This window comes from Sphingomonas sp., from assembly GCF_036387535.1.
Classification (GTDB): Bacteria; Pseudomonadota; Alphaproteobacteria; order Sphingomonadales; family Sphingomonadaceae; genus Sphingomonas_R.
The window spans coordinates 1-56,914 of sequence record NZ_DASVTO010000115.1 but is presented as its reverse complement, the minus strand read 5'-3'; the positions used below and the strand labels follow the sequence as shown (position 1 = coordinate 56,914).

At 67.4% G+C, this 56,914-nt stretch carries 55 protein-coding genes, 1 tRNA gene and 1 pseudogene (1 of these 57 cut by a window edge); 32 read left to right on the top strand and 25 right to left on the bottom strand.

All coding sequences use genetic code 11. The features are described from left to right. From VF649_RS10945 to VF649_RS10910, 8 genes are all read right to left on the bottom strand, one after another. Positions 1-183, bottom strand: the start of a protein-coding gene (locus tag VF649_RS10945) for a lysophospholipid acyltransferase family protein (protein ID WP_331011988.1). Its footprint begins 567 nt before the window's first position; the window shows 183 of its 750 coding nt (coding positions 1-183); it begins with the start codon at positions 181-183; the stop codon falls past the left edge of the window. Between the two features lie 15 nt (positions 184-198). After that, the gene (locus VF649_RS10940) at positions 199-621 is read right to left on the bottom strand and encodes a Fur family transcriptional regulator (protein WP_331011987.1); all 423 of its coding nucleotides are present in this window, start codon (positions 619-621) and stop codon (positions 199-201) included. A gap of 92 nt (positions 622-713) precedes the next feature. Beyond that, complete coding sequence (locus VF649_RS10935; RefSeq protein ID WP_331011986.1) at positions 714-1,121, bottom strand: MucR family transcriptional regulator; 408 nt, start codon at positions 1,119-1,121, stop codon at positions 714-716. Positions 1,122-1,211: 90 nt separating this feature from the next. Then, positions 1,212-1,682, bottom strand: a complete 471-nt coding sequence (locus VF649_RS10930) for a GNAT family N-acetyltransferase (protein ID WP_331011985.1) — start codon at positions 1,680-1,682, stop codon at positions 1,212-1,214. Further along, positions 1,682-2,299 carry a tRNA (adenosine(37)-N6)-threonylcarbamoyltransferase complex dimerization subunit type 1 TsaB gene (tsaB, locus tag VF649_RS10925; protein ID WP_331011984.1) on the bottom strand — a complete coding sequence of 206 codons (618 nt, stop codon included), beginning with the start codon at positions 2,297-2,299 and terminating at the stop codon, positions 1,682-1,684. Before tsaB ends, VF649_RS10930 begins: the two co-directional genes overlap by 1 nt. 1 nt (position 2,300) lies before the next feature. Beyond that, positions 2,301-2,888 carry a malonic semialdehyde reductase gene (locus VF649_RS10920; protein ID WP_331011983.1) on the bottom strand — a complete coding sequence of 196 codons (588 nt, stop codon included), beginning with the start codon at positions 2,886-2,888 and terminating at the stop codon, positions 2,301-2,303. A 24-nt stretch (positions 2,889-2,912) separates the two neighbouring features. Next, positions 2,913-3,479, bottom strand: coding sequence for a NifU family protein (locus tag VF649_RS10915; protein WP_331011982.1), 567 nt, complete (start codon positions 3,477-3,479; stop codon positions 2,913-2,915). A 50-nt stretch (positions 3,480-3,529) separates the two neighbouring features. Next, entirely contained in the window at positions 3,530-4,822 is a 1,293-nt protein-coding gene (locus VF649_RS10910; RefSeq protein WP_331011981.1) for a M20/M25/M40 family metallo-hydrolase, read from the bottom strand. 570 nt (positions 4,823-5,392) lie between these two features. Here VF649_RS10910 and VF649_RS10905 point away from each other — a divergent pair. After that, entirely contained in the window at positions 5,393-6,715 is a 1,323-nt protein-coding gene (locus tag VF649_RS10905) for a DEAD/DEAH box helicase (RefSeq protein WP_331011980.1), read from the top strand. A gap of 126 nt (positions 6,716-6,841) precedes the next feature. Here the strand turns inward: VF649_RS10905 and VF649_RS10900 are convergent, their stop codons facing one another. Then, positions 6,842-7,477 carry a DedA family protein gene (locus tag VF649_RS10900; RefSeq protein ID WP_331011979.1) on the bottom strand — a complete coding sequence of 212 codons (636 nt, stop codon included), beginning with the start codon at positions 7,475-7,477 and terminating at the stop codon, positions 6,842-6,844. A 17-nt stretch (positions 7,478-7,494) separates the two neighbouring features. Next, positions 7,495-8,337: a methyltransferase domain-containing protein gene (locus VF649_RS10895; protein WP_331011978.1), complete on the bottom strand. Its 843-nt coding sequence runs from the start codon at positions 8,335-8,337 to the stop codon at positions 7,495-7,497. Positions 8,338-8,379: 42 nt separating this feature from the next. Here VF649_RS10895 and VF649_RS10890 point away from each other — a divergent pair, with 42 nt between their 5' ends. From VF649_RS10890 to VF649_RS10860, 7 genes are read left to right on the top strand one after another with little or no spacing between them, the layout of a single operon-like run. Continuing rightward, entirely contained in the window at positions 8,380-9,117 is a 738-nt protein-coding gene (locus tag VF649_RS10890) for a ComF family protein (protein ID WP_331011977.1), read from the top strand. Positions 9,118-9,170: 53 nt separating this feature from the next. Further along, positions 9,171-9,428: a glutaredoxin 3 gene (gene grxC / locus VF649_RS10885; RefSeq protein ID WP_331011976.1), complete on the top strand. Its 258-nt coding sequence runs from the start codon at positions 9,171-9,173 to the stop codon at positions 9,426-9,428. Continuing rightward, positions 9,428-10,252, top strand: coding sequence for a carbon-nitrogen hydrolase family protein (locus VF649_RS10880; RefSeq protein WP_331011975.1), 825 nt, complete (start codon positions 9,428-9,430; stop codon positions 10,250-10,252). Before grxC ends, VF649_RS10880 begins: the two co-directional genes overlap by 1 nt. Further along, entirely contained in the window at positions 10,249-10,677 is a 429-nt protein-coding gene (locus VF649_RS10875) for a DUF1178 family protein (protein WP_331011974.1), read from the top strand. The genes VF649_RS10880 and VF649_RS10875 overlap by 4 nt, the downstream gene beginning before the upstream one ends. 8 nt (positions 10,678-10,685) lie before the next feature. Continuing rightward, positions 10,686-11,711 carry a tRNA preQ1(34) S-adenosylmethionine ribosyltransferase-isomerase QueA gene (queA, locus tag VF649_RS10870; RefSeq protein WP_331011973.1) on the top strand — a complete coding sequence of 342 codons (1,026 nt, stop codon included), beginning with the start codon at positions 10,686-10,688 and terminating at the stop codon, positions 11,709-11,711. 51 nt (positions 11,712-11,762) lie between these two features. After that, positions 11,763-12,917, top strand: coding sequence for a tRNA guanosine(34) transglycosylase Tgt (gene tgt, locus VF649_RS10865; protein WP_331011972.1), 1,155 nt, complete (start codon positions 11,763-11,765; stop codon positions 12,915-12,917). Further along, a complete protein-coding gene (locus tag VF649_RS10860) occupies positions 12,907-13,140 on the top strand; it encodes a hypothetical protein (protein ID WP_331011971.1) in 234 nt (77 codons plus the stop codon). Before tgt ends, VF649_RS10860 begins: the two co-directional genes overlap by 11 nt. A 5-nt stretch (positions 13,141-13,145) precedes the next feature. On the opposite strand, the gene VF649_RS10855 is transcribed toward VF649_RS10860, so the two are convergent. The 4 genes from VF649_RS10855 to cpdR form a co-directional block, all read right to left on the bottom strand. Further along, the gene (locus VF649_RS10855; RefSeq protein WP_331011970.1) at positions 13,146-13,961 is read right to left on the bottom strand and encodes a formate/nitrite transporter family protein; all 816 of its coding nucleotides are present in this window, start codon (positions 13,959-13,961) and stop codon (positions 13,146-13,148) included. 61 nt (positions 13,962-14,022) lie between these two features. After that, the gene (locus VF649_RS10850; protein ID WP_331011969.1) at positions 14,023-15,462 is read right to left on the bottom strand and encodes a DEAD/DEAH box helicase; all 1,440 of its coding nucleotides are present in this window, start codon (positions 15,460-15,462) and stop codon (positions 14,023-14,025) included. Positions 15,463-15,627: 165 nt separating this feature from the next. Then, positions 15,628-15,702: transfer RNA gene (locus VF649_RS10845), tRNA-Val, on the bottom strand. Positions 15,703-15,777: 75 nt separating this feature from the next. Then, the gene (cpdR, locus tag VF649_RS10840; protein ID WP_331011968.1) at positions 15,778-16,152 is read right to left on the bottom strand and encodes a cell cycle two-component system response regulator CpdR; all 375 of its coding nucleotides are present in this window, start codon (positions 16,150-16,152) and stop codon (positions 15,778-15,780) included. A gap of 160 nt (positions 16,153-16,312) precedes the next feature. Here cpdR and VF649_RS10835 point away from each other — a divergent pair, with 160 nt between their 5' ends. Beyond that, positions 16,313-17,170: an N-formylglutamate amidohydrolase gene (locus VF649_RS10835; protein ID WP_331011967.1), complete on the top strand. Its 858-nt coding sequence runs from the start codon at positions 16,313-16,315 to the stop codon at positions 17,168-17,170. A gap of 306 nt (positions 17,171-17,476) precedes the next feature. Here VF649_RS10835 and VF649_RS10830 read toward each other — a convergent pair whose 3' ends face one another. Together VF649_RS10830 and VF649_RS10825 are read right to left on the bottom strand one after the other, a co-directional pair. Further along, positions 17,477-18,253 carry a SapC family protein gene (locus VF649_RS10830; RefSeq protein ID WP_331011966.1) on the bottom strand — a complete coding sequence of 259 codons (777 nt, stop codon included), beginning with the start codon at positions 18,251-18,253 and terminating at the stop codon, positions 17,477-17,479. A 62-nt stretch (positions 18,254-18,315) separates the two neighbouring features. After that, on the bottom strand, positions 18,316-19,764 hold the full coding sequence (locus VF649_RS10825; RefSeq protein WP_331011965.1) for an FAD-binding oxidoreductase: 1,449 nt from the start codon (positions 19,762-19,764) through the stop codon (positions 18,316-18,318). A 94-nt stretch (positions 19,765-19,858) separates the two neighbouring features. Between VF649_RS10825 and VF649_RS10820 the strand changes: the two genes are divergently transcribed. Then, a complete protein-coding gene (locus tag VF649_RS10820; protein ID WP_331011964.1) occupies positions 19,859-20,341 on the top strand; it encodes a hypothetical protein in 483 nt (160 codons plus the stop codon). A gap of 110 nt (positions 20,342-20,451) precedes the next feature. Further along, positions 20,452-20,727 (top strand): HU family DNA-binding protein, encoded by a 276-nt coding sequence (locus VF649_RS10815; RefSeq protein WP_331012006.1) that lies wholly within the window; start codon positions 20,452-20,454, stop codon positions 20,725-20,727. A gap of 66 nt (positions 20,728-20,793) precedes the next feature. Here the strand turns inward: VF649_RS10815 and VF649_RS10810 are convergent, their stop codons facing one another. Further along, positions 20,794-21,693, bottom strand: coding sequence for an alpha/beta hydrolase (locus VF649_RS10810; RefSeq protein WP_331011963.1), 900 nt, complete (start codon positions 21,691-21,693; stop codon positions 20,794-20,796). 137 nt (positions 21,694-21,830) lie between these two features. On the opposite strand from VF649_RS10810, the gene VF649_RS10805 reads away from it, so the two are divergent. From VF649_RS10805 to VF649_RS10785, 5 genes are all read left to right on the top strand, one after another. Further along, positions 21,831-22,220 carry a glycine zipper 2TM domain-containing protein gene (locus VF649_RS10805; RefSeq protein ID WP_331011962.1) on the top strand — a complete coding sequence of 130 codons (390 nt, stop codon included), beginning with the start codon at positions 21,831-21,833 and terminating at the stop codon, positions 22,218-22,220. A gap of 213 nt (positions 22,221-22,433) precedes the next feature. Beyond that, positions 22,434-23,390, top strand: coding sequence for a ferritin-like domain-containing protein (locus VF649_RS10800; protein WP_331011961.1), 957 nt, complete (start codon positions 22,434-22,436; stop codon positions 23,388-23,390). Positions 23,391-23,429: 39 nt separating this feature from the next. Further along, positions 23,430-24,422 carry a ferritin-like domain-containing protein gene (locus VF649_RS10795; protein ID WP_331011960.1) on the top strand — a complete coding sequence of 331 codons (993 nt, stop codon included), beginning with the start codon at positions 23,430-23,432 and terminating at the stop codon, positions 24,420-24,422. A gap of 121 nt (positions 24,423-24,543) precedes the next feature. After that, a complete protein-coding gene (locus tag VF649_RS10790; RefSeq protein WP_331011959.1) occupies positions 24,544-24,693 on the top strand; it encodes a hypothetical protein in 150 nt (49 codons plus the stop codon). 53 nt (positions 24,694-24,746) lie between these two features. Beyond that, positions 24,747-25,880, top strand: coding sequence for an MFS transporter (locus VF649_RS10785; protein WP_331011958.1), 1,134 nt, complete (start codon positions 24,747-24,749; stop codon positions 25,878-25,880). On the opposite strand, the gene VF649_RS10780 is transcribed toward VF649_RS10785, so the two are convergent. Then, the gene (locus VF649_RS10780) at positions 25,856-26,548 is read right to left on the bottom strand and encodes a response regulator transcription factor (RefSeq protein WP_331011957.1); all 693 of its coding nucleotides are present in this window, start codon (positions 26,546-26,548) and stop codon (positions 25,856-25,858) included. The genes VF649_RS10785 and VF649_RS10780 overlap by 25 nt on opposite strands. Then, positions 26,545-29,190, bottom strand: coding sequence for a sensor histidine kinase KdpD (locus tag VF649_RS10775; RefSeq protein ID WP_331011956.1), 2,646 nt, complete (start codon positions 29,188-29,190; stop codon positions 26,545-26,547). The genes VF649_RS10780 and VF649_RS10775 overlap by 4 nt, the downstream gene beginning before the upstream one ends. Before the next feature lie 120 nt (positions 29,191-29,310). Between VF649_RS10775 and VF649_RS10770 the strand changes: the two genes are divergently transcribed. The 15 genes from VF649_RS10770 (at position 29,311) to VF649_RS10700 (ending at position 51,410) form a co-directional block, all read left to right on the top strand. After that, a complete protein-coding gene (locus VF649_RS10770) occupies positions 29,311-29,826 on the top strand; it encodes a (2Fe-2S)-binding protein (RefSeq protein WP_331011955.1) in 516 nt (171 codons plus the stop codon). Continuing rightward, positions 29,823-30,833 (top strand): xanthine dehydrogenase family protein subunit M, encoded by a 1,011-nt coding sequence (locus VF649_RS10765; RefSeq protein ID WP_331011954.1) that lies wholly within the window; start codon positions 29,823-29,825, stop codon positions 30,831-30,833. Before VF649_RS10770 ends, VF649_RS10765 begins: the two co-directional genes overlap by 4 nt. A gap of 13 nt (positions 30,834-30,846) precedes the next feature. Continuing rightward, positions 30,847-33,108, top strand: a complete 2,262-nt coding sequence (locus VF649_RS10760; RefSeq protein WP_331011953.1) for a xanthine dehydrogenase family protein molybdopterin-binding subunit — start codon at positions 30,847-30,849, stop codon at positions 33,106-33,108. Positions 33,109-33,394: 286 nt separating this feature from the next. Beyond that, complete coding sequence (locus VF649_RS10755) at positions 33,395-35,380, top strand: autotransporter assembly complex protein TamA (protein WP_414713666.1); 1,986 nt, start codon at positions 33,395-33,397, stop codon at positions 35,378-35,380. Then, on the top strand, positions 35,380-39,534 hold the full coding sequence (locus VF649_RS10750; RefSeq protein WP_331011951.1) for a translocation/assembly module TamB domain-containing protein: 4,155 nt from the start codon (positions 35,380-35,382) through the stop codon (positions 39,532-39,534). Before VF649_RS10755 ends, VF649_RS10750 begins: the two co-directional genes overlap by 1 nt. Positions 39,535-39,610: 76 nt before the next feature. Then, on the top strand, positions 39,611-41,101 hold the full coding sequence (locus tag VF649_RS10745; RefSeq protein ID WP_331011950.1) for an efflux transporter outer membrane subunit: 1,491 nt from the start codon (positions 39,611-39,613) through the stop codon (positions 41,099-41,101). Then, positions 41,101-42,498 (top strand): efflux RND transporter periplasmic adaptor subunit, encoded by a 1,398-nt coding sequence (locus VF649_RS10740; RefSeq protein WP_331011949.1) that lies wholly within the window; start codon positions 41,101-41,103, stop codon positions 42,496-42,498. Before VF649_RS10745 ends, VF649_RS10740 begins: the two co-directional genes overlap by 1 nt. Further along, positions 42,482-43,210, top strand: a complete 729-nt coding sequence (locus VF649_RS10735) for an ABC transporter ATP-binding protein (RefSeq protein ID WP_331011948.1) — start codon at positions 42,482-42,484, stop codon at positions 43,208-43,210. The genes VF649_RS10740 and VF649_RS10735 overlap by 17 nt, the downstream gene beginning before the upstream one ends. A 12-nt stretch (positions 43,211-43,222) precedes the next feature. Next, positions 43,223-44,431, top strand: coding sequence for an ABC transporter permease (locus VF649_RS10730; protein WP_331011947.1), 1,209 nt, complete (start codon positions 43,223-43,225; stop codon positions 44,429-44,431). After that, positions 44,424-45,149, top strand: coding sequence for a response regulator (locus VF649_RS10725; RefSeq protein ID WP_331011946.1), 726 nt, complete (start codon positions 44,424-44,426; stop codon positions 45,147-45,149). The genes VF649_RS10730 and VF649_RS10725 overlap by 8 nt, the downstream gene beginning before the upstream one ends. After that, positions 45,146-46,489, top strand: a complete 1,344-nt coding sequence (locus tag VF649_RS10720; RefSeq protein ID WP_331011945.1) for an ATP-binding protein — start codon at positions 45,146-45,148, stop codon at positions 46,487-46,489. The genes VF649_RS10725 and VF649_RS10720 overlap by 4 nt, the downstream gene beginning before the upstream one ends. Positions 46,490-46,560: 71 nt before the next feature. Beyond that, positions 46,561-47,835, top strand: coding sequence for a thiamine pyrophosphate-dependent enzyme (locus tag VF649_RS10715; protein ID WP_331011944.1), 1,275 nt, complete (start codon positions 46,561-46,563; stop codon positions 47,833-47,835). Positions 47,836-47,864: 29 nt separating this feature from the next. Next, the gene (locus VF649_RS10710; protein WP_331012005.1) at positions 47,865-48,869 is read left to right on the top strand and encodes an alpha-ketoacid dehydrogenase subunit beta; all 1,005 of its coding nucleotides are present in this window, start codon (positions 47,865-47,867) and stop codon (positions 48,867-48,869) included. Positions 48,870-48,872: 3 nt separating this feature from the next. Then, positions 48,873-50,165 (top strand): dihydrolipoamide acetyltransferase family protein, encoded by a 1,293-nt coding sequence (locus VF649_RS10705; protein WP_331011943.1) that lies wholly within the window; start codon positions 48,873-48,875, stop codon positions 50,163-50,165. Between the two features lie 27 nt (positions 50,166-50,192). Next, the gene (locus VF649_RS10700; protein ID WP_331011942.1) at positions 50,193-51,410 is read left to right on the top strand and encodes a serine hydrolase; all 1,218 of its coding nucleotides are present in this window, start codon (positions 50,193-50,195) and stop codon (positions 51,408-51,410) included. 4 nt (positions 51,411-51,414) lie between these two features. Here VF649_RS10700 and VF649_RS10695 read toward each other — a convergent pair whose 3' ends face one another. After that, positions 51,415-52,113 carry a murein L,D-transpeptidase catalytic domain family protein gene (locus VF649_RS10695; RefSeq protein WP_331011941.1) on the bottom strand — a complete coding sequence of 233 codons (699 nt, stop codon included), beginning with the start codon at positions 52,111-52,113 and terminating at the stop codon, positions 51,415-51,417. Positions 52,114-52,224: 111 nt separating this feature from the next. On the opposite strand from VF649_RS10695, the gene VF649_RS10690 reads away from it, so the two are divergent. Next, positions 52,225-52,485, top strand: a complete 261-nt coding sequence (locus VF649_RS10690) for a hypothetical protein (RefSeq protein WP_331011940.1) — start codon at positions 52,225-52,227, stop codon at positions 52,483-52,485. Between the two features lie 11 nt (positions 52,486-52,496). Here VF649_RS10690 and VF649_RS10685 read toward each other — a convergent pair whose 3' ends face one another. The 5 genes and pseudogenes from VF649_RS10685 to VF649_RS10665 all read right to left on the bottom strand — a co-directional run. After that, positions 52,497-52,922: a MerC domain-containing protein gene (locus tag VF649_RS10685; protein ID WP_331011939.1), complete on the bottom strand. Its 426-nt coding sequence runs from the start codon at positions 52,920-52,922 to the stop codon at positions 52,497-52,499. Positions 52,923-52,967: 45 nt separating this feature from the next. After that, positions 52,968-53,885, bottom strand: a complete 918-nt coding sequence (locus VF649_RS10680; RefSeq protein ID WP_331011938.1) for an aspartyl protease family protein — start codon at positions 53,883-53,885, stop codon at positions 52,968-52,970. Positions 53,886-53,930: 45 nt separating this feature from the next. Then, positions 53,931-54,983, bottom strand: coding sequence for an aldo/keto reductase (locus VF649_RS10675; protein WP_331011937.1), 1,053 nt, complete (start codon positions 54,981-54,983; stop codon positions 53,931-53,933). A gap of 66 nt (positions 54,984-55,049) precedes the next feature. Continuing rightward, positions 55,050-56,573 carry an anthranilate synthase component I family protein gene (locus VF649_RS10670; RefSeq protein WP_331011936.1) on the bottom strand — a complete coding sequence of 508 codons (1,524 nt, stop codon included), beginning with the start codon at positions 56,571-56,573 and terminating at the stop codon, positions 55,050-55,052. Beyond that, positions 56,570-56,914 (bottom strand): annotated as a pseudogene (locus VF649_RS10665) (hypothetical protein); the annotation flags it as partial. The gene VF649_RS10670 and the pseudogene VF649_RS10665, both read right to left, overlap by 4 nt.

The window sequence follows — 56,914 nt, the reverse complement described above, 5'->3', positions numbered from 1 at the left end:
CAGTGCGCGGGCCGCACCGGCCAGAAAGCGCTGAACCCAGATGCGTTGCCGCCCCGTCAGGTGGCCGAGCGCATGGCCCGCCAGGCAGACGACCAGCACCGCCAGCACGGCCGCAATGCGACCGAAGGCGCGAAGGTTGAGGCGGTTGCCGGCCCACGGCCCGTCACCAGCGGAAGGGCGCATGCTGCGGCGCAGTTCCTAGTGATCGCGGTCCAGCGGAACGCCGTACAACTCCATGCGGTGATCGACGAGGCGGAAGCCCAGTTTCTCGGCGATCTTCTTCTGCAGCAATTCGACCTCGTCATCGATGAACTCGATCACGCGGCCGGACTCGATGTCGATCAGATGATCGTGATGCGTGTCGGGTGCCGCCTCGTAGCGGGCGCGACCGTCGCCGAAATCGTGGCGCGCCAGAATGCCCGCCTCTTCGAACAGGCGAACAGTCCGGTATACGGTGGCGATCGAGATACCCGGATCGATGGCGGCGGCGCGGACATGCAGCGCCTCGACATCGGGATGATCCTCCGCCTCCGACAACACGCGCGCAATCACGCGACGCTGCTCGGTAATCCGGAGCCCCTTTTCCGCGCAAAGCGCCTCGACATCGATCCTGCGGTGCATGGCATCCCTAAGCTTGGGCGTCTGTGGCGGTCCGCCGGATTCGACCGGCCCGTTGTCCAGCCTAGAACATGCCCGCGAGGCGCGAAACCCTTTTAGCCCCGCGCGGGGCGGGTGCCGAGCCCGATCTCCTTCGCCAGCGAACGGCGGCGGTCGGAATAGGCCGGCGCCACCATCGGATAGTCGGCCGGCAGCCCCCAGCGCGCGCGATATTGATCCGGTGTCAGCTTGTAGCGCGACATCAGATAGCGCTTCAGCATCTTCAGCTTTGCCCCGTCTTCCAGGCAGACGATATAGTCATGCTTCACCGATTGCCGGATCGGGACGGCGGGTTCCGGCGGGGTTTCCGGTGCGGCGGCAGGCGTGTCGACGTGCGACAGGGCGCCGTAGACGTCGGCGATCAGCCCCGCGATGGCATCCACCGCCACTTTGTTGAAGGCGACATGCGCCGCAACGATGTCGGCGGTCAACGCGATGAGCGTATCGGCATTGGTACGAGTCATGAACAATCCTGCTGCGCGATCGCTTCGCGGTAGATGATGTTCCCTCCACAAAATCATGATGTCAGAGCAACATGCTTGCGTTGATCTGCATCATGTTTGCGCCAGATCACTTTCCAGCGTGTATGCGTCATGAACCCCGCCGTCCCGCCCGCGATAATAGCCGCGCCGGCAACCGACGACCCGAAAACCCGCTGAGTCGTACAGGTGGCGGGCAGGATTGCCGTCGCGAACCTCCAGAAACAGCTTGCGTGCACCACGTTGGCGAGCCGCATCGCGCACCGATGCGAGCAACAGGTTTCCGACACCCAGGCGCCGATCGCCCGGCCGCACGGCCAGCAGGAGCAGTTCCGCCTCGTCTGCGACGATCCGGCTCAGCGCGAAGCCGACCGGCCGATCGTCGATACGGGCGAGCGTCATCCAGACACCCGGTAGCGAGAGGATGCCGAGGCATTGGCTTTGCGTCCAGGCTTCGCCGAACCGGGGATCGAACGCCTCCGTCATGGTGACCATGACCTCGCCCAGATCGGCGACGCCCGCGTCGCGCAGGACGACCGCCGGCATCATGCGGCGGGTTTCGCATCCGGTGCCCGCCCGTAGATCGGCGTGGCGGGCAAGTGCGTGAACGCCGGTGGCAGGTGCACCGCGTTGGCCGCGATCGGCAGCCGGTCGTCACCATGATGATCGCCCCGCGCCACCAGCAGGGCCGGGGCCCCGGATCCGACGACCAGATCATCCTCCGCAAAGCGTGCGGCGTCAGCCGGCACCAGTGAACGGAGCTCGCCCTGCGCGATCAGCTCCGGTCCGGTGAAGCGCTGCACGAACAGTTCGCCATGTCCGCCGATGATCGCGGCCGTCACGCCGCGGAGCGCCGGATCCTCGACCAGCGCAGTCGCCGCCAGCAGCGCGAGTGCGCTATATCCCTGGACGGGCACCTGCCACGCGAAGGCGAAGGCGCGGGCGGCGGCCAGACCAACGCGCACGCCCGTGAAGCTGCCGGGCCCGCAATCGACCAGGACCGCATCGGGCCGTACATCCCCCAACAGATCATCCACCATCGGGACTAGCCGTTCGGCATGACCGCGACCGACCACCGCATGCCTGGAAGCCAGCACGGTGCCGTTCGCGATCAGCGCCACCGAACAGGCGTCGGTGGCTGCATCGAGCACGAGCACGCGCACGTCAGGCGATTCGATTATAGGCCTCGAACGCCGGACGTGGCAGTCGTTCATGGATGGTCGCGGGGTCGCCATGACCCAGCGTCATGATCAGGTTCGACTGAATATGCGTGCCTGCGAAGAACGCCGCGTCGACCTTGGCGTTGTCGAAGCCCGACATCGGCCCGGTGTCGAAACCGAGCGCCCGCGCGGCCAGAATGACATAGGCGGCCTGCATCGAACTGTTGCGGAGGCCGGCGGTGGCGATCATGTCGGGTTTGCCGGCATACCAGGACCGCGCGTCGGCATGCGGGAACAGTTCGGGCAGATGATCGGGGAAATCCAGATCGGTGCCGATGATCGCCGTGACCGGCGCCTTCAGGATCTTGGGCCCATTGGTGCCGCTTGCCAGCGACGCCAGCGTCGCCTTCGCATCCGCACTGGTGCACCAGACGATCCGCATGGGCAGCATGTTGGCCGATGTCGGCCCCATCTTGGCCAGATCCCAGATGGCGTGCAGATCCGCGTCCGTCACGGGAGCGTCGGTGTAGCCATTATAGCTGCGTGCGGTACGGAACAGTTGATCCAGCGCAGGATCCGGCAGTGCGGTCATGAATCGTCCCCCTTCGTCGCGTCGTCAGGCCGCGCGGACCTCGGTCACTTCGGGCACATAATGTTTCAGCAGGGATTCGATGCCCTGCTTCAGCGTCGCGGTCGATGAAGGGCAGCCGGAACAGGCGCCTTGCATCGCCAGATAGACGACGCCCTTGTCGAACCCGCGATAGACGATGTCGCCGCCGTCGCGCGCCACGGCGGGCCGCACGCGGGTGTCGATGAGATCGCGGATCTGATCGACGATGTCGGCATCCGCGGGATCGTCATTGTAATCGGCATCGACCAGGATCCCGTTCGCGCTGCCGCCGGTGAACAAGGGTGCGCCGCTGGAAAAATGATCGAGCAGGATGCCCAACACCTGTGGCTTCAGGTCGTGCCATTCGCCGCCCGGCGCCGCGGTGACCGATATGAAATCGTGGCCGAAGAACACGCCTTCGACATCGCCCAGCGAAAACAGCGCGGCCGCGAGCGGGGAGGCGTCGGCTTCCTCCGGCTCGGCAAAGTCGCGGGTGCCTGCTTCCATCACCGTACGGCCAGGCAGGAATTTGAGCGTCGCCGGGTTGGGCGTGGGTTCCGTTTCGATCAGCATACCCCGCATGTGGTCCGATGCGCGGGCAGGATCAAGGGTGTTCGAACCGATCAACCACCGCGCCCCAGCCGGGCCATCAACAGCGCCGCGCGCTTGGCCTGGACCGCGATGCTGGGCAGATCCACGGTTTCACCGGGCGCGTGATCGCCGACGCTGTAGGGACCGAGCCCGGCCAGCCCGTCGACATCCTTCGCCACGAACGCGATATCCCCCGCGCCGCGTTTCAGCGGATCGAGCTCCGGCATTTCGGCAAGGCCAAGGTCGCGGTTGACCATGTTCAGTTTTGCCAGGATCGCGCGGTTACCGGCGGTGGGGGCCATCGGTGGATACCCTTCGTCGAACAGGATCTTTGCATCCGTGCCGGGTGCATGGGCGGCAACGATCGCGATCATCCGGGCGCGGACGCGTGCGGTCTGTTCGTCGGACAGGGTGCGGAAATCGCCGCGGGCAGTGGCGACGGCCGGAATGATGTTCGGCTTGCCGGTTGCCGTGCCGCGGACGGCATCGGCATCGAACGCCGCGGTCGCGCCGCCGACCAGCAGCCCGGTGTTGAAGGTCAGGTTCTTTTCCGGAAGCTGCGTCCGGAACGCGGCCAGGATGCGCGCCATCTCGTTGATCGCGCCATCGCCATGCGCGGCGTCGAAGATCAGGCTGCTATGCCCCGTGGTGCCGGTGGTGGTCAGTTGCCAGCTGTTCGAAGACCGCCGCGCGATCGACCCCATGTCGCGGCCATCCTGGCGGACCAGCCCTTCGAAATCGAGCGCAACATCGGCGCGCCTGCCCGCGGCGATCAGGTCGGCACGCGCGATATCGACGGGATCGCCGGTCCGTTCCTCATCGCCGGTCAGGACGATTTCGAAGGTGGCGTCGTCGATCGTGCCAGCGATCTTCATCGCGCGCAACGCGCTCAGCATCACGACCATCCCGCCCTTGTCGTCGCCCACCCCCGGCCCTTCGGCCGTGTCACCGGTGCGCCTGTATGACTGAAACGGGCTGTCTGCTTCGAACACGGTGTCGAGATGGCCGATCAACAGCAGGCGCTTCGTACCCTTGGCGCCCATCCTGGTGGCGATCAGGTGGCCGGCGCGCTTGGTCTGCGGCAACGGTTTCCAGACGACCGTGAAACCCAGCGGTTCGAGTTCGGCACGCAGCATCCGCCCGACCGTTTCGACACCGGCCACGTTCATCGTGCCACTATTCTGGTTCACCAGCCGTTCGAGCAGGGCGATTGCCCGCGGCTGATCCGCATCGACCGCAGCCACGGCCCGCCGTTCCGCAGGCGAAGGCGCCGCCAACGCCGGCAGGGATGTGGCGGCAAGCAGGAGGGCGGCAAAAGGCTTCATCGGACATCCCTTGTCGGCGCAGGCAGAGGTCATCCTTAGCCCGGTCCGGTGTCGAGGTGAACCGCGGGATATGGCAGGGACGGGGGCGGGATGATGTCCTCCGCAGGTTCGCGTGCGCATGGCTCGACAGCAGCATGATGAGATCGGCCTGAGCGGGCTGCGGACCGTGCTCAGCGAGACGCGGTAGTGCGTCCCGATTTCCGCCGCGGTCCCGCTGGCGGCGAGCCCCGCCGTGGCCGACTGCGCACGGGGCACCTGAACCCCTGCGGTTCGATCATGGGCGCGGCCCGTCAATTGCGCAGTCTGGCGATCTGGACGATTGTGCGACAACCAATGTGAAGACCTGCCTTGCCTTTCCATGACAACGCTGCCATATGGCGATCTGCATCGACGGCCGGAACCGGTCGTTAGGGCTAGAGCAGCGTGAATATCTGTCGCTCCAAATGGCAGACCGGCTCCCCCGCTTGGATGCGATCCCCAAGGGCTTCCCCATTCACGCGGGTCGTCACACGAACCCGCTTCGTGTCGTCGGCTGTGCTGGCGCGCGTGGCGTTCTCGCGAAAGCCAGTCATGACGAAATTTTCCGACCTCTACCTTGCCGAGCCGCTGCACAAGGCGCTGGCCGCCAAGGGCTATGAAATCCCGACTCCGATCCAGGCGCAGGCCATTCCGCCGCTGCTCGACGGACGCGACCTGTGCGGCATCGCGCAGACCGGCACCGGCAAGACCGCGGCGTTCGCGCTGCCGTCGCTGCATCGGCTGGCCGCCAATCCGCGCCCGCGTCCGCCCGGCGGATGCCGGATGCTGGTGCTGGCCCCGACGCGGGAACTGGCCAGCCAGATCGCCGAAAGCTTCGTCGATTATGGCAAGTTCATGCGGTTGTCGGTTGCGACCGTGTTCGGAGGCGTGCCGATCGGCAAGCAGATCCGGCAGATGGGTTCAGGCGTCGACATCCTGGTGGCCACGCCGGGCCGGCTGCTCGACCTGATCGATCAGCGCGCGCTCAGCCTGAAGAATGTCGAGATCTTCGTCCTGGACGAGGCCGACCAGATGCTGGACCTGGGCTTCATCCACGCGCTGAAGCGCATCGACCAGCTGCTGCCGACCAAGCGCCAGTCGCTGTTCTTTTCCGCCACCATGCCGAAGGCGATCGCGGAACTGGGCGACCGGTTCCTGACCGATCCAGTAAAGGTATCGGTCGCGCCGCAATCGACGACGGCCGAGCGCGTCGAGCAATATGCGATCCTGTGCAATCAGACCGAAAAAGCCGCGCTGCTGATCATGAAGATCCGCAGCGAACCGATCGACCGCGCGCTGGTATTCAGCCGCACGAAGCACGGCGCGGACAAGATCGTGAAGCATCTGAAGGCATCCGGCATCGGGGCGGAGGCAATCCACGGCAACAAGAGCCAGCCGCAGCGCGAGCGGGCGCTGGGCATGTTCCGGACCGGCGAGATCAAGATCCTGGTGGCGACCGATATCGCCGCGCGCGGGATCGACGTCGGCGGCGTCAGCCATGTGTTCAACTTCGAACTGCCGAACGTGTCCGAGCAATATGTCCACCGCATCGGGCGGACCGCGCGCGCCGGGGCGAGCGGGATCGCGATCGCGTTCGTGGCCGATGACGAAAAGGCTTATCTGCGGTCGATCGAGAAACTGACCCGCGTGAAGATGGAGATGCTGCCGCTGCCGGACAATTTCCTGGCGGAAAAGGCCAAGCTGCCGAAGCCGGCACCGTCCGCGCCCGGCGACGAGCGCCGCGGCGACCGTGGGGCCCCGCGCCGCCACGACGGCCCGGGTGCGCCGTCGGCCGAAAAGCGCCGCTTCCCACCGCGTCGCAGTGGATCGGTCGGCGCGCACAAGGGTGCCGTTCGCAAGGTCGGCGGGCGGTAAGGGTCCTTACTTTCCCTCTCCCGCCGGGAGAGGGAAAGGTGAGGGTAAGTTTCGTGAGGGCGGGTCGCTCTCACCCCCCATGCGCGCGGGCGCATGGGCCGCTCCCTCTCCCGATGGGAGAGGGCTCTATGCGGATTTCGAGCCTTTCACGCGGTGCCAGATGAACCAGACGGCGCCGACCACCAGGACCAGGCCAAGCACCGCATCGACGCGGTGCAGCCAGCCGGACAGCCGCGGATCGGTCTGCCAGCTCTTGCCCAGCGCATGGCCGGCCCAGGCAAGGCCGAAGCACCACGGCCAGGAACCCACGAAGGTGTAGAAGTGGAAACGCCCGAGCGGCATTCGCGCGACCCCGGCCGGAAACGCGATGAACGACCGGATGCCGGGCAGCAGCCGGCAGACCAGCACCGCGATCGACCCGTAGCGGCGGAAGAAATGTTCGGCGCGGTCGAGATCATGTTCGGACATCAGCACGAACCGGCCATAGCGCGCGACGAAACGCCGGCCGCCATGCTTGCCCGCTTCATAGGCGAAGATCGACCCGATGTTGCAGCCGACCGCACCCGCAGTCGCCGCCCAGAACAGGTTAAGCGTGCCGATCGAGGCGAGGTAGCCGGCGAACGGCATGATGATTTCGGACGGCAGCGGGATGCAGGCGCTTTCAATCGCCATCAACCCGGCGACACCCCAATAGCCGGTCGCTGTCATGAAGGCGACGATCCAGGCGGCCACGACCGCGATCAGCTGTTCAAAGAAATGCATGGCGGTATCCTGTTGCGTCAGAAAATGCGGCGTGGTTCGGACGGCGGCGGGCGGGATGCCGATGCCGGATCGGGCGCCCAGCCGGTCATGACCATCAGTTCAAAGGTTTCGGCGCGGCGGCCGTCGAGATCCGCACCTTCGGCGAAGCGCGCGGCCGCGGCGGCAAGTCCGATCCGGGTCAACGGTGCGCGCCCGCCGTCCACCAGCAGGTTCGTCGCCGCCATGCCGCGCAGATCATGGATCAGGCGCAGCGGATCGCCGTAGCGCACCGCCAGGGGTCTGCTGTCCGCGACCGGCAGCGCGAAGCCGGCACGGTGGAGCAGGTCACCGGCGGCGCGCACGTCGATCTGCGGATGGAGGCGGGGTCCGACTCCCCGATCCGCGGCCATGTCCGCCGCCATCATCGTGTCGCGCAGCACGGGCAGGCTACCGGCACCCAAAAAGCCCGCCAGAAACAGACCGTCGGGTTTGAGCACGCGCCGGATGAGCGCCAGTGCGCCGGGAATGTCGCTGACCTGATCCAGCACGCCCGCCGACACGACCAGATCGAAACTCGCGTCCGCAAACGGCAGCCGATCCTCGTCGCATTGCACGCCACCCGCGGCGCTGGCGAACCGAAATCCGGCGTCGGCCGATGTCACGCGCATGCCCCGCAACTTCAACCGCTCCCCCAACCGGCCGTCATGACAGCCGAGGTCGAGGGCGTGATCGAAATGGCGGGTGACATCGTCGAGCCGGTCGAGCAGTTCGTCGCCGATCGCATCGACGAGGAAGGCATGATCGGCGAAGCGTGCGGCGGCACGGTCGCGGCGGGCGCGACGGCGGGCGCGCACGAAGATTTCGGGAGGGGCACTGGCCATGACGGGGCTTGTGCCCGGCCCGATGCCGCCCGACAAGCAGGGATGACCATTGCCAGGGACTTTGCGGCGGCCCTCGTCGGATTTGCGTTGCCGCCGCGCTGCCCCGGATGTGGCATGGTGGTGGCGGGCGACCATCGGTTCTGCCTGAGTTGCTGGCAAGGTCTGGATTTTCTGGGTGGTCCAGCCTGCGCGCGGTGCGGGCGTCCCCTGGCGGAGGCGGAGAGCGGCGCACTGCACTGTGGTGGCTGCCTGGCGCGGCCGCCCGCATTTCACCATGCCGCGGCGGCCGTCGGTTATGGCCCGACCGCACGCACCCTGGCGCTCAAGCTGAAATATGGACGGCGACCGGGCGTCGCGCGGACGATGGCGCGGCTGATGGAACGCCTGTTGCCCGAAAGTGACGATATCCTGCTGGTGCCCGTGCCGCTGCATCGCTGGCGGATCTGGACGCGGGGTTATAATCAATCGGCGCTGATCGCGCGCGCATTGGCACGGCGACGCGGGTTGACGGTCGCGCTGGACGCGGTCGAACGGCATCGCCGGACCCCGCCGCTGCGCGACATGAACCCGACGCAGCGCGCGAAAACGGTCCGCGGCGCGTTTCGCATAGCCGATCCGGCCCGCGTGGCGGGGCGGCGGGTGGTGCTGATCGACGATATCTTTACCACCGGGGCGACCGCCGATGCCTGTGCGCGGGTGTTGATGAAGGCGGGGGCGCAGGAGGTGCGCCTGCTCTGCTGGGCGCGGGTGGTGGTACGCGAAGACGATCCCGTGCGTTGACAAGCCGGACGGAGCGCGACACCGCGCCCGGCAACCCGAGAAAGGAACCGATGATGGCGACCGTCGAAATCTACACCAAGGCGACATGCCCCTACTGCCAGCGCGCCAAACGCCTGCTGGACGGGAAGGGCGTGTCCTATGCCGAAACCGATATCCTGCAACAGCCCGACGCCCGGCCGACGATGATCACGCGCGCCGGCGGCAAGTCGACCGTTCCGCAGATCTTCATCGATGGGCAGCATATCGGCGGGTCGGACGATCTTGCCACGCTGGACCGGACGGGCAAGCTGGACGCGTTGCTGGCCGGCTGATGCGGATCGCGGTCTATCAGAGCCGGACCGGTATCGATCCGCGGGCCAATGCCGATGGGCTGGCAGCCGCGATCGAAGCGGCGCGCGCGGGTGGGGCGGTCATGCTGTTCACGCCGGAGAATGGCAATCTGATCGACCGCGATCGCACGCGCGCGGCCACGCACCGCCGGGCCGAGGCAGACGACCCGGTGCTGGCGGCGGTCCGCGCGGCGGCGGCGCGGACCGGAACCTGGGTGCAACTGGGTTCGATCGGCGTCGATGCGGGGGACGGCCGGATGGCGAACCGGTCGCTGCTGATCGATGGCGATGGTGCGGTCCGCGCGCGGTACGACAAGATGCACCTGTTCGATGTCGACCTGCCGAATGGCGACAGCTGGCGCGAATCGGCGGCATATCGGCCGGGCGACGCAGCGGTGGTGGCCGATAGCCCGGTCGGCCGTCTGGGGCTCAGCATCTGTTACGACCTCCGGTTTCCGGCGTTGTACCAGGCGTTGAGCGATGCCGGCGCGACGATCCTGTCGGTGCCGGCGGCGTTCACCGTGCCGACCGGGCGGGCGCATTGGCACATCCTGCTGCGCGCGCGCGCGATCGAGGCCGGCGCCTATGTCGTCGCCGCGGCGCAGAGCGGGCTGCATGCGGACGGGCGCGAAACCTATGGCCACGCACTGGTGGTCGATCCGTGGGGCGACGTGCTGCTGGACATGGGGGACGCGGTCGGCGTCGGTTTCGCGGAGATCGACCCGGCACGGGTCGCGACGGTTCGCGCGCGGATCCCGGTGCTGGACCATCGCCGCGCGATCGGCGCGGTGCGCGTTGCGCCATGATCGTGTATGATCTGGCATGCCGACCCGGCGGCCATGTGTTCGAGGGCTGGTTCGGGTCGAGCGAGGATTATGACGGACAGCGCGCGCGCGGGCTGCTGTCCTGCCCGATCTGCGGCGCCGATGCCGTCGACAAGGCCGCGATGGCGCCCCGCATTTCGGGGACCGATACGACCCCGGTGATCCGCCCTGATGCCGCAAAGGCGATGTTGGCGGGGCTTGCCCGCGCACAGGCGGAAGCGTTGAAGCGATCCGACGATGTCGGTGACCGTTTTGCCAGCGAAGCGCGCGCGATCCATGATGGCGACCGTCCCGACCGGCCGATCCACGGCCGCGCCACACTGGCCGAAGCGCAATCGCTGGTGGCGGACGGGATCCCGGTGATGCCGTTGCCGCTGCCTGTGCGTAGCCCCAAGACCGAGAACTGATCCGCCGCATGCGTACCGATATCTTCGATTTCGACCTGCCGCCCGACCGCATCGCGCTGCGCCCCGCGGTGCCGCGCGACGCCGCGCGGTTGCTGGCGGTGGAGGGGGACGGGATGCGCGACACGGTGGTGCGCGCGCTTCCCGAACTGTTGCGCGCCGGCGACCTGCTGGTGTTCAACGATACCCGCGTGCTGCCCGCGCAGCTGGAGGGGCGGCGGGGCGATGCGGCGATCGGCGCCACGTTGCACAAGCGGGCGGGGCTGCGATCGTGGCACGCATTCGTGCGCAATGCCAAGCGGGTCCGCACCGGCGATGTCATCGCGTTCGGCCAGGACGTGTCCGCCATTGCGGGTGAGAAGGCGGCGGACGGATCGATCCTGCTGACCTTCACGGGCGACGAGCCGGTCGAGCTTCTGCTGGAGCGTGCAGGGCGAATGCCGTTGCCGCCCTATATCGCGGCGCGGCGCCCGGCCGATGCGCAGGACCGCACGGATTATCAGACGATGTTCGCGCGTGAGGAAGGCGCCGTCGCCGCCCCGACCGCGGCACTGCATTTCACGCCGGCGCTGATGGAGCAGTTGGCGGCGCGGGGCATCGACCATGCCACGCTGACCCTGCACGTCGGGGCGGGTACCTTCCTGCCGATGAAGGCGGACGATACCGACGATCATGTCATGCACGCCGAATGGGGCCGGATCGATGCCGCCACCGCCGATCGGCTGAACGCGGTGCGGGCGAGCGGCGGCCGCGTGATCGCCGTCGGCACCACCAGCCTGCGCCTGATCGAAAGCGCGACCGGCGTTGACCGGATCGTCCGGCCGTTTGCGGGCGACACCTCGATCTTCATCACCCCTGGCTACATGTTCAAGGGCATCGACGGGTTGCTGACCAACTTCCACCTTCCGAAATCGACGCTGTTCATGCTGGTGTCCGCGCTGATGGGTACCGCCCGCATGCACGCCGCCTATGCCCATGCGATCGCAACCGGATATCGTTTCTATTCCTACGGCGACGCGAGCCTGTTGCTGCCATAGGCACCGTCAACGATCTGGCAAAAACCCGCCGATGGCCGTAGAGCCCGGCCCATGACCGCCGGACCCCGTTTCGCCTTTTCGATCCACGCCACTGACGGCGCCGCGCGTACCGGGACGATCGCGATGCGGCGCGGGGAGATCCGGACGCCGGCGTTCATGCCGGTCGGCACGGCCGCGACCGTGAAGGCGATGAAACCGGCGGACGTGCGGGCGACTGGTGCGGACGTGTTGCTGGGCAACACCTATCACCTGATGCTGCGGCCAAGTGCAGAGCGGGTGGCGCGGCTGGGCGGACTGCACCGGTTCATGGGGTGGGACCGCCCGATCCTGACCGACAGCGGCGGGTATCAGGTGATGAGCCTGTCCGAACTGACCAAGCAGTCGGAGGACGGTGTCGCGTTCAAGAGCCATATCGATGGATCGCGCCACATGATCACCCCGGAACGGTCGATGGAAATCCAGCGGCTGCTGGGATCCGACATCGTGATGGCGTTCGACGAATGCACGCCGCACCCCGCCACGCAGGACCGTGCGGCGGCGTCGATGGAACGATCGATGCGCTGGGCGAAACGATCGCGCGACGGGTTCGACAGCGGTGTCGACCATGCCGCCGGCGCGGCGCTGTTCGGAATCCAGCAGGGATCGATGGACCGCGACCTGCGCGCGGTATCTGCGGGGAAGCTGATCGACATCGGCTTCGATGGCTATGCGGTCGGCGGACTGGCGGTGGGAGAGGGGCAGGCGCAGATGTTCGCCGTGCTGGATTTCGCCCCCGGACAGCTGCCGGAGGACAAGCCCCGTTATCTGATGGGCGTGGGCAAGCCGGACGACATCGTCGGTGCGGTCGAGCGCGGGATCGACATGTTCGATTGCGTGATGCCGACGCGGTCCGGGCGGACCGGGCAGGCGTTCACCCGCGACGGACCGATCAACATCCGCAACGCCCGTTTCACCGAGGATCGCGGCCCGCTGGATCCCGAATGCGGATGCGCGGTGTGCGGCACCTGGGAACGCGCCTATATCCACCATCTGGTCCGATCGGACGAGATCTTGGGCGCGATGCTGATGACCGAGCATAATCTGGCATTCTACCAGCAATTGATGGCGGATCTGCGCGCCGCGATCGGCGCCGGCACGCTCCGGTCCTATGCCGACGCGTTCCGCGCGCGCTATGTCCGGATCAAGGAGCCGGCGGATGTCGCGTAGATATCGGGTGGTCTTTCAGAAGAAGACCCTGATCGAGGCCCTGTTCGCCGGGCGCAGCTATACCGACTGGTATGTCGCGCAGTGCCGGCGGCTGATCTTCTGGTCGAAGATCGGCATCTACCCGTCGCGGGAAGCGGCGGAGGCGGCATGCGAACAGCATGCGGGCGGGACGCTGATCGCGGAAAATGCCCGCATCGTGTCGGAGTTCGAGCGCAAGGACTGAGCCGGTCAGATTTCGTCCTTCACTTGTCCATGCGCCAGCAGCGCGAACAGGCCGCTTCCGCCGATGATATTGCCCAGCAGCGTGGGCAACAGGAACGCCGCCACCTGACCTGGCGTGGCATGACCGGCAAGCAGCAGCAGGAACGCTTCGTCCGATCCCACCACGACATGGCCGAAATCGCCCAGCGCGATACCGTATGTCACCGCGATGATCACCCAGAACGCGCTTTCCCGCGCGCCGATCAGTACCCAGGGAATGGATGCGATGAGGAAGCCGGCCGGGATGGCGAGGCCGATGTTGGTCACCGCATCATGTTTCAGGATCGCGGCCGACAGATCGAGCATGGCGCTCAGCTGTTCCGGGGTGGCAATCACGCCGTGAACGGCGAGCAGCGCCGCCAGGAAGGTGCCGATCAGATTGGCGATCAGGACGATCGACCAAAGCCGGAGCGTCCGGCCGAACGCAGCCAAGGTCGGGCGTTTGACCAGCGGCAGGACCGCGGTCACCGTACTTTCGGTGAACAGCTGCAGCCGCCCGAGGATGAGGATCACGAAGCCGAAGCTGTAGCCGAAATCAGACACCACGCCGCGCCACGGCGTGTTGGGCAGCGCCGCATGCAGCGCGGCCTGCGCGATGATCGACAGGTGGATGGCAAGACCAGCGGCCAGGCCGGAGAAGAACAGCGACCCGATCGGGCGCTTCAGCTCTTCCTCGCCCTGTTCGACCAACACCGCGTGCAGCACGCGTGCGGGTGGCGCGGTGCGGTCTTCGGCCTGGGCGGTCTCGTCATCGTCGAGCGCCGGGTTGGGTCTGTGGTCCATGTCGCTGTCCCTGTCCCTGTCCTGAACGGACTGGAACGGCGGAGATGCCGTGCCGGGTCCGTCAGTCCGCAGACGGCGTCGTGAGCGCGACCGACAGGAACGCCGGGAAGGGTCCGTTCCAACCCTCGTCCGGACCATCGTCGCGGTCCTGAACAGGCCGGACCGGGGCCGGGCGGGCCGAAGATGGGGGCATCACCGGGGCAGGGGAGACGGGGGTCGGGCGGGCCGGACGCTCTTCGCGCGCCGGACGCTGCGGGGTGGGTGCGACGGCCTCGACCGGTGCCGACGGTTCCGCAGGGGCCGGGCGATCGCCCCGGGTGCGGCGGCGCGGCGGCCGGACGGGTTCAGCCGGGGATGCCGGCGCGTCCGGTTCGGGTACCGCCACCGGCGCCTTGCCGACCCGTTCGATCTTCGACTTGGTCAGCTTTTCGATGTTGGCGACGGCCTCGGCATCGTCGGGCGTGACGAGACTGAACGCCTTTCCAGTCGCACCCGCCCGCCCGGTACGACCGATGCGGTGGACATAGTCGTCCGGATGCCAGGGGATGTCATAGTTGAAGACATGGCTGACCCCCTTGATGTCGAGCCCGCGTGCCGCGACGTCGGACGCGACCAGGATGTTGATCGTGCCGTCCTTGAACCGGTCGAGTTCGCGCAGGCGTTCGGCCTGTTCCATGTCGCCGTGGATCTGCCCGGCCTTCATGCCCGAACGCTGCAGATGCTCGGCCAGATCGCGGACGGTGGTCTTGCGGTTGGAGAAGATGATCGCGGTGCGGACATCCTCCGCCGCCAGCAACGCCTTCAGCGTATCGCGCTTGCCGCGCGCGGTGGTTTCCACCAGCCGCTGTTCGATCAGCAGGTTGTTCATGCCGGCCCGCGCGACCTCGATCTGCTTCGGGTTCGACAGAAAACGATCGGCCAGCTTCTTGATCGGCGCCGGCATGGTCGCCGAAAACAGCAAGGTCTGGCGCGTGGTCGGCAATTTGGTGCAGATTTCCTCGATATCGGGGATGAACCCCATGTCGAGCATCCGATCCGCCTCGTCGATCACCAGGATCGAACAGCCCGACAGCAGGATCTTGCCCCGCTTGAACAGGTCCATCAGCCGGCCGGGCGTCGCGATCAGCACATCGACGCCCTTGGCGAGCGCCGCGGTCTGATCGCCCATCGACACGCCACCGATCAGCAGGGCCATGGAAAGCTTGTGATATTTCCCGTATTTCTCGAAATTCTCGGCCACCTGGGCCGCCAGTTCACGGGTCGGTTCCAGGATCAGCGAGCGCGGCATCATCGCGCGGGCGCGACCATGCGCCAGCACGTCGATCATCGGCAGCACGAACGACGCGGTCTTGCCGGTTCCGGTCTGCGCGATGGCGATCAGATCGCGGTTCATGAGCACGGGCGGGATCGCCTGCGCCTGCACCGGCGTCGGCTCGGTGTAGCCGGACTCGGTCACGGCGCGCAGCGTTTCTTCGGAGAGGCCGAGATCGGCAAAGGTCATGGGCGATCCGGATAATAGAGCGACCGCAGGGTGCGCGATCCGCGGACGCAGATGGCTATGACCGAGCGCCAAGGATTGTCAAGTTTGCCGGAGCGTCACGACAGCGCGGGCGCCGCGGTGTCATAAAAAACCCCGGCAAGCCATCAGGGCTGCCGGGGCTTTTCATGGTGGGCGTGGCAAGGATTGAACTTGCGACCCCTGCGATGTCAACACAGTGCTCTACCACTGAGCTACACGCCCGCCGTGGGAGGGCGTCTAGCCGGGGGCGGGGGAGGACGCAAGCGCGTTGCGACGGAAAAGTTGCGCGCGCGCGGGTTACAGGCCGGTGGCGGATCCCACTTCGAACATGCGGTCAACCTCCATCACCAGATCGCGCAGGTGGAAGGGTTTGGACAGGACGCGCGCGTTCGGGGGGGTCTGCTGCCCCTTCAGCGCGACGGCGGCAAAGCCGGTGATGAACATGACGCGCATGCGCGGGTTGAGCACGGCGGCACGCTGCGCCAGTTCGATGCCGTCCATTTCCGGCATGACGATATCGGTCAGCAGCAGGTCGAACACCTCGTTTTCCAGGAGCGGCAGCGCGGCGGTGCCGCGGTCGACCGACACGACGGCATAGCCCGAACGCTCCAGCGCGCGCGCCAGATATTCGCGCATCGAGGCATCGTCCTCGGCCAGCAAGATCCGCATCATGAGTGTCGATTCCAGCGCTTGATCATCCACGGATGCTTATGCCTGCAAGCCTTAAGATTTTCCATGGGGACCGGCGCGCAAAAAGCGGCGGGATGCCCGGACCTTGCGATCATGGTGGCGGCCGGTTGGAAATCGGCGCGGGGGCCGCTATCCCCGGTTCATGAACGCGCCGCCCTTTCGCCGGATCGGTCCCGTGGTGCCGCGGACGCCGGTTGTGATCGCGGTGCCGCATGCGGGGCGGCATTATCCCGACGCCCTGGCGGCGGCGGCGCGGGTGCCGATCGACCGGTTGGTGGCACTGGAGGACCGCCATGTCGACCAGCTGATCGACGATGCGGTGGCGGGCGGGGCAACGGCGATCGTCGCCGTGACGGCGCGGGCCTGGATCGACCTGAACCGTCATCCGAGCGAAGTCGACCCGACGATGATCGCGCCGCAGCCAGCGGCGATGCTGGTCCGCGACGGCCCGCGCATCCGCGCCGGGCTTGGCCTGGTGCCGCGCCGCATAGCGGGGGTGGGCGAGATCCTGAGCGGACGGATCGCGGCGGATGACCTGGCCGAGCGGATCGCGACGGTGCATCGCCCCTATCATGCGGCGCTGGCGGATGCGCTGGCCAGCGCGCGAACGGCGCATGGCGTGGCCGTCCTGCTCGACCTGCATTCGATGCCGCCGCTGCGCGGTGGCGATAGCGGGGTGGAGATCGTGGTCGGGGACCTGAACGGGACCAGCGCCGCGCAGGACATCACCACCGCCCTGCTGGATGCGGCGCGTACCGCCGGATATCGCGCGACGCGCAATCGCCCCTATGCCGGCGGGCACGGCGTGGCGGAACATGGCCGGCCGCGCGTCGGGGTCCATGCCGTCCAGCTCGAAATCTGCCGGACGGCCTATCTGGATGGCGCGCTGGATCGGCCGGGGGCGGGGCTGGCACGGGCACGGGCGTTTGTGGCCGCGGTCTACAGCCGGTTGTCGGCGGCATTGCCGCATGGTCACGGGGCACATCAGGCCGCCGAATGAGCCAAAAAAAACCACCCCATGCGGTTCGCATGGAGTGGCCAAGGTTCAGGGAGGAAACATACCCCAGGGGAGAGGTATGCTCATGCCGGACCGTGAAAGGGGGGAAACACGGTCTGACAATTCGAAGATAGGGCCGCGCCAGATCGTTTCAAGGGAAAATATGTGCGCTGCGGCAGACGGTTGTGGATCGGGGGATGGGCCGAGTGTTTTCGCCCGTTGCCGGCCGACGAACCGCGATTCAGCAGAAGGGCCCGGCGATCACCACCGCCGGGCCCTGCACTCGGTTCAAGGGATGCGCCGCCCGCGTCAGGCGGGGTTCTGCACCGGGGCGGGAATACGGCCCTGTTCCATCTGACGCGCGAAAATCTCCCGCACCAGCGCCAGCGAGAAGAGATGCGCATAGACCAGCGGCAACACGCCGGACTTGATCAGCTTGCGGGCGGTGTCGCCCCGCATCTCCTTCAACGCGTCCTCGTTCACCATCTGGAACCCGCGATAGATGAACGGCTGGTCCGCGCCTTCCGGCTGGATCGTGACTTCGCCGTCCATCAACAGCTTGTGATCGGCCAGTTCCTTCATGAACTGGCTCGTCATCTGTCCGGACTGTTCAAACTGTTCGCAGAAGCCGAGGATGTTGGTGACCACCTGCGTCGGCTTGCCATCGGCGAACAGCGGATCGCCTTCTTCGAAATCGCCGAGCGTGCCCGATGTCGGGTCGAAGCAGAGCGACAGTTCCTCCGCGTTCGGCGTCAGGCGCGCGAGCATGAACGGGTAGCGCCGGATATAGGCAGGGATATAGGCCTCGCTGGTAAAGCGGCCGTCCGGCCCGACGAAGGTGTTGACGCCCTCGTTCAGGCCCATCAGCGCCAGCGGCACCGGCTGATCACCGATCGAGAAGACAATCGGGTAGAAACGCGATGCCGGTGCGAATTCCTCGACCGTGAGCGGCACCGCATGGGTCCCGACCAAAAAGGTCGGCGAGTCCATGTTCCGGGCCTTCCAGGTTGCGTGAACCTGGCTGGAGAGCGGTTCGAGCTGGTTGTAGAACAGCGGCAAATCGTTTGCCGGTGCGGCGCTGGCCATTCACTATACTCCAAAAAGCGGGTGGAACGACGCCCCCCCGGGCGCCCGCAGTGCTGCCCCGTTTATGGATCGGCGCGCGACGGCGCAAGCGGCACGAGCTTGCCGGGATTGAGGATTCCATGGGGGTCGAGCGCGGTCTTGATCGCGCGGAGCATGGCAAGCCGGACCGGATCCGTGGTGCGGACGAGTTCCGCCAGCTTGACCTGGCCGATGCCGTGTTCGGCCGAGATGGTGCCGCCGACCGCCGCCAGCCGATCGTGCACGTCGCGCATGACGGCGGCACCGGCGGTGTCCACCCAGTGGCGGGAATCGACGCCGGCCGGTGCCCGGACATTGAAGTGGATGTTGCCGTCGCCAAGATGTCCGAACGCCAGCACGCGTGTTCCGGGATGGGCGGCCTCGATCATGGCGGTCGTGGACTGGATGAAGCTTGGCATCGCCGACACCGGCACTGCGATGTCATGCTTGGCGGCCATGCCGTCGATCCGTTCCGCTTCGGGCAGGGTTTCGCGCAGCTTCCACAACGCGTCGGCCTGCGTTTCGCTGGTCGCGATCACTGCGTCACGGGCAATGCCGCCGTCGATCGCGGCGGCGATCGCGATGGTCAGCGCATCGGCGGGATCCAGCCCGCCCGGCGCCGCCGTCGCTTCGACCAGGATGTTCCAGGCGGTGGGGGTGGCGAGCGGCGCGCGGGTGCCCGGGATGTGGCGAAGGACCAGCGAGACACCATCGGCCGGAATCAGTTCGAAGCTTTCGATCGCGCTGCCGGTCGCGCGATCCAGCCGGCGGAGCAGGATCAGCGCGGCGTGCGGATCGTCGACCCCGATCCACGCGACCGCCCGGCTGCCGATGGCGGGCACCAGCCGGAGCGTGGCCGCGGTGATGATGCCGAGCGTTCCTTCGGCACCGGTCAGCAATTGCCGCAGATCATAGCCGCGATTGTCCTTGTGGAGGCTGGACAGGCCGCGAAAGATGCTGCCGTCGGCCAGCACCGCCTCCACGCCGAGCACCAGCGCGCGCATCGAACCGAAGCGCAGCACCTGAACCCCGCCGGCGTTGGTGGAAACCAGACCGCCGATCGTGGCGCTGCCCCGCGCCGCCAGCGAGAGCGGGAACCGCAGGTCATGCGCGGCGGCGGCGTCGTGCAGATCGGACAGGACGACGCCGGCATCGACCGTGGCAGTGGCGTCCGCGACATCGATCCGCGGCGGCCGCGCCATCCGCCGCAGCGACAGCAGCAGCGCGGATCCATCCGCCGGCGGGGTGGCACCCCCGACGGTCGAGCTGTTGCCGCCTTGCGGCACCAGCGGCACGCGATCGGCCGCCGCCAGGCGCACGATGGCGGCCACCTGCGCGGTATCGGCAGGGGCGAGCAGCGCGGCGCTGAGACCCTGGATCCGCCCGCGCCAGTCGGTAAGCCAGGGTGCCAGGACAGCGGTATCATCGCAGAAGCCGGCGGGACCGAGCAGATCGGAGAGTGCAGCGAGCAAAGCGGGGCTGGGGGCGGGCATGGGGTGCCCATAGCGCAGACAGGGACGCGGCGCGAATTCATAGGAGGTTCAGTCGGCACAGCGAAACGCTGCACCGTATGACGGGAACCGAATCGTGACGATCTGGCTGGCGCTGCTGGCTGCCGCACCGCTGGCGGAGGCCGGGCGAATGGTGCCGGATATCGTCATGGCACAGGTGATGATCCACCAGCGCACCATCGTGCGGATCCAGACCCGGTCACCCGCCGTAGCGCGCGCACCGATGACGCAGTGGCGCGAGCGCAAGGGGCCGAAGTGCGTGCCGATGGACCGCGTCGGCGCGGCGGCGGTCGTCGCCGATGACAGTGTCGACCTTTTGCTGCGCGGGGGCAGCCGGGTGCGTGCCCAATTTGCGGATGATTGCCCGGACCTCGATTATTATTCCGGTTTCTACATCGCGCGCGGCCCCGATGGTCAGGTGTGCGCCGGCCGCGACAGCATTCACGTCCGGTCGGGGGGTGAATGCCGGATCGAACGGTTCCGCGCGCTGGAGGAAGTCGGCACCAAGAAGCGCGGAACAGGCATGATCGACCGTATCCGGCGGCGGCTGGGGCGCTGAGCGGATCGCCAGGTATCAGGAATTACGGCGGATCAAGGGTGCCGAGGGGTGACAGCCGCCGCAAAGCTTGGCAGGACGCGCCGTCATTCACGACCAAGGAGCAAATCATCATGAACAGCGCAGGGCTGGCCGACGCCATCGCCGCAGAACACGATATGACCAAGGCGCAGGCCAAGGCCGTCGTCGAGAGCGTTCTGAAAGCGATCACAGACGCCGCCGCGGCCGGCACCGAAGTGTCGCTGCCCGGGTTCGGCAAGTTCAAGGTACAGGATCGTCCTGCCCGCGAGGGTCGCAATCCCCGCACCGGCGAGACGATGGAGATCGCGGCGTCCCGCAAGCTGAGTTTCCAGCCATCGAAGGCGGTTCGTGACGCGCTGAACGCCTGAAGCCGCGCCGATCCTTCGACGAACCCGATCCGAGGCCGTTGGCGCAACCGCCAGCGGCCTTTTGCGTCATCCGCGGCCGGCCAGCAGCGCGTCGATCGCGGCGACCAGCGCCAGCGGTTGATCCAGCATGATGTGATGACCCGCATCGGGCACGGTCACGAAACGCGCATCCGGCAGATCGGCGCGCAGGCCTGCCAGCGTGTCGGGATCCACGATCGTCGACCGGGCGCCCCGGATGAAGGCGACAGGGCGCAGGGCCGACCGTACGGCGGCGCGGCTGTCGATGAAGCTGCAATGTTCGAACATCGCGGGATCGAACGACCAGACGAAGCCGGCATCGGTGTGACGCAGCGACCGGCGTGCGATGGCATCGACGATATACAGGTTGTCGCAGTCCTGCGCCGGCATGAGCCGGAAGCGGGCCAGCGCCGCCGCGACGGTGGCGAAGGGACGGTTGATCCGGCCGGTCCGATCCGCCGCGCGGTTGGGTTTCAGCGTGATCGACCCATCGATCAGGATGATGCCCGCGGTCCAGTCATCGGGGTCGGCCACCGCGGCCGCGGCGACGGCGCAGCCAAAGCTGTGTGCGACGATGACGGGCGGCCCGGCGGCGGTCAGGCCGGTCGCCTCCGCAACCGCGCGCGCCTCACGCGCGAATTGCGGGATGCTGTAGCGATCACGCCAGCCCGACTGGCCCATCCCGGACAGCGACATCGCGACCACCCGTCGATCATCCGCCAGCAGCGGCGCGATATGCGCCCACCAGCCGGCATGGGCCCACCCGCCATGAAGCAGCAGCAGGCCGGGCGCCCTGGTCGGCCCCCAGGCGAACCATTCGATTTCGGCACCCTCCACCACCGTGCGGCCGGTTTCGGGCGTGATTGCCACCGCACGTTCGTACCAGGCGGGTGCAGGGAGGCTCCGTCCGTCGAACGGGGCGAGCGGATAGCTGTGTTGCGAAGTCATGCCAGCGTGATGGCGGCATCGCCGGCGGTCGCCAAGTGGAAAGCGCGCGCATGAACGCCCGCTAACGATCATGTTCAGGGATGCCACATGCGAATCGGTGCAGAAAGTCATCCTGAGCTTCAATCAGGGAGATGATCATGTTTCGCACGTTCCTCACCGCCGCCACGCTGTCGCTGACCACCGCCGCGGTCGCCATCCCGATGCCCGCGGTTGCGCAGGGCTGGAGCGCGCCGGCGCAGTATAGCCGTTACGACGACGGACAGTCCGGATTTCAGCAGATCGGATATCGCGAGCGTCGCGATCGCCGCTATGATCGGTCGCGGCGCGGGTACAACCGCGGCTATCGCGGGAACCAGCGTTGCTATGACAAGGGCAATGGCGGTCTGGCGATCGGCGGTATCGCGGGCGGTCTGCTCGGGAACCAGGTCGCCGGCCGCGGTGACCGCACGCTGGGCACCATCCTGGGTGCCGGTGTCGGCGCGCTGGCCGGTCGGGCGATCGACAAGTCGGACGGTCGCCGCTGCTGAACCGGCACGTGCCCGTCGGGATTCGGAAAAGGGGCCGGCATCATCCGGCCCCTTTCTTTTTCGCAAAAATAGAACCGGCCGCCGACCGTGCATTCCGCAGCGGACAGGCGGCTTTTCCGCGCGTGCGGAATGAAAAGCGACAATAAAGATCCTGCGGCTGCAACCTCCGCATGATGCGGCGCGTAAAGAGGGGACACAAGGAGGAGGTTCCCGATGACCGACGACAGTCTGATGATGGACGCGCTGGATGCGAGGGTTTCGCGACGCAACGAACGGCGCGAATTCTTCAAGGCGATGACGGGTGCGGCCAAGGTCGTCGGCGGTCTGTACGCGGGCGTCGCGGCGGCCGGTGCGCAGGCGCAGACCACGGCGGCGCTGACCGATGCGGATATCCTCAACTTCGCACTGAACCTCGAATATCTTGAAGCGCAATTCTATTCCTTTGCCGCATTCGGGACCGGCCTGAACACGTCGCTGCTCGGCGGAACGGGCGTGCAGGGTGCCGTTACCGGTGGCCGGCAGGCGACGTTCACCGACCCCGTCGTCGCGCAATATGCGCGGGAAATCGCGGCCGACGAAGTGGCGCATGTCACCTTCCTGCGGACTGCGCTCGGCACATCGGCGGTATCGCAGCCCGCGATCGACATCGGCACCAGCCCCAATGGGGCATTTTCCAGCGCAGCACGCGCGGCCGGCCTGATCGGCGCGGGCCAGTCGTTCGATCCCTATGCCAGCGACGAAAACTTCCTGTTGGGCGCGTACATCTTCGAAGATGTCGGTGTCACCGCCTATAAAGGAGCGTCGCCACTGATCACGAACCCGACGTTCCTGGAGGCGGCCGCCGGCATTCTTGCGGTCGAGGCGTATCATGCGGCCATCGTGCGGACGGTGCTGTATTCCAAGGGCATCCAGACGCCGTCGCTGATCGACGCGACCGAAGCGATCTCCAACGCCCGTGACAGCCTGGACGGGTCGAGCGATCTTGATCAGGGCGTGCGGATGATCGGGAACGCATCGAACATCGTCCCGCTCGATCCCAACGGTTTGGCCTATAGCCGCACCGCCGGTCAGGTTCTGAACATCGTGTATCTGAATCCTGCCGCAGTCGGGAGCGGCGGTTTCTATCCCGCGGGTGTCAACGGCACCATCAAGACGAGCGCGGCGAGCTGATCGCGCGTCTTTTTCAACGTATTGAGCGGAGATAGTCCGATGAACAACCATGACATGATCGCGGCCCTCGACTTGCGCGTGAAGCGGCGCGAAGAGCGGCGTCACTTCTTCAAGATGGCCGGTGGTGCGGCGGTCGCGGCCGGCAGCGTTTCCCTGCTGTCCGCATGCGGCGGCAATGACAATCCGTCGGTGACGCCGACCCCGACGCCGACCCCCGCTCCGACCGGCGCCACGGTCAGCGATGCCGACATCCTGAACTTTGCGCTGAACCTCGAATATCTGGAAGCGCAATTCTACTCCTACGCCGCGTTCGGCACGGGACTGGACGCTGCGCTGACCGGCGGTATCGGTGGTACCGGCACGGTCACGGGCGGACGTAAGGTGACGTTCACCGATCCGGTGGTCGCAGCCTACGCGCTGGAAATCGCGCAGGATGAGATCAACCATGTCCGCTTCCTGCGCAGCGCGATCGGCACCGCGACCGTGGGCCAGCCCGCGATCGACATCAGCGCCAGTGCGACCGGTGCATTTTCTTCGGCGGCGCGCGCGGCGGGCCTGATCACCGGTGCGGGATCGATGTTCGATCCGTATGCCAGTGACGAGAACTTCCTGCTCGGTGCGTTCATCTTCGAGGATGTCGGAGTCAGTGCCTACAAGGGCGCCGCGGCCCTGATCACCAACAAGACCTTCACCGAAGCGGCGGCCGGCATCCTGGCGGCAGAGGCCTATCACGCCGGGCTGATCCGCACGGTATTGTACCGCAAGGGGATCGCCACGCCGGCGTTGATCGACGCGACCGAGGCAATTTCCAACGCGCGCGACAGCCTGGACGGCGCCAGCGACGATGATCAGGGCATTCGCGGCAGCAACAATGCGTCCAACATCGTTCCCACCGACAGCAACGGGATCGTCTATAGCCGCAACACCGGACAGGTTCTGAACATCGTATATCTGAACAAGTCCGCTGTCAGCGCCGGCGGGTTCTTCCCCGCGGGCGTCAACGGAACCATCCGGACGAGCGGCGCGAACTGAGCCGATCGGCACCCCTGCCAGTCGGGAGGGGTGCCGGACGACCGTTCGGCGTTCCGTTAACGGAACCAAAGGTCGGCATGGTCGCTCATCAACCATGCCCAGACCATCATATGAACCAAGGATGACCGGAGGGGATCCCGATCTCCTGACCGCAGCTATCGGCACACGCGATGTGACATCTCGCGGCGATCTGATCGACCGCGCGATCGCCGATGCGGCGCAGCGCAGAACGATGGCGACCAAGATCCCGCAGCAGGCTGCCCCGCATTGAATGGCGAACAGGCCGACGTTCCGCGGGGTATCGGGCGTCGTGTGACATGGGCGATGGCGGCCGGTGCCGGGCTGGCGGTCGCCAATATCTACTACAATCAACCGATGCTGGCGCTGATCGAGCGGGATTTCCCGGGATCGACAGTCGCGGGCATGATCTCGACCGCCACGCAATTGGGGTATGCGGCGGGACTGTTCCTGCTGGTGCCGCTGGGTGACGTGCTGGAACGGCGACGGTTGATCCTGGTGCAGTTCGTCGCGCTGGCCGTGGCGCTGGCCGTCACCGCAGTGGCGCCGGGACCGTGGAGCATCCTGTTAGGATCGCTGGCGATCGGCGTCGCTGCAACCGTCGCGCAGCAGATCGTGCCGTTCGCCGCGAACCTCGCAGCGCCGACGCGGCGTGGTGCCACCATCGGCACGGTGATGTCGGGGTTGTTGTGCGGCATCCTGCTCAGCCGCACGGTGGCGGGGCTCGTGGCGACGCAGGCCGGCTGGCGTGCGATGTTCTGGCTGGGCGTTCCGATCGCGTTGATCGCGTGCGCGACGATGGCGGCGATCCTGCCGCAGAGCCGTCCGGCGCCCGGTGGCCCCCGCTATGGCGGACTGCTGCGATCGCTGGTCGATCTGTGGCGGCGGCATCCCGCGCTCCGGCTGGCGGCGTGGACGCAGGCCGGTCTGTTCGCCGCCTTCACGATGTTCTGGACGATCCTGGCGCTGCATCTGCAGGAACCGCAATATCGACTGGGTGCCGCCGCCGCCGGGCTGTTCGGGATGATCGGCGCGGTGGGCGTGCTGGTGGCGCCGCTGGCCGGCCGGATCGCCGATCGACGTGGCCCCCGCGCCGTCGTGATGATCGGCGTTGGCACCGCACTGGCCGGGTGGCTGGTGATTGCGGTCCGCCCGGGTCTGGCCGGCATGATCGTGGGCGTTGTGCTGATCGATTTCGGGGTGCAGAGCGCCCTGATCGCCAACCAGGCGCAGGTCTACGCACTGGATGCGGATGCGCGAAACCGTCTGAACACGATCTTGATGGGGGGCATGTTCCTGGGCGGATCGGCGGGATCGCTGGTCGCGACGCTGGCCTGGGCCGGCGCGGGGTGGAGCGCCGTCACCGCCGCCGCCATCCTGTTCTGTGCGGTGGCCGCGATCCTGCAGGCGCGGCGTCAGTCCACGCCCATCAGCCGATAGCCGACGCCGAGTTCGTTGACGATCAATGCCGGACGGGCGGGATCCCGTTCCAGCTTGCCGCGTAGATTGCGCACCACGACGCGGAGGTAGCCGACCTGCGCGTCGATTTCGTACGGCCAGACGACGCGGAGCAGATGGCTGTGGGTGATGACCCGGCCGGGAAAGCGCGCCAGTTCGGCCAGGACGTCATACTCCTTCGGCGTGAGGTGGATGTCGACACCGTCCCGGCTGACGCGCCGGTCGAGCAGGTCGATGGTGAGGCCGTCGCCACGAAGGACGGGATTGCCACCGTGCACCGTCAGCCGGTGGCGCAGCGCAGCGCGGACGCGGGCGAGCAGTTCGTCCGAATCGAACGGCTTGGTGACATAATCGCTGGCACCCAGATCGAGCGCCGCAACCTTCTGATCGGTCGCATCGCGCGCCGAGACGATCAGGATGGTCGCATCGCACCGCGCGCGGATCAGCGGCACCAGTTCCAGGCCATCGCGATCGGGAAGGCCGAGATCGAGCAGCACGACCTGCGGCCGATCAGCCGCGAGCGCCGCCAATGCCGCACCCCCGTTCGCCGCCTCCCGCACGCTGTGACCGGCGCGTTCCAGGGCGGTGCGGAGCAGGCGGCGGATCGCAGGTTCGTCGTCGACCACCAACACCACGTTAGGCGCGGTCATGCCTCGCCGCCGCGAACCAGCAACGTGTCCGGCATCGCCACGCTGAAGCGCGCGCCAGCCGGATCGATGCGTGTCGATGCGGCGACCGTCATGCCCATCGCGTCGACGAACCCCTTGACGATGGCGAGGCCAAGCCCGGTGCCGCCCTGGGCCCGGTCCGATCCGCGCAGGCGGGCGAACGTCTCGAACGCCTCCACCTCCCGCCCCGGCGGCAGGCCAGGGCCTTCGTCCATGATCGAGAGGACCAGCCCATCGGGCAGGCGTTCGGCCTGGATGGTGACCGCGGTGCCGGGATCGCCGTAGCGACCCGCATTGTCGAGCAGGTTGATGAGCACATGATGAAACAGCTGCGGATCCAGCCGGACCAGCGGCAGATCGGCGGGTACGGCCAGCACGACCGGCCGGCCGGTGAGGGCACGGCGGGTGTCGTGCACCGCAGAACCGATCGCGTCCGTCAGGTCGGTGGGCTCGGCCGTCACCACCAGCGCGCCGGCCTCGACCCGCGCCATATCGAGCAGGTTGGCGACGAAGCGGTTGAGGCGCCGCGCCTCATCCTCGATCGTGCCGATCGCCGTGTCGCGATCGGTGACGATCCGCAATTCGCTGGCGGCGGCGAGAATCGCGGTGATCGGAGTGCGCAGGTCATGGCTGACCGACGACAGCAGGGCGGCGCGAAGCCGGTCGCGTTCCTTTAGCTGTGCGACGTCCCGCATCTCGCTTTCCAGCAGCATGCGTTCCAGCACCAGTGCCGCCTGATCGAGCAGGCCGGTCAGCAGCGCGATCTGATCCGAACGAACCGGGGTGCGGCCATCGTCGCGAGCGATGCCCACCGCCCCCAGAACACCGCGGCCGGCCTTCAGCGGGTAGAACAGCCAGTCGGAGGCGGTCAGCGTGTCGGAACCACGCCCGGCGGGCTGGCCCTTGTCGAGCACCCATTGCGCGGCGGTCGCCTCGATATAATCCAGTTCATCCTCCGGCGGGACGGCCGCGCGCAGGCGTGGGCCATCCGGCGAGGGCAACAGCAGCGCGGCGCGGACGTCGAACAGGCATCCGATCTCGCCACAGATCGCCTGCATCACCTCCTCGTCATTGCCGCTGGCGTTCAGGCGGTGGAGAAAGCCGGCCAGGGCCGCATTCTGGCGCGCGCTGGACGCCGCCATGTCGGCCTGCGCACGCACGCGCGCCGCAAGCTGGCTGGTGGCGACCGCAACCGACAGCAGGACGAGGATGGTGACGACGTTTTCGGGGTTGCTGACGCTGAGCGTGCCGGTGGGCGGCAGAAAAAAGAAATTATACGCCATCGACGAAAGCAGACCGGAATAAAGCCCGGCGCGGCGGCCATGCAAGCTGGCCGCGACCATCACCGGCAGCAGATAGAGCAGCGCGGTATTGCCGATGCCGAGGACGGTGTAGATCGCCTTCGCCAAAGCGGTGACGGCGATGACCATCATCGTCGCCCACAGGATGCCGTGTCGTCCCGCGGTGCCGGGCGACACGGCTGTCCGGTCGCGCGGTGCGCCCGGTTGGATCGGGCCGATCATCGGCAGGACATGGACCGCGACGCCGGGCGTATCGCGCACCAGCCGATCGACGACAGACCCATGCCGCAGTTCGAACCAGCGCGAGCGCGCGGACTTGCCGACCACCAGCTGCGTGGCGCGCGCGTCGGCGGCAAACGCCTTCAACCCCGGCAGCACGCTATCCGCGGGAACGGAGGCGACCGCGCCGCCGAGCTGAGTGGCCAGGTTCAGGACCGCGGCGATCCGCGCGCGTTCGGCGTCCCCGAAGGTCCGCGCGCGCGGCGTTTCGATATGGACCGCGGTCCAGGAGGCGTGAAGCGCATCCGCCAGCCGCTTGGTCGCGCGCACCAGCCCGTCGCAACCCGGCTGCTCGCTGACCGCGACGACGATCCGTTCGCCACCCGCCCAGTTGCCGGCCAGCGCATGCGCGCGGACATAGTCCAACATCTGCGTATCGACGGTCTGTGCCGCGCGGCGGAGCGCCAGTTCCCGCAGTGCCGACAGCGTGGATTTCGAAAAGGCATGGGCCAGCGCCCGGGTGGCTTCATGCGGGACATGGACCTTGCCGGCATGCAGCCGTTCGATCAGCTCGTCCGGCGGAATGTCGACCACCTCGATCTCCGCCGATTCCAGGATGCGGTCGGGCAGCGTGTCGGCGACGCGGACATGGGTGAGCGCCGCGACGACGTCGTTCAGGCTTTCGAGGTGCTGGATGTTGAGCGTGGCATGGACATCGATTCCCGCGGCCAGCAATTCCTCGACATCCTGATAGCGGCGGGCATGCCGCGCCTCCCCCAGATTGGCGTGTGCCAGCGCATCGATCAGCACCAGCGCCGGGCGGCGGGCCAGGACCCCGTCCAGATCCAGTTCGGTGAGCGGAAAGGCGGGGCCGGGACCCGCGCGGCGCGGAACCGCCGGCAGGGTGCGCGCCATCCGGTCGAGTTCGGGCCGGCCATGTGTTTCGACCAGCCCGATCACCACGTCGGCCCCGTCCCGCCGGCGGGCGACACCCTCCGTCAGCATCTCATACGTCTTGCCGACACCGGGGGCGGCCCCGAGGAACACCTTCAACCGTCCGCGAGACGGGAGCGCGGGGCGGGGCGGGCTGATCGGCTCGTTCACGGCGGCGGTCTACCCGCTTCCGCCACCCGCTGTCGATGCTGGCGGTTGTGCCGGAACGGGAACGAAACGCGCCGCCGTCCGCTATCCCGCAAACCGCAAATGCCTGTACCGGAGGCTAAAATGACCACCACGCTTGCGCCGTCCCCTGCCGAGACCCGGGACGACCGGATCGACATCACGCTGACGGTCAACGGCCGGCCCGAACATTTCTCGATCCCGCCATGGGTGACATTGCTGGACCTACTGCGCGAGCGGATGGACCTGACCGGGACCAAGAAGGGGTGCGATCACGGCCAATGCGGGGCGTGCACGGTCCTGGTCAACGGGGTCCGGGTCAACAGCTGCCTGACGCTGGCGGTGGTTCGCGACGGCGCGGCGGTCGAGACGATCGAAGGTCTGGCGAAGGACGGTACGCTGCATCCCCTGCAGCAGGCGTTCATTGATCATGACGCGTTCCAGTGCGGATATTGCACGCCCGGACAGATCTGTTCCGCGGTGGGGGTGCTGCGCGAAGGCCGGGCCACGGACGCGGCAAGCATCCGCGAGCATATGAGCGGCAATCTGTGTCGGTGCGGCGCCTACACCAACATCGTCGATGCGGTGCTTTCCGTGATGGATCGGGAGGATGCACGGTGATCCGGTTCGGCTATGACCGCCCGAGCGACGTGGCGGAGGCCGTCCGCGACGGCAATCGGCAGGGTGTCCGGTTTCTGGCCGGGGGCAGCAATCTGGTCGATCTGATGAAGGAGAATGTCGAACGGCCGGTGCGGATCGTCGACATCAATCGCCTGCCGCTGAAATCGATCGAGGATCGGGACGGGGGCCTCCGGATCGGTGCGCTGGTGACCAACACCGACTGCGCCTGGGACCCCAGGGTGGAAACGCGGTATCCGATCTTGTCGAGCGCCATCCTGGCGGGCGCGAGCGCGCAATTGCGGAATGTCGCGACGATGGGCGGCAACCTGAACCAGCGGACGCGCTGCCTGTATTTCTACGACAACAGCACCGCGTGCAACAAGCGCGAGCCGGGCACCGGATGTTCGGCCATTGGCGGGGTCAACCGGATCAATGCGATCCTGGGTGCCAGCGCGGCCTGCATCGCGACGCACCCGTCCGACATGTGCGTCGGGCTGGCGGTGCTGGATGCGGTGGTGAACGTCACCGGGCCGTTGGGCGATCGCGCGATTCCGATGGCGGATTATCACCGCCTGCCGGGCGACGATCCGGCGAGGGACAATATGCTGAAGCCGGGCGAACTGGTAACGTCCATCGATCTGCCAGACGAGGATTTCTCGGGTCACCATACATATCTCAAGCTGCGTGACCGATTATCCTATGCGTTCGCGCTCGTGTCGGTCGCGGTGGTGATGCGGATCGCGGACGGCCGGATCGCCGACGCCCGGATCGCGCTGGGTGGCGTCGCGCACAAGCCGTGGCGGTCGCGGAGCGCGGAAACGCTGCTGATCGGCGAGGCGCCGTCGCAGTCGGCGTTCCTGGCGACGGCCCATGCCCTGCTGGACGGCGCCGAGGGCCAGGGCAGCAACGATTTCAAGATCGGACTGGCGCGGCGCGCGATCGTGCGCGCGTGCAAGCAGGCCGCGGCCGGAACGCCGCAGTCGCAGGTCGACAAGCGCATCGCCTGAGCGGGAGAATAGCATGGCCACGATGTTGGAAGAGACCCAGGTCGGGATCGGATCCCCGCTCAGCCGCGTCGACGGCAGGCTGAAAGTCACCGGCGGCGCGCGGTATGCGGCCGAACATCCGGTGGCCGGACTGCTGTACGGCGTGGTGGTGTCCAGCGCGATCACCAAGGGGCGGATCACCAAGCTGCACCTGGATGCGGCGCGCGCAGCGCCGGGCGTGGTGGAGATCCTCAGCCATCGCAATCGGCCGCACATCCCCTGGTTCGACCGCTCCTATCGCGACGAGGTGGCGCCGCCGGGATCGCCGTTCCGCGCTTTCTATGACGACCGGATCCTGTTCAGTGGACAGCCGATCGCGCTGGTGGTCGCGGAGACGTTCGAAGATGCGCGGCACGCCGCCGGGCTGGTGCAGGCCGAATATGAAACCGAGCCGCACGAGACGTTTTTTCTGAACTCCGCGGAGTTCCAGCCAGAGAAGACCCGGTCGGGGTTCGTGAAGCCGAAGGACCGCGGCGACGAGGCGCGCGCCTATGCCGACGCGCCGAAGCGGATCGATCAGGAATATCGCCTGGCGACCGAGCACCACAACCCGATGGAGATGCACGCCAGCACGGTGCAGTGGCACGGCGATGGATCGATCACCGTTTATGACAAGACGCAAGGATCGCAGAATGTGCAGGACTATCTGGTCGGCATATTCGGGTTCGCAAAGAAGGACGTGCGGGTACGCAACCCGTTCGTCGGGGGAGGATTCGGATCCGGGCTGCGGCCGCAATATCAGGTCTATCTCGCGACCATGGCGGCGCGGATGCTGAAGCGGTCGGTGCGGGTGGTCCTGACGCGGCAGCAGATGTTCACCTTCACCCACCGGCCGGAATGCCAGCACAGCATCCGGCTGGGCGCGGACGCGGCCGGCGACCTGCAGTCGATCTACAGCAAGGCGGTGACGCCGACATCGCGATTCGAAAATTACATGGAGTCGATCGCGCAGTGGGGTGGGCAGCTTTATGCCTGCGACAATGCGGCGCTGCATTGGGCGTTGACCGCGGTCGATACCTATACGCCGGGCGACATGCGGGCGCCGGGGGCGGCGACCGGCGTCACGCTGTTCGAAATGGCGATGGACGAACTGGCCTATGAAGTCGGCATCGATCCGCTGGCGTTGCGCCTCAAGAACTACAGCGAAAAGGATGCGATGAACGACATCCCCTATACGTCCAAGGCCTTGCGCGAAGCGTATCAGGAAGGCGCGGAGGCATTTGGCTGGAATGCGCGCGTGGCGGCGCCGCGATCGATGCGGGACGGGCAGGAGCTGGTCGGCTGGGGAATGGCGACCGGCATGTGGGACGCGATGTTCCAGAAGGTATCGGTGCGCGCCCGGTTGAGCGCGAACGGCCATCTGGAGGTCGCGACCGCCAGCTCGGATATCGGGACCGGCACCTACACCGTCATGACGCAGGTCGCGGCGGGCGCGCTGGGACTGCCGGCGGAACAGGTGACGGCGGTGCTGGGCGACAGCGACCTGCCGCTGTCTCCGGTCGAGGGTGGCAGCTGGATGGCGGCATCGGTCAGCGCCGGGATCGAAGTGGCCTGCGCCGCGGTACGGGTGAAGCTGGCCAAGGCCGCCGAGAAGGTGGACGGCAATCCGCTGGGGGGTGCGGCGGCGGATGCGCTGCGCTTTGAACACGGGCGCATGATCCTGGCGACCGATCCCAGCCGATCGGTCAGCTTCGGCGAGGCGATGCGCGCGGCCGGACTGAACGAGATCATGGTCGAAGAGAAAGCGGCGCCAGGGCTGCGGGATACCGCGGGCGAGGTGACCGGCAAGAAGAAGAAGGCGAAGAACACGCACAGCGCGATCTTTGCCGAGGTCAAGGTCGACGAGGAGCTTGGCGTGATCCGGGTCACGCGTATCGTCTGCGCGGTGGCTGCCGGGCGGATCATCAACCCGAAGACCGCGCGCAGCCAGATCCTGGGCGGGGTCGTGATGGGGATCGGGATGGCGCTGCACGAGGAAACCCAGGCCGATCACCGGATCGGACGCTTCATGAACCATAATCTGGCGGAATATCATATTCCGGTGCACGCCGATGTGCACGACATCGAGGTGATCTTCGTTGACGAACCCGACCGCGAGGTGTCGCCGCAGGGGATCAAGGGGCTGGGCGAGATCGGGATCGTGGGAACGGCCGCCGCGATCGCCAACGCGATCTTCCACGCGACCGGTCGGCGGGTCCGTTCCCTGCCGATCACGATCGACAAGATCCAGGAATGATTGCGCCGACCTGGCGGACGTAACGGTATATAACGCGCGATCAACAGGATCGTTCAACCAGTTGCGGCCGATGGCCGATTACACGGAAAAAGGCGGTAATCCGGGATTTTAGCGGGTTGCGGGGACGGGATCGGCCCGCCATGGTCGCCGGGCAGGATCGGGTCGTCCGGGCCGCAAAAGGGGAAGCTGGTTGCCGGGTCGCACGTTCAGCGCAGTCGTTCGGTTGTGGATCGGTGTCGGCGTCGTCGCCATCGCCGCGCCCGTCGTGTCGCGTCCGCCGGCGCCGATGCCGGTATCGCCCCCACCGGCAGGAACGGCGCCCGATGCGGCGCTGGACGACAGCCAGTTCAATGCCGCATTGCCGCCGATCGACAGCGTGACGGTGCCCGGCGCGGAAACGCCCGCTCCCGCGCTTGCGCCGCCGGCGGATCCGGTCGCCACCATCCCCGATACCGAACTGGCCGCGCCCCTGCCGCCGCTGTCGCAGGCGGCGACGGTGCCGCCGCCCGCCGCGCCGGGGGTGGCGGATGATGCGGAGCTGCCGCCCATCCGCTATGCCGTGACCGTGACCGGACTGGAAACGGGCGGTCTGTACGACCGGTTCAAGCCGCTGTCGGCGCTGCTGAGTGACGGAAAGAAAGCGGCCAATGCCGCGCAGATCACCGCGCGCGCGAATGAGGACGTCGCCCTCATCGAGCGGCTGCTGAAATCCGAAGGCTATTATGACGGTGTCGCGACCGCGGTAGTCGATCCGGCGCCGGCTGCGCGGGGGCAGGCGAAGGTGACGATCACTGCAACGCCGGGTGCGCGGTATAGCCTGGGGCAGATCGCGGTCACCGGCGCGGCCCCATCGCCGACGGTGCTGGCGCGGTCCGCGCTGGGCTTGCGGACCGGGCAGCCGATCGTCGCAACCGATATCCTGACCGGCGAGGCGAACGTCGCGCTGCGGTTGCCGGAGCAAGGCTATCCCTTCGTGACGGTCGGTGCACGCGACATCGTACTGGATGACCGGCAGCCGGTCGGCGATTACGCGCTGCCGATCGTTTCCGGTCCGCGATCCAGCTATGGCGGGTTCCAGGTAGCGGGCGATCCGGTGTTCGGAGTGGATCATGTCGCGGTGCTGGCGCGGTTCGACCGCGGGCAGGTCTATGACAGCCGCAAGGTGGACGATCTGCGCCAGGCGCTGGTCGCGACCAGCCTGTTTTCGACCGTGGCGGTGGAGCCGGTGCGGACCGGCGTGATCGCGCCCGACGGAACCGAGATCGTCGACCTGCGCGTCAACCAGACCGCAGGGCCGATGCGGTCGCTGTCCGGCAGCGGCGGCTATGGCACGGGTGAGGGCATCAAGGTGACGGGCGGCTGGACCCATCGCAATCTGTTCCCCGACGAAGGCGCGCTGATCCTGGATGCCGTCGCGGGCACGCAGCAGCAGGGTGCGAGCGCGACGTTCCGCCGGTCAAATGCCGGTCTGCGCGATCGTACGTTCCAGGCGTCGGTCGGTGCGGCGCGGCAGGATTTCGACGCCTACAGCGCACGTACCGTGAACGTGTCGGCCAGCCTGTCACGGCAATCGACGCCGCTGTGGCAGAAGCGCTGGACCTATTCGGCGGGCGCGGAAATCATCGGCACCAACGAAAGCCGGTTCGATCCGGGCGACGCCGAGCGGACGCGGGCGACCTATCTGATCGGGGCGATCCCGTTGCAGCTGACCTATGATCGATCGGACAGTCTGCTCGATCCCACACGCGGGTTTCGATTGACGGCGCGCGTCAGCCCCGAGGCATCGTTGCAAGGCGCGATCGATACGTACGGCCGGTTCCTGGCGGAAGGCAGCAGCTATTTGCCGCTGGGGCCGAGCATCGTGCTGGCGGGTCGTGCGCGGGTAGGATCGATCGTGGGCGTGAAGCGCGACGACATCGCGCCGTCCCGGCGGCTATATGCCGGCGGCGGTGGATCGGTACGCGGTTTCGGCTACCAGCAACTGGGGCCGAAGGATCCGAACAATGATCCGGTCGGCGGCCGGTCGCTGACCGAATTCGCGATCGAGGCGCGCTATCGGTTCGGCAATTACGGGATCGTTCCGTTCGTGGATGCGGGGCGGGTAGGCGAGGCATCGACCCCGTCGCTGTCGGGCCTGCGCTACGGCGCCGGGATCGGCGGACGCTACTATACCAATTTCGGGCCGTTGCGCGTCGACGTGGCGACACCGATCGGCCGCAAGAAAGGTGAGAGCAAGATCGCGCTCTATATCTCGATCGGACAGGCATTCTGATGGCGCTGCGGATCGCGAAATGGGTCGGGATCGCCGTGGCGGCGCTGGTTGCGCTGCTGCTGCTGGTGGTGCTGGGACTGAACACCGCGCCCGGGCGCAATTTTGTGCGCGGGCAACTGGACGGGTATGAGACGGCGTCGGGCCTGCGCATCGGCGTCGGGCGCCTCGAAGGGTCGCTGTACGGCGCGCTGACGATCCGCGACCTGACGCTGAGCGATCCGAAAGGGGTCTTTGCGCGGGCGCCCGCAGTCGCGCTCGATTGGCGGCCGTTCGCCTATGCCCACAGCAAGATCGACGTGCGGAGCCTGGCTGCGCCGCTGGTGACCTTGTCGCGCCTGCCCGCGTTGAAGGAGGTGCCGAGCGATCCCAATGCGCCGATCCTGCCCGACATCGACCTGACGATCGGGCGGCTGACCGTCGATCGCCTGGTGCTGGAGAAGCCGGTGACCGGCAAGCGCAGCATCGTTCGGCTGGCGGGCGGGGCCGACATCGCGGATGGGCGTGCGCGTTTGAACCTGGACGCGGCGGCGCTGCGCGCGGTGAATGCGGTCGGTGGCGACCGGCTGCTGTTCCGGCTGGATGCGGTGCCCGCCGCGAACCGGCTGTTGATCGATGCGCGGATGCAGGCGCCGGCCGGCGGGCTGGTCGACAGCTATGCCGGGCTCGGCAAGCCCATCGATCTCCGGGTCGGCGGACGCGGGGACTGGGCGAACTGGCGCGGCCAGGCGCGCGCGCTGTTGGGCGGACAGGCGATCGCGGACATCGCGATCCTGGGTCGCGACGGCACGTTCCGGGCCAAGGGTGCGACGCGGCCGGGCCTGATATTGACGGGTCCGGCGGCGCGGCTGGTGGAGCCGGCGCTGGATGTCGACATGGTGGCGACGTTCGACAAGCGGATCGTCGACACGCGGTTCGCGGTCAGATCGGCTGCGCTGGCGGTGGACGGACAGGGGCGCGTCGACCTGGGGCAGAGCCGGATCGGCAATTTCCGGATCGACGGCCAGTTGCTGCGCCCGGGAGCGATCGCACCGAATGTGCGCGGGCGCGACGTGCGGGTAGCGGCGGCGATCGACGGGCCGTTCGCGACACCGACGGTGGCCTATCGGCTGACCGCCGCAGCGTTGGGCTTTGACGCGACCGGGATCGAAGGGTTGCAGGTACAGGGCAAGGCAGTGATCGACACCGATCGCATCCTGATCCCGGTCCACGCGACCGCACGCCGGGTCACCGGATTGAACGCCGCCGCCGGCGGGCTGCTTACCAATTTGCGGGTCGATGGCGATCTGGCCTACGCCAATGCCAAGCTGCTGTCGGACAATCTCCGGCTCCGCTCCGATCGAATCGATGCCACGGCCATCCTGCTCGCCGATATCGGGACCGGCCGCTACACCGGCGCGCTGAAGGGGCGGGTGAACGATTATCAGGTCGACGGGCTGGGCCGGATCAACCTGGTCACCGATGCCGATCTGGTCGCGGGTGCAAACGGCACCTACGGGATCAAGGGCCGGGTGCGCGTCACCACGCGCCGGATCGACAATGCGTCGGTCCGCGACGCGCTGGGCGGACCGGCGACGATCACCGCCGATGTCGGCTATAGCGAAACCGGTGCGGCCACCGTCCGCAACCTGCGGATGACCGCGCCCAAATTCCGGATCAGCAGCGGCGAGGGTTCCTATCGCAGCGACGGTACGCTGGCATTCCGTGCGGCGGGCGTGTCAGCCGATTACGGGCCTGTCGCGGTCGTGGTGGGCGGTACGGTCGCAGCGCCGCGGATCAACATCCGCGCCAGCCGGCCGAATGTGGGCATCCCGTTGACCGACGTGACCGTCGACATCGTCGGCACCGGTGCGGGATATCAGGTCAATGCCAGGGGCGGGTCCAACTATGGCCCGTTCGCGGCCGACCTGCTGATCCGTCAGGGTGCCCGCGGCACCGCTTTCGATATCCGCAGTGCGCGCTTCGCGGGTATCGACCTGCGCGGATCGGTCAGCCCGACGCCGGCCGGTCCGTACACCGGATCGCTGGCGCTGAACGGATCCGGGCTGAACGGCACGATCCGGCTGGCGGCGGCGGGGCAGTATCAGCGGGCGGACGTCGACGTCGCCGCACGCGGCGCGCGGATTCCAGGCACGACGCCCATCACCATCGCCGCGGGGACGATCCGCGGATCGGTCATCGTCTATCCGGATGCGCCGGCGGTGAACGGACGGTTCGTGCTGACCGGCGTCCGGCAAGGCGCGATGGCGATCGACCGGGCGCAGGGCCGGGTGAATTATCGCGGCGGCCGGGGCACGGTGGCGCTGATCGCGAGAGGCACGAGCGGCGTGCCGTTCGACATCGCGACGCAGGCGGCGCTCAGCCCAGACATGATCCGCGCGAACATCCGCGGCACCGCCAATGCGATCCCCTTCCGGCTGGCGGCGCCGGCGATCGTGCGCAAGACGTCGGCAGGTTGGACTTTGGCGCCGGCGACCCTGGTCCTGCCGCAGGGGCAGATGGTGATCGAGGGCAGCTATGGCGACCTGATCCGCGGGCGGGCGCGGTTGTCGAACCTGGATCTGTCGATCGTGCAGGCGTTCGCGCCCGGCCTTGGCCTGGGTGGCAAGGCGTCGGGCACGGTGGATTATATCGGCGACGCCGGCGTCCCTACGCTGAACGCCCGCCTGGACATCGCCAGGTTCACGCGCACCGGCGCCCTGACGATCAGCGACCCGGTCGATATCGCGACGCTGATACGACTGTCCGATGCGGGCGGATCGGCCAGCGCGATCGTGCGACGCGGCGGTGCCGCGGTCGGGCGCTTGCAGGCGCGGCTGGGGCCGCTGGGTGGTGGCAACGGTGCCTGGACCGAGCGGTTGCTGGCGGCACCGCTGTCGGGTGGCGTCCGCTATGCCGGGCCGGCGGAGGTGTTGTGGACACTGACCGGCATTGCGGGGCAGACCCTGTCCGGTCCGGTGGCGGTGGCGGCGGATTTCGGCGGGCGGGTCAACCAGCCGACGCTGACCGGTGTCGTGCGTGCCAATGCACTACGCTATGAGAATGAGACCTACGGTACCGTCCTGTCCAACATCGCCGTCAACGGGCGGTTCACGCAATCGCGTTTCGAACTGACCAGCCTGACCGCAAAGGCGGGATCGGGCAGCGTGTCGGCCAGCGGATCGGTCGGCCTGGATGCGGCCGGCGGGTTCCCGATCGACCTGCGTGCCACCTTGGCGCGCGCGCAACTGGCGCGCAGCGACGCGCTGGGCGCGACCGTGTCGGGCACGCTGCGGGTCCGCAACGGCCGCGATACCGGTCCGTTGATCGAAGGCGACCTGACGCTGCCCGAAATCCGCTATCAGATCGTGATGCAGGGCGCGTCGGAAGTCGCGGTTCTGGACGGAGTGCGCCGCCGCAATGCCCCGCCGATGCCGACGGCGGCATCGACCTTGCCGTCCAACTGGAAACTCAACATCCGGGTGCGGGCGGACAACCGCATCTTCGTATCCGGCATGGGGCTGGAGGCCGAGTGGAAGACCGACCTGCGCGTGACCGGCACCGCCACCACGCCGCGGATCGTCGGCAATCTAGAAGTGCTGCGCGGAACAGATTCCTTCTCCGGCCGGCGGTTCGAGATTTCGCGCGGCAAGGTGACGTTCAATGGCGGCCCCGCGACCAATCCCGAACTGGACATCAGCGCGACGACCACGGTGGAAGGCGTGACCGCGATCATCAACATCGGCGGCAGTGCGCTCAATCCGCAGGTGACGTTCACGTCCACCCCGGCGCTGGCGCAGGACGAGGTGCTGTCGCGGCTGCTGTTCGGCAGTTCGGTGACGTCGCTGTCGCCGACGCAGGCGATCCAGCTGGCGGCGGCGCTCAATTCGCTGCGCGGGTCGGGCGGGGGCGGGCTCAACCCGCTCGGCAAGCTGCGCTCCGCCACGGGGATCGACCGGTTGCGCATCCTGGGGGCGGACAAGACCGCCGGCCGCGGAACGGCGCTCGCGGCGGGGCAATATATCTCCAACGACATCTATGTGGAGGTGATCACCGATGCCCGTGGCTTCACCGCTACCCAGTTGCAGATCGCGCTGTCCAAATCGCTCAGCATCCTGAGTTCGACCGGCTCGTTCGGCGGATCCAACGTCAGCCTGCGCTATTCCAAAAATTATTAGTATCGTCGCGTCCGGTCGGCGGATAAGATTTCAGCCCTGACATACAGGGTCATGAACCCGGCGTAGAAAGGGGCGCATGACCGGCCGCATCGCATTATCGTTCGTTCTGGTGATGGCCGGTCTCGGTGGATGTGCCGTCGGGCCGAATTACCGTACCGCGTCACCGGCTGCCCTGGGCGTTCCGGACCGCTTCAAATCGGAGGCAAAGGCCACCCCGACGGCGCCGGTCGATCTGGCGCGGTGGTGGACCGGGTTCAATGATCCGGTCCTGACGGGGCTGGTCGAACGATCGCTGGCGCAAAATCTGGATATCGACGCCGCAGGCGCGCGATTGCGGCAGGCGCGGGCGTCGATCGCGTCGGCGCGCAGCGCACAATTGCCGACACTGAACGGATCGGGATCGATCGGGCGCAGCATCGGCAACAGCGGGCGATCGATCTTCGACCCGACGACCGGCACCACGATTTCGACCGGCGGCGATACCACCGTGTATCGCGCCGGCTTTGATGCGGCCTATGAAGTCGATGTGTTCGGCGGCATCCGCCGATCGGTGGAAGCCGCGCGGGCGGATACCGGCGCCGCGCTGGCCAACCTGCAGTCCGCGCAGCAGACGGTCGTCTCGGAAGTGGGTCTCAACTATGTGTCCGCGCGGCTGGCGCAGAACCGGTTGCGGATCGCGCGCGACAATCTCAGGACGCAGGACGAGACGGTGGAGATCGTCGGCTGGCGCGTGCAGGCCGGGCTGGTGAGTTCGCTCGACCTGGAACAGGCGCGGCAGCTGCGCGCGCAGACCGCGGCGACGATCCCGACGCTGGAAAACAACTATGCCACCGCAGCCAACCGGATCGCGGTGCTGCTGGGCGAAGCCCCAGGCGCGGTCGATGCGCTGCTGACGCCCGAGCGGATCATCCCGTTGGCGCCGCCCGCGACCGATATTCCCGCTGCGGTGATCCAGCGCCGGCCCGATGTCGCGTCGGCCGAGCGATCGCTGGCGGCGGAAACCGCGCGGATCGGAGTCCAGGAAGCGGAACTCTATCCCGCGCTGCGCCTGACCGGCAGCTTTGCGGGGTCGGACACCAATCTGAGCGATGTGGTGAGCGGCGCGCTCGGCAATCTGCTTGCGTCGGTCAGCGCGCCGATCTTTCAGGGCGGGCGGCTGCGCGCCGCGGTGGAAGGGCAGCGCGCATCCACGGACGCGGCACTCGCCAACTATCGCCAGACGGTGCTGACCGCGCTGGAGGATGTCGAGAATGCGTTGACCGCGCTCGACACCAGTGAACGCCGAGAGCGCGAGATCGTGATCGCGGAAACCGCCGCCCGCAATGCGGCGATCTATGCGCGCAGCCAGTACCGGGCGGGGCTGATCGATTTCCAGACCGTGCTGGACAGCGAGCGGACCTTGCTGTCCAGTCAGGACAGCCGCGCCACCGCGCGCGCCGATCGGGCGACCGCGACGGTGCAGCTTTACAAGGCGCTTGGCGGCGGGTGGCAATCCGCACCCCTGCCGGCCAGCGCAACCCGCAGCGGCACGATCGCCGTGCTGCCCGATTCCGGAACGAGGCCCTGATGGACCAGACCAGCAACCCCGGCGACCTGGACGCGTTCCTGGGCGTCACCCCGCCGTCGCGCCGGTCGCGGGCGATCAAGTGGATCGCGATCATCGCGGGTCTGGTGCTGCTGGTCGTGCTGGCGATGCGGCTGTTCGGGGGCGGCGACGAGCAGGTCCGCTATGCGACCGAGCGACTGGATCGTGGCAGCCTGACGGTGACGGTGTCGGCGACCGGCAATCTGCAACCCACCAATCAGGTCGAGGTCGGATCGCAGATCTCCGGGCTGGTGACGCAGGTGAACGTCGATAACAATGATCGGGTCCGGACCGGGCAGGTGCTGGCGACGATCGACACCGCGACCCTGCAGGATACGATCAACCGCAGCGCGGCGGCGCTGGCAGCGGCCGAAGCCAATGTCGGCACGGCGGAGGCAACCGCGCGGCAGGCCGATGCCAATCTGCGCCGCCTGCAGGATGTCTATCGCCTGTCCGGCGGCAAGGTGCCGTCGGCGACGGAGCTGGATACCGGCCGGGGCGAGGCGGCACGGGGACGCGCCGGCGTACTGTCGGCCAGGGCGGCGGTGGCGCAGGCGCAGGCGCAATTGTCGTCCGACCGGACACAGTTCAACCGCGCGTTCATCAAATCGCCGGTGAACGGCGTGGTGCTGTCGCGGCAGATCGAACCTGGGCAGACGGTGGCGGCGTCGCTGAACGCACCCGTGCTGTTCGTGATCGCCGAGGACCTGTCGCAGATGCGGCTGGAGGTGAAGGTGGACGAGGCCGATGTCGGGCAGGTGAAGGCGGGGCAGCGCGCGACGTTCAGCGTCGATGCGTTCCCGGGCCGCACCTTTCCCGCGCAGATCGAGCGCGTCGACGTCGGCGCCAATTCCGGCACCAGCAGCACGAGCGGCAGCACCAGCACGACGGCGGCGTCCACCACCGGCACGGTCGTCGCCTATACCGCGCGGCTGACCGTCAACAACCCCGACCTGACCTTGCGCCCCGGCATGACCGCAACCGCCGATATCGTGACGATGGAGCGGCAGGGCGTGCTGCTGGTGCCGAATGCCGCGCTGCGGTTCACGCCGGCCACCGGCCCCGCAAAGAAGGGCGGCGGCGTGACCGACGTGCTGGTGCCACGGCGGCGCGGTGGCGGCGGCGGCGCGACCCGGACGGCGACGATCGGGCGCGGCAGCGTGCAGGCCATCTATGTGCTGGGTGCCGACAATCAGCCGCAGCGCATTGCCGTGACGGTCGGCGACAGCAACGGAACCATGACGGAGGTTTCCGGCACTGGTCTGACCCCCGGGATGCAGGTGATCACCGGGACGCTGGCCGATGGTGATGGTGCGGCCCCCTCGGGTGGTGGCGCGCGAAGCGGTGGCAGCGGAGGACGCCATGCCGGAAGCCAGTGATGCCATCCTGATCCGGCTGCGCGGCGTCACCAAGACGTTCGGGCAGGGCGAGACAGCGTTCCAGGCGCTGAAGGGCGTCGACATGGACGTGACCGCTGGGGATTTCGTCGCGGTCATGGGCGCGTCGGGATCGGGCAAGTCGACCACGATGAACATCTTGGGCTGCCTGGACGTGCCGACCGGCGGCCAGTTCCTGTTTCGCGGGCACCCGGTCGAACGGCTCGACCGGGATCAGCGGGCGTTGCTGCGGCGGCGCTATCTCGGCTTCGTTTTTCAGGGGTTCAACCTGCTCGCGCGGACGACGGCGTTGGAGAATGTCGAACTGCCGCTGCTCTACCGCGGCGAGGATCGCGCGACCCGGCGGCGGCTGGGGATGGCGGCGCTCGACAAGGTCGGGCTGGCGAACTGGTGGGACCACACCCCCGCCGAACTGTCGGGCGGGCAGCAACAGCGCGTCGCGATCGCCCGCGCGATCGTGACGCAGCCGGACGTGCTGCTGGCCGACGAGCCGACCGGCAATCTGGATTCCGAACGGTCGGTCGAGATCATGGAACTGCTGACCGACCTGAACCAGCAGAGCGGGATCACCGTGCTGATGGTGACGCACGAACCCGACATGGCGGCCTATGCGCATACGGTGGTGCATTTCCGCGATGGCCTGGTCGAGCGGGTCGAGCCCAATCACCGGCCGGGCGTGGTGCCGGCGCCATGAGGGGGCGCTGACATGTTCCTGACCACGCTGGTCCTGGCGCTGCGCGAAATCCGTCGGCACATCCTGCGATCGTTCCTGACGATCCTGGGCATCGTCATCGGCGTGTCTGCCGTCGTCACGATGGTGACGCTGGGCAATGGCGCGACGGCCGCGGTGAAGGAGCAGATCTCCAGCCTTGGCACCAACATCCTGCAGATCCGGCCCGGTCAGGGCTTCGGCCGCGGGGGTGGTGGGCCGGCGCCGCCCAATTTCGACCTGGACGATGTGGCGGCGATCCGTGGGCAGGTCGCGGGCGTCACCGCCGTCGCGGCCCAGGCGCAATCGTCGGGCACCGCGATCCGCAACGCCGCCAACTGGTCCACCACGATCAACGGCACCACCACCGACTATTTCGATGTCCAGCCCTGGCCGCTGGCATCGGGACGTGTGTTTACGCGGGCGGAGGAGCAGGCGGGCAAGGCGGTGTGCATCATCGGGTCGACCGTGCGCGATAACCTGTTTCGCGGCGAGGATCCGGTCGGCGAGCGCTTCCGGATCCGCGATCTGAGCTGCCAGGTGATCGGGCTGCTCACCACGCGCGGGCAATCGGGGTTCGGCGGCGATCAGGACGACGTGGTCATCATGCCGCTGAAAACCGTGCAACGCCGTTTCACCGGCAATCGCGAGATCCGGTTGATGCTGGTCGGGACCAACCCGGCCTATGACACGCAAGCGATTCAGGCGTCGCTGCAATCCCTGCTGCGCGAGCGGCGGCGGATCAGCGGCGGGAAAGAGGATGATTTCAACATCTTCGATACGAAGCAGATTTCCGATACGCTGACCGGGACCACTACGATCCTGACGCGGATCGTGTCGGCCGTCGCGGCGATCAGCCTGTTGGTCGGCGGGATCGGGATCATGAACATCATGCTGGTGTCGGTGACCGAGCGTACGCGCGAGATCGGCATCCGGCTGGCGATCGGTGCGGTCGCGCGCGAGGTGTTGCTGCAGTTCCTGGTCGAGGCGGTGGCGCTGGCCTGCCTGGGCGGGGTCATCGGGTTGATCCTGGGGTTCGTCGCGTCGGTGTCGATCGCGCCGCTGATGAATGCGCCCTTCATCTTCGACCTGCGGATCAACCTGCTCGCCTTCTTCTTTTCCGCGCTGATCGGCGTCGTGTTCGGCTATTTCCCCGCCCGACGGGCTGCATCGCTGAACCCGATCGACGCGCTGCGGCATGAGTGATCCGGTGATGGCAGACGGCATGACGGCGGAACGGCAACCGCAGATCTTGGTGGTGGATGACGATGCCGAGCTGCGCGAACTGGTCGCGGACTTTCTGGGCGCGAACGGGATGGCGGTCGCCACCGCCGCGGACGGGGCGGAGATGGACCGGCGGCTGGCGGTGCACCCGGCCGATCTGGTGGTGCTGGACCTGATGATGCCGGGCGAGGACGGACTGTCGATCCTGCGCCGCTTGCGCCGGCCGGGCGGACCGGGGGTCATCATGCTGTCGGCGATGGGCGACGATACCGATCGTATCATCGGGCTGGAGGTCGGCGCGGACGATTATCTGGCGAAGCCGTGCAATCCGCGCGAATTGCTGGCGCGGATCCGTGCCTTTCTGCGTCGGCGGCAGGATGGCGGCACCCGCGGCGGGCCCGAACGGCGATTTGGCGAATGGACGCTGGACATGGTCCGGCGCACGCTCGGCCGGCCTGGCACGCCCCCCGTCGCGCTGACCGATGCCGAGTTCCGGACACTGGGCGTGTTCCTGGATCGACCGCAACGCGTGCTGACCCGCGACCAGTTGATCGAGCGCGGGCGCGGCGTCGACAGCGAAGTGTATGACCGCGCGATCGACGTGACGATCAGCCGGCTGCGCAAGAAGATGGCGCCGGACGATCCGATCCGAACGGTGCGCAACGAAGGCTATATGTTCGTGCTGGCCGTTTCGCCATGACGCGGCCGGGGGGTCGCGGACTGCCGATCTTCTGGCAGACGCTGCTGCTGGTGCTTGCCTGCCTGGTGATGGCGCAGATGGTGTCGATCGGGCTGTTCCTGTCGCTGCGCCCGCCGCGGCCGGATTTCAACCGCCTGTCCGATGTCGCGGACGCGCTGGCAGGGATCCGGACCGGTACCGAAGACCGCGACCGCGCGCTGGCGGTGCGGAGGACGACGGCGCCGCCGCCGCGCGGCGTGGGAATGCTGGAAGATGCCGGCTTTACCGCCAGTCTTGCCGCACAGCTGAAGGTGCCGCGCAACCGGGTCCGACTGTATTTCGAGCCGGACCAGCGCAGTTCGCCGCAGCGTGTCCGGATCCGACGCGGCGAGCCGATCTTCTTCAGCGGGGTGGTGGCGGCGGTCGCGACACCGCACGGCTGGCGGGTGGCGGAAACACCGCCGCGGCCGATGATCGTGGCATGGCAGTGGCGCAGCATCCTGTGGTTCTGCCTGACCGCGGTGCTGTTGCTGCCGTTCGTGTGGTTCTTCGCACGCCGGCTGACGCGGCCGATCCGGCGGTTCGCCGATGCCGCCGATCGGATGGGCGCCGATCCGCTCGCGCCCAACATCGCGGTGGATGGGCCATCCGAACTGCGCGTCATGGCGCAGGCGATCAACCGGATGCAGGAACGGCTCGGCCGGCATTTGGCCGAACGGACGGCGATGATCGGTGCGATCGCGCACGACCTGCGCACGCCGCTGGCGCGGGTGGCGTTCCGGATCGAGGGCGCGCCGGACCCGATTCGCGACAAGGTGCAGGCGGACATCGATCAGATGCGGGCGATGATCACCGCGACGATCGGCTTCGTACGCGACGGCAGCGGACCGGATGCGCGCGTGCCGGTGGCATTGGCGCCCATGCTGACCGCGCTGGTGGCGCGGGAGCGGGAAACGGGGCGCACCGTTACGCTGACCATCGATGCCGCGGCGACCGTGCTGGCGAACGCGATTTCGATCGAACGGCTGATCCAGAACCTGATCGACAACGGGTTGCGCCATGCTGGTGCGGTCGAGATCCGGCTGGGACGGGCGGGAGCGCTTGCCGCGGTCACGGTCGCCGATCGCGGGCCCGGATTGGCGCCGGAACAGCTGGAACGGATGTTCGAGCCGTTCGTGCGCGGCGATCCGTCGCGCAACCCGCAGACCGGCGGAACCGGATTGGGCCTGACGATCGCGCGGTCGATCGCGGAGCGCCACGGCGGTCGGCTGGTGCTGGCCAACCGCCATGGCGGCGGATTGGAGGCACGGTTCACCATGCCGGCCGAAGAATCGCTCGCCATCGCGCCTGAAATAAAATAACAAGATCGCATAACATGCTGAGGTGCCGATCGGGACCATCGGCAGCACCGGCACCAACCGGAAGGATGAGGATGACGGAAGAGACCGGCCGGCGTGGCAATCTCGCGCCGCTATCATTGCATGTACCGGAACCGAAGTTCCGACCCGGCGATCCGGTGGACTATGCCGATTTCGATCGGGGTGCGGCCGGGCTTGTACCGCGGCCCGCGATCGATGCGGCGCCTGCGACCATGCGTGATCTCAGCTACGGGCTGGTCCGTGTGCTGGACGATGACGGTCAGGCGGTAGGCCCCTGGGATCCGCGATTGAGCCCGGACAAGCTGATCCGTATCCTGCGGCACATGGCCCTGACCCGCGCCTATGACGAGCGGATGTACCGCGCGCAGCGGCAGGGAAAGACCAGCTTCTACATGAAGTGCACGGGGGAGGAAGCGACCTGCATCGCGGCGGCGCATGCGATGGACCGCGAGGACATGGTATTCCCGTCCTACCGTCAACAGGGCGTGCTGATCGCGCGCGACTGGCCGTTGGTCGACATGATGTGCCAGGTCTATTCCAACGCGGGCGATCGGCTGAAGGGTCGGCAGATGCCGATCATGTATTCGTCGCGCGCGGCGGCGTTCTTCTCGATCTCCGGAAATCTGGCGACGCAATATCCGCAGGCGGTCGGCTATGCGATGGCGTCCGCCGCGAAGGGCGACAGCAAGATCGCGTCCGCATGGTGCGGCGAAGGATCGACGGCGGAGGGAGATTTCCATTCCGCGCTGACCTTCGCTTCGGTCTACCGCGCGCCGGTGATCCTGAACGTCGTCAACAATCAGTGGGCGATCTCCTCCTTTTCCGGCTTTGCGGGGGCGGAGGCGACGACGTTCGCGGCGCGGGCGGTGGGCTATGGCATTGCCGGGCTGCGCGTCGACGGCAATGATGCGCTGGCGGTCTATGCCGCGACCGAATGGGCGGCGGACCGCGCGCGCGGCAACCACGGCCCCACCCTGATCGAACATTTCACCTACCGCGCCGAAGGCCATTCCACGTCCGACGACCCGACCAAATATCGGTCGGCAGAGGAACGCGGCGCATGGCCGCTGGGCGATCCGATCGTGCGACTGAAACAGCATCTCGTCGCGATCGGTGCCTGGGACGAGGAGCGCCATGCCGCGATGGACAGGGAACTGGCCGAGGAAGTCCGCGCCGCCGGCAAGGAGGCAGAAAAGCAGGGCATCTTGGGCGACGGCATGCATCAGCCCTTCTCGACCATGTTCGAGGACGTGTTCGAGGAGATGCCGTGGCACCTGAAGGAACAGTCGCAGCAGATGTACGAGGAACGCAAGGCGGCCGGGATATGAGCGATCAGGCACATGGCGCGCCGCGCCCGATGAACATGATCCAGGCGCTGAACGAAGCGATGGACATCTGCATGGCGCGCGATCCCGACATCGTCGTGATGGGCGAGGATGTCGGCTATTTCGGGGGTGTGTTCAAGGCGACCGAGGGGTTGCAGCGTAAATACGGCAAGACGCGCGTGTTCGATACGCCGATCACCGAATGCGGGATCATGGGCGTGGCGGTCGGCATGGCCGCCTATGGCCTGCGCCCCGTTCCGGAAATCCAGTTCGCGGATTACATCTATCCCGCGCTGGACCAGATCGTGTCGGAAGCCGCGCGGATCCGGTACCGGTCCGCCGGGGATTTCATCGCGCCGATCACGGTCCGGTCGCCGTTCGGCGGCGGCATTTTCGGGGGGCAGACGCACAGCCAGTCGCCCGAGGGCATTTTCACCCATGTCGCGGGGTTGAAGACGGTGGTGCCGTCGACGCCCTATGACGCCAAGGGCCTGTTGATCGCCGCGATCGAAGACAATGATCCGGTCATCTTCTTCGAGCCGAAGCGCATCTACAACGGGCCGTTCGACGGCCATTATGGCCGACCGGTCACGCCCTGGGCCAAGCATCCGGATGCGATGGTGCCGGAGGGCTATTACCGTGTGCCGCTGGGCAAGGCGCGGGTCGTGCGCGGTGGCGAGGATGTGACGATCCTGTGTTACGGCACGATGGTCCATGTCGTGTCCGCGGTGGTGGAAGATATGAAGATCGACGCCGAAGTCGTTGATCTGCGGACGCTGGTGCCGCTGGACATCGAAACCGTCACCGCATCCGTGCGCAAGACCGGGCGCTGCGTGGTGGTGCATGAGGCGACCAAGACCTCCGGTTTCGGCGCCGAGCTGTCCGCGCTGGTGCAGGAACGCTGTTTCCATGCGCTGGAGGCGCCCGTGGAGCGCGTCACCGGTTGGGACACGCCGTATCCGCATAGCCTGGAATGGGCGTATTTTCCGGGGCCGGTCCGCATCGGCGAGGCCCTCAAGCGTGTCATGAAGGACTGATCGATGGCCCGTCATACGTTCAAGCTGCCGGATATCGGCGAAGGTATCGCCGAGGCGGAAATCGTCGCCTGGCATGTCCAGGTCGGCGAGATGGTCGAGGAAGACGGCCCGCTGGCCGACATGATGACCGACAAGGCCACCGTCGAAATGTCCGCACCGGTCGCCGGTCGGGTGATCGAGATCGCGGGCGCGGTCGGCGATCAGATCGCGATCGGATCGGTGTTGGCCGTGTTCGAGACCGAGGACGAGGAGATGGAATCTCCGTCCCCGGCAGCTGGCGAAAGCCCAGGTCCGGGTCCTGGGGTCGAACAGGACCCCGGCCTCCGCCAGGAACCAGAGAAGGCGTCGGGAACGGAGACGTCGGATCCCAGCGTGCGCAAGGGGCCGGAAGCCGCGCACCGGGAAACGGGCGGCCCGCGCGTGCTGGCATCGCCGGCGGTGCGTGCGCGTGCCAAGGATCTTGGCATCGACCTGAAGGATGTGAAATCCGCGCAGGATGACCGGGTACGGCATGCCGATCTGGATGCGCATCTGCGCTATGCGACCAGCGGACCCGCGCCAGCAGCCAGCGCGGCGGCCGCGCCCGCAGCGGCAGAGCCCGGTACCGTGGAGGAAGTGCGCGTCATGGGCATGCGCCGCCGCATCGCCGAGAACATGGCGGAATCGAAGCGCAACATCCCGCATTTCGCCTATGTCGAGGAAATCGACGTGACCGAAATCGAGCGGTTGCGCGCCGCAATGAACGCGGATCGCGGGCAGCGTACCAAGCTGACCCTGCTGCCGTTCCTGATCCGCGCGATGACCAGGGCGTTGCCCGATTTCCCGATGATCAATGCGCGATATGACGATGCCGCCGGCGTCGTCGCGCGGCATGCGTCGGTGCATCTGGGTTTCGCGACGCAGACCGACAACGGCCTGACGGTACCGGTGATCCGCGATGCGCAGGCGCGCGACGTCTGGGGGCTGGCGACCGAGATCGTGCGACTGGCCGACGCCGCCCGGCGCGGAAAGGCGACCCGCGAGGAGCTGACCGGATCGACGATCACGCTGACGTCGCTGGGGCCGATTGGCGGCATCGTGTCGACCCCGGTCATCAACCGGCCCGAAGTCGCGATCGTAGGCGTCAACCGCATTGTCGAACGGCCGGCGGTGGTCGATGGCCAGATCGTCATCCGCAAGCTGATGAACCTGTCGTCCAGCTTCGATCATCGCGTGGTCGACGGCTGGGATGCCGCGTCCTTCATCCAGGCGGTGCGACGCCTGATCGAGACGCCGGCGCTGCTGTTCGTCGACTGACCATGGTCATGAATCCGTCCGTCGCAGATGGCCGGGATCATGTCGCAAAGCCGGATCGGACGGGCGCGCCGCGGCTTCCGCTTCCGCCCCGGACCGCATAGCGAAGGCGATATCCACCTGGGGGACATCGCCATTTCCTGCTTCCGCCGTTCCGCCCTTCTCCTTGCGCTGACCGGCGGCCTGTCCGGCTGCGTCGCGCCCGGCACCCAGCGCGCGGTCGAGCCGCTGGGGCCGGTGCGCGCACCGGTGACGGTTGCGATCCCACCGGTGCCGTTGCCGGGCACGATCCCGCAGCCGCCCGCGACGCTGGCGGCGACGATCGAGCGGCTGGGTCGGGGGTTCGATGGAATCGTGGGCATCACGGTTCGCGATGTCCAGGCCGGCTGGTACATCTCGTTCAACGGGCTCGGTTATTTCCCGCAGCAGAGCGTGTCGAAACTGTGGGTCGCGATGACGGTGTTCGATGCGATCGATCATGGCCGTATCACGCTGGACCAGATGGTGCGGATCGAGCGCAAGGATCTGGTGGTGTTCCATCAACCGCTGCGCGCACGAGTGGGACCGGACGGGTTCAGCGCCAGCGTGTCCGAACTGTTGCTGGCGGCGATGACGACCAGCGACAATCTGGCGAACGACTCCCTGCTGCGTACCGTTGGCGGACCATCGGCGGTGCGGGCATTCCTCGCACGGTCGGATATTCGGGGTATCCGCTTCGGCCCGGGCGAGCGGCTGTTACAGGCGCAGACTGCCGGGCTCACGTGGCAACAATCCTATGCCGAGGGCAATGGGTTCCTGGAGGCGCGGGCCGCCTTGCCGATCACGGTGCGGCGTGCAGCGCTGGACCGCTATCTGGCCGATCCGGTCGACGGGGCGCAGCCGGAACAGGTGACGCTGGCGCTGGCGCGTCTACGGAAGGGCGATCTGCTGTCGCCGGCATCGACGCAGCGATTGTTGACGCTGATGGCGTCGAGCAGGACCGGGCCGCAGCGGATGCGCGCCGGATCGGGGCCGGGCTGGGCGTTTGCACACAAGACCGGCACGGGGCAGGAACTGGGTTCGCAGGCGACCGGCTACAATGATATCGGGCTGATGACCTCGCCCGATGGGCGGACCTATGCGCTGGCGGTCATGATCAAGACGACGCGGCAGCCGATCCCCGTGCGGCAGCGATTGATGGCGGACGTGGCGCGCGCGGTGGTGACGCAGGACCTGAACGGACCGCCGGCCACGCCGCGCGGCTACTGATGCCTCAGACCCGGTCGGCGTAGAGCAGGCGGCCGGGGCCGAGACGGGCCAGCACCTGATCCAAATCGGTGGGCGACACCGCGAAACAGCCCTGGCTGCGTCCGCACATGCCCTGTTTGGCGACGACATCGGGCGCGACATACCAGGCGGAGTGAATCACGATACCGCGTTCCAGCGCCGTGCGATTGTCGGGATCCAGCCCGATCAGCCGGCGCGACCGACCATGCTGCCCCACATACGGATCGCTGGTCAGATACGCCCCGCGCGACGTCGCTTCCGACCCGACCGCGCCGGAAAAGCGCTGCAGCATCCCGCTGTGCGCCGGGTCAGATCCCTTGCCGTGCGAAACGAGCAGGGTCGTGGTCTTGCCGTTCAGTACGTCCACCAGGTGGAAGCGCGGATGGGCCGATGGACGAGTGAAATCCGCGATCGCAATGACATCGCGCGACCAGATCGCGCGGTTGTGGGTCTGCACCGCCGCCAGCGCGCGCGCCATCAGGGCAGGGGGAACACCTTCGCCCACCGGAGCGATCACACTGCCACCCAACCGCGAGGGATCGATCGGATCCTCTTCGGGTAACGGGGCGGCGGCGGTTCCGATGCGGGGGGTCGCCGCCATGGCCGGAATGGCCGCGCCGAGACAGGCAAGGCCGGTGGTGAAGGCGCGTCGGCTAAGCCGTCCGCTGTCTTTTTCATCGATCACAGGGAAACATATACCAAAAATGTTCCCGCTTTTCCATCGGGTGCACCGACGCCCGTCTGGCGCGAAGTGCAGGCCACCGCTAGGGTCGCCCGCACCGGAGCGGAGGACAGGATGGTCAAGGCAGTTACGACTCGCATCGCGATCCTGCTAGCGGCCGTTCCGCTGGGCGGTTGCGTCAGCACCGCGGCCTCGATCGTCAAGGCACCGTTCCAGGTGGCGGGCCAGACGGCAGACTGGCTGACGACCAGCCAGGACGAGTCCGATCGCAATTACGGCCGCAAGATGCGGAAGAAGGAAGCGCGTGAAGGACGCGAGTTGCGCAAGCGTAACAAGGAACTGGAGCGGGAAGCCCGCCGTAGCCGCGACGATTAGCCAGTCCGCGGTCAGGCGCTGCGCAGGCGACCCGCGCGCAGGTTGAACAGATGCCCCGCCGCCACCAGCATGCCGCCGCCGACCGTCAATGCGACTTCGCCCAAGCTATGCGGGACGGCGAGCAACGCGCAGGCCATCACGATCAGACCGACGACACCGATCTTGGCAGGCAGCGGATCATGATGCACGCGCCAGCCGCGCAGCAATGCGAGCCCGCTGGCCGGGATCGCGATCAGCAACAGCGCGGCGTGCAGCCACGGCAGATCGGGTATGATGAGCGCGAAGGCCGGCAACAGCGCGATCGCCACCGGAATGGCGATGCAATGGATCAGGCACAGGCTGGACAACAAGGCCGCTACCATGTCCAGCGTCCCGCGCGTCGCGGTCAGCGGGACGGCATGATCGCCGTGACAATGGGTGCGACACGCATCGGACATGCTGTCCCTATAGCGATACGATATAGTATAACACAAGCGGTTTCGTCATGACGGGCTGTTACGATCGGCCGATCGGGGAATGCCGAACCGGATCAGGTGGTGTCCGAAGTCGATCGTGACCCGGTCGAACCCGCGCAGCACGTCCATGCCGATCAACATGGCGGGATCGTCGCGCAGACCGAACCGCGCAAAGCTGTGGATGTCGGCAAAGCCGATCGGCATGTTCTGGATCTGGAGACCCGCAATGGTGACGCGGGGCAACACCGCCATGTCTGCGGTGACGGTCTGCCCCGTCACGCTGACCAGCAGGCCCGGCTGGCCGAGCGCGCCCTGACGGCTGACCAGCCGGCGGAGCGCAAGGTTGCCGATCGAGTTTTCGGCGCCGGTGTCGATCACGGCGTAGATCTTGCGGCCGTTCAGCCTGGCGTCGGTCAGGATCAACTGCCCGAACCGGCGGCGGGCGGTGACCACGATGGTCCCCGGCAGATCGCGCGGCCGGCGGGACGTGCTGGGCGACACCGTCATCCGCTGGTTGATGAAGTCCAGCAGGATGCGCTGATCCGCAAGCGCATCGACCCCGAGCAGGCCGTCGGCGCCCAGCCCCAATCGTGACAGGACCGGCGCCACGATGCCTTCGCGGACGCCGGTGCCCACCTGTAACCGGGCGACCCGGACGGTCGGCACCTGTTCCGGACCGGCGATGCCGTGCAGGGTCACCGGGCGGGCGGGCGGCAGACGAAGTTGTGCTGCGACCGTGGTGGACAGCACGCTGCGGTCCGCGCCGGTATCGATCACGAACGGGAACGGACCCATGCCGTTCAGCCGCACGTCCACCGTCATGCGATCGGCGCGATCGAACCCGGTGGCGAGGATTTCGTCCGCCGTGGGGGCGGCGGGCGGGTCGATCGTGACCGGCTGGAACGGGAGCAGCGCGGCCAACAACCGGAGGGCGAGTAGGGACATGACGCGATCTTGCGCCCGCCACGTCGCGGGCGCAACGGCGCGGGATCAGGCGCCGCGGGGCGGCTGGTTCAGCTGATCGCGGCGATATTCCCCCTGACGTTCGAACATCCAGCCGGGATATTCGGGTGGCAGGGCGCTGACGCGGTCGAGCGTGGCCAGGTCTTCCGGCGCGAGCACGACTTGGGTGGCGGCGATGTTGTCGGTCAACTGGTCCGGGCGCTTCGCACCGACGATGACGCTGGTTACGACCGGTTGGTGCAGCAGCCATGCCAGCGCGATCTGCGCGACCGACACCGCCTTGTCGTCCGCGATGATCCGCATCGCGTCGATCACGTCATAGGTCCGGTCGCGCTGGACTGGGGGAAAGTCGAAACTGGCACGCCGGCCGTCGCCGGCGCTTTCGTTGGCGCGGTCATATTTGCCCGACAGCAATCCGCCCGCAAGCGGGCTCCAGACCATCAGCCCGACACCTTCCGACCGCATCATCGGAACCAGCTCCCGTTCCAGGTCACGACCGGCAATGGTGTAATAGGCCTGCAACGTGGCGATCCGCGCGATCCGGTCGCGTGCGGAAATGCCGAGCGCCTTCGCGATCTGCCACGCCGCCCAGTTCGACACACCGACATAACGGACATGACCATGCTGGACGAGGATATCGAGCGCGTGAAGCTGCTCCTCCATCGGGGTCGCTTCGTCGAAGCCGTGGATCTGGTACAGATCGATATGGTCGAGCTGGAGCCGTTTCAGGCTGGCCTTGCACGCATCGATCAGGTGAACGCGCGAGGCGCCGCGCTGGTTAGGGCCGTCGCCCATCGGCCCGAACGCCTTGGTCGCGACCACCACCTGGTCGCGCGCGATGCCGAGGTTGCGGAGCGCCTGGCCCGTAATCTGTTCGGACAGGCCGCCTGCATAGACGTCCGCCGTGTCGATGAAGTTGATGCCGGCGTCGATCGCGGTGCGGACCAGCCCGTCGGCGTCGGATTGCTGCAGCTGGCCGATCTTGGCCCACATGTCTTCGCCACTGCCGCCGAAGGTCATGGTGCCGAGGCAGAGTTCGGATACGAACAGGCCGGTGCGGCCAAGGGTGTTCATGCGCATGTCGGGGGCGTTCCTGAATGAAGTTCGGGGGCAGAACGCATCAACCGCGCGAAGGTGGCGTGGCGATTACTGGCCGAAATCCCCTTCGCCCGCGATCCGCAGGGCTTCGCGCGCAGCGGCGAACAGCGCGCCGGACTTCGCCTGGCATTCCCGCTGTTCGGCGGCGGGATCGCTGTCTGCCACGATGCCCGCGCCTGCCTGGACGTGCATCACCCCGTCCTTCAGCACCGCCGTACGCAGAACGATGCAGCTGTCCATTCCCCCATCGGGAGAGAAATAGCCGACGCCACCGGCATAGGGGCCCCGGGTTTCGGGTTCGAGTTCGGCGATGATCTGGCACGCGCGAACCTTGGGTGCGCCGGAAACCGTGCCGGCGGGGAAGCCGGCGAACAGTGCATCGAGCGAATCCGTGCCCGGCGCGATCCGCCCGACGACATTGGAGACGATGTGCATGACATGGCTGTAATATTCGACGCCGTAGCTGTCCGTGACCGTGACGGTGCCCGCCGCCGCGACGCGTCCGACATCATTGCGGCCGAGATCGAGCAGCATCAGATGTTCGGCGCGTTCCTTCGGATCGGCGAGCAGCTCGGCACGGTTGATCGCATCCTCCGCCGCTGTCCGGCCGCGCGGGCGGGTGCCGGCGATCGGGCGGATCGTCACTTCCCCGTCGCGCGCCCGCACCAGGATTTCGGGCGAGGACCCGATCAGGGCGAAGCCCGGCAGATCGAGATAATAGAGGAAGGGCGACGGGTTAATTCGGCGGAGCGCGCGGTACAGGTCGAGCGGCGGCAGCGGAAAATCCATGGTGAAACGCTGCGCCAGCACCACCTGAAAGATGTCGCCGGCCGCGATATAGCCCTGCGCCCTGGCCACCATGTCCGCATAGCGGCCGGGCGGCAGGATCGGCGTCGCGTTGCAATCCACCATGCCGGGATCGATGACGGCGCGGCGCGGCGGAGCTGCGGTGAGGCGCGCCAGCACGGTTTCGATCCGCGCATCCGCATCGGCGATCATCGCGGCCGGGTCCCGCGCGGGATCGGGCCAGAGTGGGGCGACGACATGCAGTTCGTCGGCCAGCCGATCGAACACCAGCACCAATGTCGGGCGGACGAACAGCATGTCGGGCACGTCGAGCGCGCTGTCGGCGGGGCGGGGTAACCGCTCGACCAGCCGGATCGTCTCATAGGCGAAATAGCCGACGAGGCAGGCGAGCGCCGGCGGCATGCCCGGGGGCACGTTCATCCGACATTCTGCCACCAGCGCGCGCATCGCCGCCAGCGGACCGGCGTCCAGGGGCAGGAATGCGTCACGGTCGACGGCCCAGGCGCGGTTGATCTCCGCCAGGTCGCCGCGGGCGCGGAACACCAGATCGGGGGCGAGCCCAAGCAGGCTGTACCGTCCGCGTTGCGCCCCGCCTTCGACCGATTCGAGCAGGAAATCGCCGCGGCCGGGCTCCATCAGCTTCAGCGCAGCGGCGACCGGAGTATCGAGATCGGCCACTCGCCGCCGGGACAGCAGCGCCGGTCGCCCCGCCGCCAATTCGGCATGGGCCTTGTCGTCGGGGCGCTCCTCCGCTGCGCCCGTCACTGGGCGGCGCTACCCTGCAACAGCGATCCCTTGAACCGGGCAATCGCGGCGGCATCCTGCTTCACATCGACATCCTTCATGATGCCGGCGATGAACGCGTCGGCATATTCGTTGCCCAGCGCACGACCGAATTCGTCGCGGGTAGCGGCGACGAGCTGCGGCTGCTGCGTGATGTCGCCCTTCTTCACGGTATCGAGCTGGACCACGAACCAGCCGCTGCCGTCGGGTGCGGCCAGCGTGCGGACCTTGCCGGGGGCCATGGTGAACAACAGCTGCAATGCCGGTGGAACCCGGCCCTGCGCCTGCGCCTGGGCAAGATCGATCTGGCGACCACCACCGGA

Coding starts and splice junctions, on each gene's coding strand:
- VF649_RS10805 (WP_331011962.1), top strand. CDS start 21,831: ATGTTTCGCACGTTCCTCACCGCCGCCACGCTGTCGCTGACCACCGCC.
- VF649_RS10735 (WP_331011948.1), top strand. CDS start 42,482: ATGCCGGAAGCCAGTGATGCCATCCTGATCCGGCTGCGCGGCGTCACC.
- VF649_RS10680 (WP_331011938.1), bottom strand. CDS start 53,885: ATGTCCCTACTCGCCCTCCGGTTGTTGGCCGCGCTGCTCCCGTTCCAG.
- VF649_RS10750 (WP_331011951.1), top strand. CDS start 35,380: ATGGCGCTGCGGATCGCGAAATGGGTCGGGATCGCCGTGGCGGCGCTG.
- VF649_RS10800 (WP_331011961.1), top strand. CDS start 22,434: ATGACCGACGACAGTCTGATGATGGACGCGCTGGATGCGAGGGTTTCG.
- VF649_RS10890 (WP_331011977.1), top strand. CDS start 8,380: ATGACCATTGCCAGGGACTTTGCGGCGGCCCTCGTCGGATTTGCGTTG.
- VF649_RS10725 (WP_331011946.1), top strand. CDS start 44,424: ATGAGTGATCCGGTGATGGCAGACGGCATGACGGCGGAACGGCAACCG.
- VF649_RS10770 (WP_331011955.1), top strand. CDS start 29,311: ATGACCACCACGCTTGCGCCGTCCCCTGCCGAGACCCGGGACGACCGG.
- VF649_RS10935 (WP_331011986.1), bottom strand. CDS start 1,121: ATGACTCGTACCAATGCCGATACGCTCATCGCGTTGACCGCCGACATC.
- grxC (WP_331011976.1), top strand. CDS start 9,171: ATGGCGACCGTCGAAATCTACACCAAGGCGACATGCCCCTACTGCCAG.
- VF649_RS10880 (WP_331011975.1), top strand. CDS start 9,428: ATGCGGATCGCGGTCTATCAGAGCCGGACCGGTATCGATCCGCGGGCC.
- queA (WP_331011973.1), top strand. CDS start 10,686: ATGCGTACCGATATCTTCGATTTCGACCTGCCGCCCGACCGCATCGCG.
- VF649_RS10715 (WP_331011944.1), top strand. CDS start 46,561: ATGACGGAAGAGACCGGCCGGCGTGGCAATCTCGCGCCGCTATCATTG.
- VF649_RS10855 (WP_331011970.1), bottom strand. CDS start 13,961: ATGGACCACAGACCCAACCCGGCGCTCGACGATGACGAGACCGCCCAG.
- VF649_RS10825 (WP_331011965.1), bottom strand. CDS start 19,764: ATGCCCGCCCCCAGCCCCGCTTTGCTCGCTGCACTCTCCGATCTGCTC.
- VF649_RS10830 (WP_331011966.1), bottom strand. CDS start 18,253: ATGGCCAGCGCCGCACCGGCAAACGATTTGCCGCTGTTCTACAACCAG.
- VF649_RS10720 (WP_331011945.1), top strand. CDS start 45,146: ATGACGCGGCCGGGGGGTCGCGGACTGCCGATCTTCTGGCAGACGCTG.
- VF649_RS10745 (WP_331011950.1), top strand. CDS start 39,611: ATGACCGGCCGCATCGCATTATCGTTCGTTCTGGTGATGGCCGGTCTC.
- VF649_RS10860 (WP_331011971.1), top strand. CDS start 12,907: ATGTCGCGTAGATATCGGGTGGTCTTTCAGAAGAAGACCCTGATCGAG.
- VF649_RS10795 (WP_331011960.1), top strand. CDS start 23,430: ATGAACAACCATGACATGATCGCGGCCCTCGACTTGCGCGTGAAGCGG.
- VF649_RS10895 (WP_331011978.1), bottom strand. CDS start 8,337: ATGGCCAGTGCCCCTCCCGAAATCTTCGTGCGCGCCCGCCGTCGCGCC.
- cpdR (WP_331011968.1), bottom strand. CDS start 16,152: ATGATGCGGATCTTGCTGGCCGAGGACGATGCCTCGATGCGCGAATAT.
- VF649_RS10810 (WP_331011963.1), bottom strand. CDS start 21,693: ATGACTTCGCAACACAGCTATCCGCTCGCCCCGTTCGACGGACGGAGC.
- VF649_RS10915 (WP_331011982.1), bottom strand. CDS start 3,479: ATGCTGATCGAAACGGAACCCACGCCCAACCCGGCGACGCTCAAATTC.
- VF649_RS10910 (WP_331011981.1), bottom strand. CDS start 4,822: ATGAAGCCTTTTGCCGCCCTCCTGCTTGCCGCCACATCCCTGCCGGCG.
- VF649_RS10740 (WP_331011949.1), top strand. CDS start 41,101: ATGGACCAGACCAGCAACCCCGGCGACCTGGACGCGTTCCTGGGCGTC.
- VF649_RS10730 (WP_331011947.1), top strand. CDS start 43,223: ATGTTCCTGACCACGCTGGTCCTGGCGCTGCGCGAAATCCGTCGGCAC.
- VF649_RS10815 (WP_331012006.1), top strand. CDS start 20,452: ATGAACAGCGCAGGGCTGGCCGACGCCATCGCCGCAGAACACGATATG.
- VF649_RS10690 (WP_331011940.1), top strand. CDS start 52,225: ATGGTCAAGGCAGTTACGACTCGCATCGCGATCCTGCTAGCGGCCGTT.
- VF649_RS10790 (WP_331011959.1), top strand. CDS start 24,544: ATGACCGGAGGGGATCCCGATCTCCTGACCGCAGCTATCGGCACACGC.
- VF649_RS10835 (WP_331011967.1), top strand. CDS start 16,313: ATGAACGCGCCGCCCTTTCGCCGGATCGGTCCCGTGGTGCCGCGGACG.
- VF649_RS10940 (WP_331011987.1), bottom strand. CDS start 621: ATGCACCGCAGGATCGATGTCGAGGCGCTTTGCGCGGAAAAGGGGCTC.
- VF649_RS10760 (WP_331011953.1), top strand. CDS start 30,847: ATGGCCACGATGTTGGAAGAGACCCAGGTCGGGATCGGATCCCCGCTC.
- tgt (WP_331011972.1), top strand. CDS start 11,763: ATGACCGCCGGACCCCGTTTCGCCTTTTCGATCCACGCCACTGACGGC.
- VF649_RS10780 (WP_331011957.1), bottom strand. CDS start 26,548: ATGACCGCGCCTAACGTGGTGTTGGTGGTCGACGACGAACCTGCGATC.
- VF649_RS10710 (WP_331012005.1), top strand. CDS start 47,865: ATGAACATGATCCAGGCGCTGAACGAAGCGATGGACATCTGCATGGCG.
- VF649_RS10905 (WP_331011980.1), top strand. CDS start 5,393: ATGACGAAATTTTCCGACCTCTACCTTGCCGAGCCGCTGCACAAGGCG.
- VF649_RS10785 (WP_331011958.1), top strand. CDS start 24,747: ATGGCGGCCGGTGCCGGGCTGGCGGTCGCCAATATCTACTACAATCAA.
- VF649_RS10705 (WP_331011943.1), top strand. CDS start 48,873: ATGGCCCGTCATACGTTCAAGCTGCCGGATATCGGCGAAGGTATCGCC.
- VF649_RS10675 (WP_331011937.1), bottom strand. CDS start 54,983: ATGCGCATGAACACCCTTGGCCGCACCGGCCTGTTCGTATCCGAACTC.
- VF649_RS10875 (WP_331011974.1), top strand. CDS start 10,249: ATGATCGTGTATGATCTGGCATGCCGACCCGGCGGCCATGTGTTCGAG.
- VF649_RS10920 (WP_331011983.1), bottom strand. CDS start 2,888: ATGACCGCACTGCCGGATCCTGCGCTGGATCAACTGTTCCGTACCGCA.
- VF649_RS10700 (WP_331011942.1), top strand. CDS start 50,193: ATGGCCGGGATCATGTCGCAAAGCCGGATCGGACGGGCGCGCCGCGGC.
- VF649_RS10930 (WP_331011985.1), bottom strand. CDS start 1,682: ATGCCGGCGGTCGTCCTGCGCGACGCGGGCGTCGCCGATCTGGGCGAG.
- VF649_RS10850 (WP_331011969.1), bottom strand. CDS start 15,462: ATGACCTTTGCCGATCTCGGCCTCTCCGAAGAAACGCTGCGCGCCGTG.
- VF649_RS10900 (WP_331011979.1), bottom strand. CDS start 7,477: ATGCATTTCTTTGAACAGCTGATCGCGGTCGTGGCCGCCTGGATCGTC.
- VF649_RS10685 (WP_331011939.1), bottom strand. CDS start 52,922: ATGTCCGATGCGTGTCGCACCCATTGTCACGGCGATCATGCCGTCCCG.
- VF649_RS10755 (WP_414713666.1), top strand. CDS start 33,395: ATGCCGGTATCGCCCCCACCGGCAGGAACGGCGCCCGATGCGGCGCTG.